This window comes from Pseudomonas lurida (genome assembly GCF_013522705.1).
In the GTDB taxonomy this organism is placed as follows: Bacteria; Pseudomonadota; Gammaproteobacteria; order Pseudomonadales; family Pseudomonadaceae; genus Aquipseudomonas; species Aquipseudomonas quebecensis.
The window spans coordinates 283,221-339,170 of the sequence record NZ_JAAMRE010000002.1 but is presented as its reverse complement, the minus strand read 5'-3'; the positions used below and the strand labels follow the sequence as shown (position 1 = coordinate 339,170).

Sequence of the window (55,950 nt, the reverse complement as noted above, 5' to 3'; positions counted from 1 at the left end):
GATCTAGGCGTTTTGTGCGCCTAAACAGGTTTCTCGGACTTGCACGTCCGTGTCACCGTTTTTTTCGATGACGGGACGAAGACTAGGCGCGCTGATTGCACGCGACAAGTTCATGCACGGCCCAAAATCTTGCAGGAAAAATCCGAAGGCTGGTCTCACCTCGCAAGCGCAAAGCGCTTTCTATGACGAGCGGGCTTGCCACACAGAATATTCCGACAAGGATTTCAGGTTGTTGCTCGGGACTCGCCTCTCTAGCCTTTTTCGTCCAAATCCCACCAAGGGCAAACATGATGAGTCCGAACACTAAGCCCCATATAGCCATGCACAACCCACCTCACCCAGGCGAAATTCTGCTTGAGGATGTAGTCCCGGCCCTCGGTATTACCATCACCGAATTGCCAGACGCCATGGCTTCGCCCGCGAGACTTTTTCAAGGATCTTGCATGGCCACGCCCCCGTCAGCCCAGACCTTGCCGTCAGGTTGGAGCGAGCCGGCGTGAGTACTGCGCAGTTATGGTTGTCGATGCAAAGTGCCCACGACTTGTGGCAGGCCGAGCATCGGGAGCAGCCGATGATTGAGCGGTTTGCGCGGATTGACTAAGGAAAAAGCCAACCGGACGCTCAACGCGCCATGACGTTAACCACTACATGCAAAATGAACGCAGGCCCGTAACAGGGTTTCCCCTGCTCATCCTCGATTCTCCAGACTGAAGCCACCGTGCAGGTCTCTTTGGGTGCTGCAAACTCCACACTGATATGCACCGGCTGGCCCGGCAGCGTATCGGCAATAGGGAGCTCGCTGTGCAGGCTACGCAAATGAATATCCATCACAACCTCCAACTGGCCTTGTGGATCTGCGCGGCGGGCAATCACATATTCCCTATCAACACGCACCAGTCGTCGCCCTCGCCAAGGTCGTGTGCCCAGGTTCTGAATCTCCCAGGTTTTCTGAAAAACTTCCCCCGGCAACACGACGGCTTGATCAGGCGTCGTGACATCGGCATTGAACACCGCAACGTCCTCCGGATCATCAATACCTGCAGCCCGATTGGTGGTAGCCATTGAGCACGCATTAGCGGGCGCGCCTGTCAGGTCAGCGAAGTAGCGAAACAACAGCAAGGGAGAAACCTGCAATGCCTTCGCCAGCTTGATCAGCGTGCGTACCGATGGGTCCCTGGACGCTCCAGCCGCTAGACCGTACAGGTAAGTCCTGGAAATTCCTGCTTCCTTGGCCAGCGCAGTCAGCGGCTTGCCCAATTCGCGGCTGCGCCGTGCAACCAATGACCTGAGGGTATCTCGCGTTCTTATATTCATACGAAGTGTACGGTTCCCGTTTTTAGGTGAACGTCATTTCTTTGTCCGCCAAAAAAGACAACCTGTCCGCCGCCCCGTGTCTTGAACCATGCACACTCGCCACCTGCTGGCGATGTTGTGAAGGACATGGATGGCACCCTTTTAGCCGGTCATATCCAGTGTCGTAGTTTCTCGCATGCTTGCGAACCTAGTGTTTGTTGCATTCCTTTACATCTACCTTTGGATATAGCCATGAACCACATTAAAAGCGTGCTGTGAATCCATTGCTCAAACAGGCTTCGGCACCCTGCAAATAATCAGAAGCGATGCACGCCATACCCGCTTCGGTAATCACCCCCCTTCAATTGATCTGATACCCAGGCGGCTGAGCGCTTCATGACTCCAGACTTCAACGCTTTTTATCTCGAAGGCCTGTTACTGGGCATCGGACTGTTCGCCGCTCCTGGACCGAAGGACACCCTGGTTATTCGCCAGGGTGTCAGTCGCAGCCCTGTCTGGGGGGTGGTGGCGGTATGCGTGTTCGCCGACATCATCCTCATCGCTCTTGGGGTCATGGGCTTGGGCTCGTTACTTGGCACAAAGCCAGGTTTAGTGGCGTTTCTGCTGCTGTCGGGAGCGGCCTACCTATTGTGGTTCGGCTGGCAGCGGTTATTGGCTTGTCTGCGTAACCAGTCGATGCCGGACACTCGAAGCAACCTCACCTCACAACGGGGATTGCTGCGCACAGCGGTGATACTTGGATTTGCCAATCCGTATGCTTGGCTGGATACCGTGGTGCTAATTGGCTCTATTGGCGCGGTAAAGCCCGTCAGCCAACAAGCGTTCTTTGCCGTCGGAGCAATGACTGCGTCGCTGGTGTGGTTTGTGGTTTTGGCGTTGGGATGCCAGAGGTTGACGGGGCTATTCCGTTCGGCAAAAGTCTGGCGTTTATTGGACGCGGGCGTGGTGATTTTGATGGTGTATCTGGCGGGTATGCTGATTGCTGATTTTCATCGGCTGCAGCGTCCCTGAACCGGAAAAGGCCCCTCATCATAGGACGCCTTTCATTTCTCAGAAAATGCGCAGCTCAGGCCAGGCCTGACTCGACCAGCAAGGCTTCCAGCCCCATCAAATCCGGCACCTTCGCCACATGCTCGCCCACCTGCACCGCTGCCAGCTCCAGCGGGCTGAGCGGCACGTCCACATAGCTCAGCTCGCTGTCGAGCTTGTACGACCGCGGAATCCCCTGGATCACCAGTGCGACGAACTTCAAGGTCGGCCGCCCACCCAGTGCGTTCAGCACCACGATGCGCGAGCGTTCGCCGACGACAATAGCTTCGCCGCAGGCGGCTTCAAAGCTGATCAGAGGGATTTGCCGGTCACGCCAGGTGACTTGCCGCAAATACCACGGCGGCGCATCACTGGCCGGTTCGCCGCGCTGAAAATCGATCAGTTCGGCCACGGCCACGTTGGGCAGTATCAGGTGCCGGTCAGCCAGGGGCAGAAGCAGGCCGGTGACCTGGCTGGCGCGATGGTCAAGCATGGGACTTGCTCCAGTAAGCGATGCTTTCGAGCAGCACCGACTCCTGGTACGGCTTGCCCAGGTAGTCGTTGACGCCGATGGCCATAGCGCGGTCGCGGTGTTTCTGGCCAGTGCGCGAGGTGATCATGATGATCGGCAGGCGCATCAACCGCGGGTCGTTACGCACCTGAATCGCCACTTCAAAGCCGTCCATGCGCGGCATTTCTATGTCCAGCAACATCAGGTCCGGGGTGTGTTCCTCAAGCACGGCCAGGGCGTCAATGCCGTCCTTGGCGGTGAGTACGTTCATGCCGTTGCGCTCCAGCAGGCGGCTGGTGACTTTGCGCACCGTCACCGAGTCGTCGACCACCAACACCAGCAGCGGGCGCTTTTTCAGGGGATCGTTGAGGATCAGCGGCGCGTGGCTCGCCTGGGCCGGCAATGCCGCTGGCCGGGCGCGGATATGGGCCAGCAGGTCGATGATCAGCACCACGCGACCGTCTCCGAGAATGGTCGCCCCCGAGACGCCTTTTACCCCGGCAAATTGCGGGCCCAAGCCCTTGACCACAATCTCACGCGTGCCGGCCATGGCGTCCACATGCACCGCCACATGCCGCTCATTGCACTGTACCAGCAGCACCGGCACGGGCTGGTACTGGCCCAGCAGTTTCGGGCGCGCGACGGTGTGCAGCAGGTCGCCCAAGTAGAACAGCTCATAGCGCTGGCCAGCATACTCGTAGCACGGCGGGTCCTGCTGATAGTGGCCCGCCAGTTCATGGGGCAGCACACGCACCAGGCCCTCAATGGTGTTGAGCGGGATCGCGTACTGCTCGTCCGCGCACTGCACCATCAACGCACGATTGACCGACACGGTGAAAGGCAGGCGGATGCGGAAATGCACGCCCTGCCCCGGCGTCGAGTCGATCACCATCGAACCGCCGAGCTGGCGCACTTCTTCATGCACCACGTCCATGCCCACGCCGCGCCCGGAAATCTGGGTGATTTTTTCCGCAGTGGAGAAGCCCGGTTGCAGGATGAACTGCAGCACGTCACGGTCGCTGATCTCTTGCTGAGGACTGAGCAGGCCGCGCTTGATCGCCTTGCGCCGCACCGCGTCCAGCGGCACGCCGGCACCGTCGTCGCGCATGTCGAAGACGATATCGCCGCCTTCATGAGTCAGGTCGAGGGTGATGCGGCCCTTTTCCGGCTTGCCGGCGGCCAGGCGCACCTCCCGGGACTCCAGGCCGTGGTCGACGGCGTTGCGCAACATATGCTCCAACGGCGCTACCATGCGCTCCAGCACGTTGCGGTCCATTTCGCCCTCGGCATTGCCGACGATGAACTCGACATCCTTGCCCAACTCACTCGCCACCTGCCGCACGATACGTTTGAGCCGTGGCAGCATGCGTTCGAACGGCACCATGCGGGTACGCATCAGGCCTTCCTGCAACTCGGTGTTGATGCGCGCCTGCTGCTGCAACAGGTTGTGCGCGTCCTGGTTCCGCCGTTCCAGGGTTTCCTTGAGGTCCAGCAGGTCCGAGGCCGACTCAAACAGCGCGCGAGACAATTGCTGCAGTTGCGAATGACGGTCCATTTCCAGCGGGTCGAATTCTTCGTAGCCCAGGCGCTCGGCCTCGACTTGCTGGCGACTGAGAATGCGGCCCTGGGTTTCGGTGTCCAGGCGGCGCAACTGATCGCGCATGCGCTCAATGGTGGTTTCCACCTCGTTGAGGGCGACGCTGGCATCGTTGACCTGCTGCTCGATCCGCCCTCGGAAGATCGAGGTTTCGCCGGCCAGATTGACCAGGTCATCAAGCAGATCCGCCGAGATTTTTACCGTATCGGCGGCCGGGTCCACCGCCGCCTCGGCCTTGCCCGTCGGCAACGCCACCGGCACCAGCGGCTCGTCGCTGGGGTGCACCAGGCTCTTGATGCGCTCGATCAGTTTGTCCACCGAGCCCACCGGCAAGCCGTCGGCCACCGCGTCGATCATCTGTGCCAGGCGATCGTGACAACCTTGCAGCAGCGCGAACAGCTCCGGGCTTGCAACCAGTTGGCCGGCGGACAGCCCTTCGTAGAGAAACTCCAGTTCATGGGCCAGGTCGCCAATCGGACCGATCTCGACCATGCGCGCGCCGCCCTTGAGGGTGTGCAGGTCGCGCAGCAGGGTTTCGACCTCCTGGCGATTGCTCGGCTCGGCCTGCCAGCGCAGCAGCGCGGCGCCGGAGCTGTCGAGGATGTCGGCGGCTTCTTCGAGAAAGATCTCCAGCAACTCAGGGTCGGCACTCGACGCGTCGCTCGCCGGCGTGGCGGCTGCCGGGGCGCCGTTGTGGCGCAGCGCCCGGATTTTGGCCACCAGCGCCGTGCTGTCGCTCAGGGCCTGATGCTGGTGCAGCTCTTCCAGCTGCAGCGCCAGCTGTTCATGGCTGGCCATCAACACCTGGGACAGTTCGTTGGAGTAGTTGTAGCGACGGTCGACCAGGCCTTCGTAAAGGCCTTCCAGTTCATGGGCCAGGTCGGCTACCGGCGCGATCTCGGCCATGCGCGCGCCGCCCTTGAGGGTGTGCAGGTCGCGCTGCAACGACGACAACGGCGCCATGCTCTCGGGCTCCAGCAACCAGCGCTTGAGGGATTGCCCGGCGCTGTCGAGGATATCGACCGCTTCTTCCAGGAAAATCTCGACGATCTCATCGTCCACGGTGGTGGCGTGATCCAACTGTCGCGTCGCCGCGCCCAGTTCGGCAATGTTCGGCGCGCGGTCGCCCTGGCGTGTGATCAGGCCGGTGGCCGTGGGGTCGAGGGCTTCATCCAACAGCTCGCGCAAGGCCTGTACACGAGCCGGCGCGGGGCTGATCTCCTGGCCGGCGGCGAGTTGGTCGAGCATGTTGATCAGCGCTTCATGGGCCTGTTCGGCCTCCTGAAAAAACCGCTCGCTGACCGCCAGGCTGCTTTCTTCCACGGCGCCGTACAGGTCGAGCAAGGCTTCGCAAAGCTCGTCGATGGCATGCAGGTCGGCGTGATGCGCGCCTTCGCCGAGGGTGGTCAGCTCATCCAGCAGCGCGGTGAGTTCCTGGCGCTCGCCGGGGTGTTGCTGCCAGCGGCGCAGCAGGCTTTCGGCATCGAGCAGGATGTCCATGCCCTGGGCCAGGAAGTCGGCGATCAGGTGCGGGTTGCGCTTCATGCGCAGGCCACTGCTGGGCGCGTCGAGCAACGCCTGGAGCTGGCGCTCGAGCAGCTGTTGGGTACGTGCAATCAGGTCCGCCGCGCCCGAGATCGGTGCAAGGGGGTCGCTGTCCAACTGACGCAACCCTCGCTGGAACAGGCCTTCGGCTTCCAGCAGCAGCTCCACTTCATCCAGGTCCAGCGGCAGGCGGTGAGCCTTGTACTCGCGAGTCAGGTGATCCAGCGGCCGCGCCAGTTCGGCGATGGGCGATACGCCGGCCATGTAGGCGCTGCCCTTGAGGGTGTGCAGAGCCCGTTGCAGTTCATCGCTGACTTGCAGCGGCACATGCTCGGCGGCCTGTTCCAGGAAGCGGTTGAGGCTGTCGAGGTGGCTCAGGGCTTCGTTGCGAAAGATCTCCAGCAGCAGCGGGTCATGGGGCTCGGCGGCCGTCACGGCGACACCACTGGCCAACCCATGGGCACGGGCGGCCAGGGCGTCGACTTCATCGCGCTGGCGCTGGGCGCCCTGGGCAAAATCGGCGATCAATTCCGGCAACAGTGCCACGGCTTCATCCAGCACCTGTTGCACCTGCGGGCCCAGGGTCACGCTGCGTTCGAGCACGCGGTTCAGCAGGTTCTCCACGGCCCAGGCCAGTTCCGCCAGCACCAGGGCGCGCACCATGCGGCCGCTGCCTTTGAGGGTGTGAAACGCGCGGCGCATCTCGCCTTGGGCGTTTTTGTCCGCGCTGTTGGGCAGATAGCGGTGCAGCACCTCGAGGACTTCGTCGGTCTCTTCGAGAAACACCTCGCGCAACTCATCGTCGACCGGCGCTTCATCGGCCGGCGGCGGCAACAGGCTGCCGGGGCGCTGCAAGGCCGGCGGGTTGAGGCGCGACGTGGGGCTGGCCAATGCGTCGAATTGGGATTGGCTGGGCGCAGCCTCGGTAGAGAGTGCACCGTCCGGCGCGGCCAGGGCTTGGCGCCAGGGTTTTTCCGCCGGCAGGTAGCCGAGCGCGGCCAGCCCCTGGGTGGCCAATTCCAGCACCCGTTCGCCGGCGGCATCCGGGTCCTGGAGCATGCGTTCGAGGTAATACTCCAGGCTGCTGATTACGTCGGCGAAGTGGGCCAATTGCGTCTCGCTCGGCGGTTGTTCGTCGACCATCAACTGCGCATCGACGTAATCGGTGCAACCGCGCATCAGGCTGGCCGCCCGGGGCAGAGGGATCATGGCCAGCGCGCCGCGCACCTGGCTCAGCAGTTCCGGCAGGGATTCCAGGCGTTGGCGGTCCCAGTCGGCCTCGATGCAGTCGATCACCAATTCTCTGGCCTGGCTCAGGCACTGGCAGGATTCGCGCAGCACCAATTGGTGAATCTGGGTCAGGTCGGTGGTGGGCAGGCGGCTTTCTTCGCGGCTCTCCGGCTCGACGGTGCCGGTCATGCCTGCCAGCGTGGCTTCGACGTAAAGGAGCGCGCCGGCCACATCCATCAGCACCGCATCGTCCGGTTCGCGATGGCCCTGGGCCAGGCTCAGCACCACGGCGAGCTGGTCGATGATCACTTTGCGCGGCTGGCCGAAGCCGAGCACCGCCAGCGTATCGGCGATCTGTCGCAACGGTGCCAGCAGCGCGTCAAGGTCGCTGGCGTGCTGGCGGTCGCTGCGCACGAACAGGTCCAGGCGCTCCTTGACCCGCACCAGCTCCTCGCACAACGCACCGAGTACCGAGCCCATCGCATTGCGATCCGGCCCGGCCATGTGCGCGCGCTCGGCATCCACCACGGCGCTGTCGGGCAAGGCATCGTCCAGGCCGTAGCGTTCTTTCAAGCTTTGCATGCGGGGCGTCGGGCGGGTGACTTTGGCGACATAGAACAGCAGGCTCTTGAGCAGGTCATCCGGCGCCGACTGGTTGATGCCCTCGATGCCCTGGGCCAGCAGGCGCTTGAGCTGCCTGTCGCTGGCCTTGAGCAGGCTGCGCAGCGCCGGGCTGTTGGCGATCACGCCCGTGAGCATGCCCTCGACCAGCGCCGAGGCCACTTGCCACAATGGCAACAGAGGTGCGCCCTGGCACAGCGCTTCCAGACGCGCGAACACCCGCGCCATGTCTTCCAGGTTGCTCGGGCCGTGATCTTCGCGCAGCAGCCCGGCCAGCGCCTGTTGCAGCAGTTGGTGCCATTGGCGCAGGTGTTCGTGAAGGTCCGGCCCTGCGCGCCGGGCCAGGGCCTCGTCGGGCAACGGCGCAATCGACAGCAGTTGCGGGCTGAACAGGCTGGTTTCCGACAGCAGGCTTTCACCGCGGGCGCTGCGCAGGTCGTTGAGCAGCGGCAGGACGACCAGCGGCAAGTCACGGCGAGCGCTGTGCACGCGGTCGAGGTACAGCGGCAACTGGCCAAAGGCCTGTTGCAGCAGGCGGATGCCCTCATCGCGCTGGCCGACCTGCCCGTCGCGCAGGGCCATCGCCAATGCCTCGATCTCCTCGGCCAGCAGCGCCGCGCCGTAGAACTCGACCATCTGCAGCGCGCCGTGCACCTGGTGGATGCCGGCCAGGCATTCGTCGATCACATCGCCGTCGGCGGTTTCGACGTAAGCGTCCAGCGCCGAACGGGCGTGTTGCAGGGTCTCGGCAATGTCGTCCTTGACCCATTCGAGGGCCACGTAGTCGTGCCGATCAACCATAACTGCTCCGCTTTGAATTCATGGATTGCTGGTGTTCTTGAAACCTGTACCTGTCAACTGTCGACCTGTTTGGGCGGCGGCAGGGTGAAACCCGACACCGACCGGCGCAACTGGCTCGCCATCTTCGCCAGGTTGCCGATGCTTTCGGCGGTAGCGGTGGAACCCGACGAGGTCTGCGTGGTGATCTGCTGGATCACGTTCATGGTCAGGGAGATCTGCCCCGCCGACGAGGTCTGCTGCTGCGCCGCGTTGGAGATGCTCTGGATCAACGCCGCCAGGGTTTTCGACACGCCCTCGATCTCTTCCAGCGCCACCCCGGCGTCCTGCGCCAACCGCGCGCCGCGCACCACTTCGGTGGTGGTCTGCTCCATGGAGATCACCGCTTCGTTGGTATCGGCCTGGATCGCCCGCACCAGGGTTTCAATCTGCCGGGTTGCCGCCGATGAACGCTCGGCCAGGCGTTGCACTTCATCGGCCACCACGGCGAACCCGCGCCCGGCGTCGCCGGCCATGCTGGCCTGGATCGCCGCATTGAGGGCGAGGATGTTGGTCTGATCGGCAATGTCGTCGATCAGGCTGACGATATCGCCGATCTCCTGTGAGGACTCACCCAGGCGTTTGATGCGCTTGGCGGTGTCCTGGATCTGCTCGCGAATGTTGTCCATGCCATGGATGGTGTTATGCACCACCTCGTTGCCCTTGTTGGCGATTTCCACCGAGCGCTCGGCCACCGCGGAGGATTCGGCGGCGTTGGCCGACACCTGGTCGATGGACTGGGCCATCTGGTTGATCGCGGTGGACGCTTCGGCGATCTGCTGGGCCTGGTGCTCGGACGCCTGTGCCAGGTGCATGGCGGTGGCCTGGGTTTCCTGCACTGCACCGGCCACTTGCCCGGCGGTGAGGTTGATGGTGGCCACCAGATCGCGCAGTTGGTCCACCGAATAGTTGATGGAGTCGGCGATGGTGCCGGTGAAATCCTCTGTGACCGAGGCGGTCACGGTGAGATCGCCGTCGGCGAGGTCTTCGATTTCGTCGAGCAGGCGCATGATCGCGTTCTGATTGCGCTCGTTTTTCTCGGCGGTTTCGTGCAACTGGCGGTTGGTCTCACGCACCATCACCAAGCCGATCAGGATAATCGAGGTCAACGCCAGCAGGCCCAGTACGTAGCCGCCGATGGTGTCGAAACTGCGCCCGCCGGCCAGATTTTCAAAGCCGCTGGCAAGGCGCGAGGCTTCATCGAGCAGGGTCTGGGAGAGGTTGAAAATATTGCTCGCCGAGGCGCGCACCTGAAACAACTGGGGCGAGGTTTCCAGGATTTCATCCACCGAGCCGGAAACGAATTCGAACAGCTCGGCGATTTCCGCCAGCCGTGCGCGGGCATCGCGGTCTTCGACCTGAGTGATGCGCAGCCCCGGGTTGCCGTTGAGCATGCCATTGAGCACCTGGCCGAAGCGGTTGGCATCGCGACCGAAGGCATCGGCAGCCTGTACGGCGGTTTCGTCGCCGGCAAGCACGGTATTGACCGCGCCCAGGATGCGCTCGGCGAGCAACGATTGGCGCTGGGCCAAGGCTACCTGGCTGGCCGGCGCGCCGCGCTGAAGCAGGATATCGACGACTTTTTCCGATTCCATCTGCAATTGCGGCACGGTTTCGGCGAGGGTCGCCGCCACTTGGTGCAGGGACAGCACCGTTTGTTCGCTGGCCAGGATCGCGTCGGTGTTTTTCAGCAAGGCTTCCCAGTCGGTCTGCACCGCGCGCATTTCGCCGCGCACGGCGCTGGGGGCGGCGGGCAGGCCGGTTTGCGGGTCGCCTTTTTTCAGGTAGCCCCAGCGCTGGGCAAAGTCGTTGCGCGCTTCGCCCAGCAGCTTGAACGCGGCGGCCTTGCCGGCGGCGGCTTCGGTGGCGTTCTTGGCGATACGTTGGGACAGCACGCGCAATTCACCGGCGTGGCCGATGTACTGCTTGTCGTAAGTGGATTGGGTATTGAGGTAGGCGAAGTTGGCGAACAACAACATGATGAACACGATCAGCGCGATAAACAGCACGATGATCTGCGAGCGGCTGCGCGAGCCGGCCTGGGGTTTGGGCGGGGTCACGGTGGTCATGCGGCGACATCCATGAAGCCCGGCGCCTGGGCCAGGGCGAAGGGGCTGAAGACCTGCCAGAGCGGCTCGCCGTCAAATCGGCCCTGGATAAACGGCGCGCCTGGCTGGGCGCTGGCCAATAAAGCGTCTTGCGCGAAATGCTGCATGCCCACCACCTCGTCCACCAGCAACCCGACAAACAGGTCATTGAATTCCACCACCAGCACCCGCCGTTGCTTGCGCGCCTTGGACAGCGCCTCGCCGAGGAACCCGCCGAGGTCCATCACCGGCAACAACCGCCCACGCAGATTCGCCACGCCTCGCACCCAGGTCTTGACTCCGGGCATTAACGTGCAGCGCGGCTCATGCAGGACTTCGGCGACTTCCCCCATCGGCGCCACAAACCAGTGCGCGCCCACCCGAAAGCCAATCCCGCTCCAGCGCTGCAAGCCGGCATCCTGGGACGGCAGGTCGGCGGCCAACAGGCGACAGCGGCGGTCGATGTCCAGCAACAGCTCGAAGGCGGTCTGCGACTCGGTCATGATGGCGTGCCGTCAGCCGGCCAGCACCTTGTTCAGGGTGGCGATCAGGGTTTCTTCGTCCACCGGCTTGGTCAGGTAATCCTTGGCACCCTGGCGCGCGCCCCAGATCTTGTCGGTGTCCTGGTCCTTGGTGGTGATGATGATGATCGGGATACCGTTGGTTTCCGGCTCCTTGGACAGCTGGCGGGTGGCCTGGAAGCCATTGAGGCCCGGCATTACGATGTCCATCAGCACGGCGTCGGGTTTTTCCTGACGGGCCAGGGCCACGCCGTCCGCGCCGTTTTCGGCTTTGAGCACTTCGTGCCCGTGCTTTTCCAGCATGCCGGTGAGTTTGTACATTTCGGTCGGCGAATCGTCGACGATCAGAACACGTGCCATGGTTTTCCCCACTACATTGGTCGGCGCCGGCGTTGTGAAGCGGCGTCAGTGTGCTTGTTCCACTGCGGCGAACCCCGGCACGTAGGCCTTGATCGCACCCAGCAGTTCTTCCTTGCTGAAAGGCTTGGTCAAAAACTGGTCGACCCCCACGATGCGCCCCTTGGCTTTATCGAACAGGCCGTCCTTGGATGACAGCATGATCACCGGGATCGCCTTGAACGCCGGGTTGTTCTTCACCAGGGCGCAGGTCTGATAGCCATCCAGGCGCGGCATCATGATGTCGACAAAGATAATGTGCGGGTGATGATCCACAATCCGCGCCAGGGCATCGAAACCGTCGATGGCCGTGATGACGTCGCACCCCGCGTTTTTCAACAGCGTCTCGGCGGTGCGGCGGATCGTCTTCGAATCGTCGATCACCATCACCCTCAAGGCGTTGGAATGCTGTTCCATATCTGCTCTACCATCGCCACAGCGAATCGGTTTTCGGTGTGTACTGCCTGATGTTGCACAGGATGAGCGCCGCGGGCCTTGGAATTCACGGCCTGCTGCGTCGTGGCAGCCTTTTTAGCACAGTCTCGGGGAGCAATCTATCGAGGCACCCGCCAGGTGGTTTTTCCTTGACCCACAACAGCGTCAGCGCCACTCTGACGCCACTTTTATGCGCCCAATTTGTCAGAGGAAATCTCCCATGAGCGTTCGCGTCGGCATTGTCATGGATCCTATCGCCAGCATTTCCTATAAAAAGGACAGCTCGCTGGCCATGCTCCTGGCCGCCCAGGCCCGTGGCTGGACCCTGTTCTATATGGAGCAGCGCGACCTGTACCAGGGCGAGGGCCAGGCCCGTGCGCGCATGCGCCCGCTGCAAGTGTTCGCCAACCCCGAAAAATGGTTTGAACTGCAGGATGAAATCGACAGCCCCCTGAGCGATCTGGACGTGATCCTGATGCGCAAGGACCCGCCGTTCGACATGGAGTTCGTCTACTCCACGTACCTGCTGGAGCAGGCTGAGCGCGACGGCGTATTGATCGTCAACAAGCCGCAGAGCCTGCGCGACTGCAATGAAAAGCTGTTCGCCACCCTCTTCCCGCAATGCACCCCGCCCACCGTGGTCAGCCGCCGCGCCGATGTGCTGCGTGAATTCGCCGCCAAACACGGTGACGTGATCCTTAAACCGTTGGACGGCATGGGCGGCACCTCGATTTTCCGCCACCGCGCCGGCGACCCCAACCTGTCGGTGATCCTGGAAACCCTGACCGTGCTGGGCAGCCAGCAAATCATGGGCCAGGCCTATCTGCCGGCAATCAAGGACGGCGACAAGCGCATCCTGATGATCGACGGCGAACCGGTGGATTATTGCCTGGCGCGCATCCCGGCCGCCGGTGAGACCCGAGGCAATCTGGCCGCCGGCGGGCGCGGTGAGGCACGCCCGCTGTCGGACAAAGACCGCTGGATCGCCGCGCAGGTCGGCCCGACGCTGCGGGAAAAAGGCCTGCTGTTTGTCGGTCTGGACGTGATCGGCGAGCATCTCACTGAAATCAACGTGACCAGCCCGACATGCATCCGCGAGATCGATAACGCATTTGGCACGAACATCGGCGAAATGTTGATGGCCGCGATAGACGCGAAGCTGCAGGTGACAAGCTCCAAGCGGCAAGTTTAAGGCTGACCGCGCCAAAGCTTGCAGCTTGTAACTTGTCGCATGAAGCTAAAAACCAACATTGCGTTATCATGCCGAACCTCGAAATACGCGATGTTGGTTTTTATGTCCCTCCCGTCCGAGCTGCCCCCCGAACTCTCCCACAGCGGCGTGCGCCCGGCTGATCGGCTCGGTTTTACCCTGTTCCTGGCAGCGTTGATTCACCTGGCCGTCATCCTCGGCGTGGGCTTTACCATGGTCGAGCCCAAGCAGATCACCAAGACCCTGGAAATCACCCTCGCCACCTTCAAAAGCGAAAAGAAGCCTGAAAAGGCCGACTTTCTCGCGCAGGATAATCAGCAAGGCAGCGGCACGCTGGACAAGAAAGCGGTCCCCAAGACCACTGAAGTGGCGCCCTTCCAGGACAACAAGGTCAATAAAGTCACGCCGCCGCCGGCGCCCAAGCCGGAGGTCAAGCAGGCCGCGCCAAAAGCCGCTGTGACCACTGTGGCGCCCAAGCCGCAGAAAGCCCCGACCCAGCGCGAGAAGACCAAGACCGAGCCGCAGCCCGAGCCGGTAAAACCGGCGCCGACGTTCGACAGCTCGCAGCTGTCCGACGAGATCTCCAGCCTGGAAGCCGAACTGGCCAACGAACAACAGCTGTATGCCAAGCGCCCGCGCATCTACCGCCTGAACGCGGCCTCGACCATGCGTGATAAAGGCGCCTGGTATAAGGACGAATGGCGCAAGAAAGTCGAGCGCATCGGCAATCTGAACTATCCCGAAGAAGCTCGCCGCCAGCAGATCTACGGCAATCTGCGCCTATTGGTGTCGATCAACCGCGACGGCACGCTGTATGAAGTGCAGGTGCTGGAATCTTCCGGGCAGCCGCTGCTGGACCAGGCCGCCCAGCGCATCGTGCGCCTGGCGGCGCCGTTTGCACCGTTCACCGGGGACTTGAATGATGTGGACCGCCTGGAAATCATCCGCACCTGGAAATTCGCCAAGGGCGATCGACTCTCCAGCAACTGATCGGCGCTCACACCTGGCTTGTCAGTTCGCCCCCGCGCCGCCACACTAGCGGGCATGAAAAATGTCAGCCCGACCTACCTCAAGCACCAATTCCTGATCGCCATGCCCCACATGGCCGACCCGAACTTTGCGCACACCTTGACCTACATCGTCGAGCACACGGCCAATGGTGCCATGGGGTTGATCGTGAACCGCCCGCAGGAGCTGAACCTGGCCGATATCCTCGAGCAACTGCGCCCCGAAGTTGACCCGCCGGCACGTTGCCAGGGCGTGCCGATCTACATTGGCGGCCCGGTACAGACCGATCGCGGCTTCGTATTGCACCCTACCGGGCCGACGTTCCAGGCCACGGTGGACCTGGACGGTGTGTCGCTGTCCACTTCCCAGGACGTGTTGTTCGCCATCGCCGACGGCGTGGGCCCCGAGCAAAGCGTCATCACCCTGGGTTATGCCGGCTGGGAAGCCGGACAACTGGAAGCCGAGCTGGCCGGCAATGCCTGGCTGACCTGCCCGTTTGACCCCGACATTCTGTTCAGCACCGCCAGCGAACTGCGCCTGGACGCGGCGGCGGCAAAGCTTGGGGTCAACCTCAGCCTGCTGACCAGTCAGGCGGGGCACGCCTGATGGCTTTGCGCTTGATCCTCGGTTTTGACTACGGCACCAAGCAGATCGGCGTGGCGGTCGGCCAGGTTATCACCGGCCAGGCCCGCGAGCTGTGCACCCTCAAGGCCCAGAACGGCATCCCGGACTGGAATCAGGTCGAAGCCCTGATCAAGGAATGGAAACCCGACGCGGTCGTCGTCGGCCTGCCCCTGAATATGGACGGCACGCCCAGCGACATGTGCCTGCGCGCCGAGAAGTTCGCGCGCCGCCTCAATGGCCGCTACAACATCCCCTTCTATACCCATGACGAGCGCCTGACCACCTTCGAAGCCAAGGGTGAACGCCGTGACCGTGGCGGGCAGAAGGGCAGCTACCGCGACAACCCCGTGGATGCCATCGCCGCCGCCCTGCTGTTGCAGGGTTGGCTGGATGAAAACACGGCTTTATTTGAATCCTGACTGACGCGGCTTGCCGCGTCTTTTTACGTTTGAGCCCGACCCCTGCCGCCACCTCGAGGCGCAAGGCCAAGAAGGAGCCACCATGAGCCTGCCCAATCCCGCCGAACTGATCAGCCAGATGGCAATACGCCTCAAGGCGCACCTGGAACACCGCGGCATCAACGAACCGCGCTTTATCGGCATCCGCACCGGTGGCGTATGGGTCGCCCAGGCGTTGCTCGAAGCACTGGGCAGCGAGTCGCCGCTCGGCACGCTGGATGTGTCCTTCTACCGCGACGACTTCAGCCAGAACGGCCTGCACCCGCAAGTCCGCCCATCCGCCCTGCCCTTTGAAATCGAAGGCCAGCACCTGGTGCTGATCGACGACGTACTGATGAGCGGGCGCACCATTCGCGCGGCCATGAATGAACTGTTCGACTACGGCCGCCCGGCCAGCGTGACCCTGGTGTGCCTGCTGGACCTGGACGCCGGCGAATTACCGATCAGCCCCGATGTGGTCGGCGCCACCCTGTCGCTGCAAGCCCATCAGCGGGTAAAATTGTCCGGTCCCACGCCGCTCGAACTCGAACTGCAAGACCTCGCCCCTTAAACCGCCTTGTAAAGAGTCCCCGCGATGACGCCTCTAGATGCCAAGCGCCCGCTGCAGCTCAATGCTCAGGGTCAGTTGCAACACTTCTTGTCCCTCGACGGTTTGCCCCGCGAACTGCTCACCGAAATCCTCGACACCGCTGACTCGTTCCTCGAAGTCGGCGGCCGGGCAGTGAAGAAAGTCCCGCTGCTGCGCGGCAAAACCATCTGCAACGTGTTCTTCGAGAACTCCACGCGCACCCGCACCACCTTTGAACTGGCGGCCCAGCGGCTGTCGGCCGACGTGATTACGCTGAACGTATCCACCTCGTCGGCGAGCAAGGGCGAAACCCTGCTCGACACCCTGCGCAACCTGGAAGCCATGGCCGCCGACATGTTCGTGGTGCGCCACGGCGACTCCGGCGCCGCGCATTTCATCGCCGAGCACGTGTGCCCGCAGGTGGCGATCATCAACGGCGGCGACGGCCGCCACGCCCACCCGACCCAGGGCATGCTCGACATGCTCACCATTCGTCGGCACAAGGGCAGCTTTGAAAACCTCTCGGTGGCCATCGTCGGCGACATCCTGCACTCGCGGGTGGCGCGCTCGAACATGCTGGCCCTGAAGACCCTGGGCTGCCCGGATATTCGCGTGATCGCACCGAAAACCCTGCTGCCCATCGGTATCGAGCAGTACGGCGTGAAGGTCTACACCGATATGACCGAAGGCCTCAAGGATGTGGACGTGGTGATCATGCTGCGCCTGCAGCGCGAGCGCATGGCCGGTGGCCTGCTGCCGAGCGAAGGCGAGTTCTACCGCCTGTTCGGCCTGACCACCACACGCCTGGCCGGCGCCAAGCCGGATGCCATCGTGATGCACCCGGGGCCGATCAACCGTGGGGTGGAAATTGAATCGGCGGTGGCCGACGGCAACCAGTCTGTAATTCTCAACCAGGTGACCTACGGCATCGCCGTGCGCATGGCGGTCTTGTCCATGGCCATGAGCGGGCAAACCGCGCAACGTCAATTCGAGCAGGAGAACGCCCAGTGAAGCTCAGCATTCTCGGCGCCCGAGTCATCGATCCGGCCAGCGGCCTGGATCAAATCACCGATCTTCATGTGGAAGCCGGCAAGATCATCGCCATCGGCGCCGCGCCTGCCGGTTTCAGCGCCAGCGAACACATCGACGCCAAGGGCCTGGTAGCCGCGCCAGGTCTGGTGGACCTGAGCGTCGCCCTGCGCGAGCCGGGTTACAGCCGCAAAGGCAGCATCGCCAGCGAAACACGCGCCGCCGCCGCCGGAGGCGTGACCAGCCTGTGCTGTCCGCCGCATACCAAGCCGATCCTCGATACCTCGGCGGTGACCGAACTGATCCTCGACCGCGCCCGCGAAGCCGGCAATTGCAAAGTGTTCCCCATCGGCGCCCTGAGCAAAGGTCTGGACGGCGAGCAACTGGCGGAGCTGATCGCCCTGCGCGATGCCGGTTGCGTGGCGTTCGGCAACGGCCTGGAAAGTTTCCGCAGCACCCGCACGCTGTGCCGCGCACTGGAGTACGCGGCCACTTTCGACCTGACGGTGATCTTCCACTCCCAGGACCGCGACCTGGCCGAAGGCGGCCTGGCCCATGAAGGCGCCGTGGCCAGTTTCCTCGGGCTGCCGGGCATCCCGGAAACCGCCGAAACCGTGGCCCTGGCCCGCGACCTGTTGCTGGTGGAACAAAGCGGCGTGCGCGCGCACTTCAGCCAGCTGACCAGCGCCCGGGGCGTGGCCCTGATCGCTCAGGCCCAGGCCCGCGGCCTGCCGGTCACGGCGGATGTGGCGCTGTATCAGTTGATCCTGACGGACGAGGCGCTGATCGACTTCTCCAGCCTGTACCACGTACAGCCGCCCCTGCGCACTTTGGCCGACCGGGAGGGTTTGCGCGCGGCGGTGAAATCGGGCGTGGTTTCGGCGATTTCCAGCCATCACCAACCCCACGAGCGCGATGCCAAGCTCGCGCCCTTCGGTGCGACCGAGCCTGGCATCAGCAGCGTCGAGCTGTTATTGCCACTGGCAATGACATTGGTGGAAGAAGGCTTGCTGGACCTGCCGACGCTGCTGGCGCGCTTGAGCAGCGGCCCTGCCGAGGCGTTGCGTCTGCCGGCTGGCAAGTTGGCGGTGGGGGCGGCGGCGGATCTGGTGCTGTTTGATCCGGCCAGCTCTACCCTCGCCGGGGAACACTGGCTGTCCAAGGGCGAAAACTGCCCGTTCATCGGCCATAGCCTGCCGGCGAGCGTGCGCTACACCTTGGTGGATGGGCGCATCAGCTACCAGGCCTAAACGGTCGCGGGGAAAAGGTGTGGGGAGGGAACTTACCCCTCCCACACTCAGCTTTCTATTCAGCCAGAGATATCAACGCCCGTTATTGCGCTCGGCATTGCGGATGGAAATCTGAGTGTTCAACGTCAGAAAGTCATACAGCACTCCCACCAGAAACAAGCCGCCGGTCAGCAGGTAAATCAGCCCGGTGATCCATTTGCCCTGATACATGCGGTGCACGCCGAACACCCCTAGGAACGTCAACAGAATCCATGCCAGGTTGTATTCGATGGGCCCGGCGGTAAAGCGCAGGTCTGCCTGGCGGTCCATGGCCGGGATCAGGAACAGGTCGATCAGCCAACCGATACCCAGCAAGCCGAAGGTAAAAAACCAGATCGTGCCGGTGACCGGTTTACCGTAATAAAAGCGATGCGCGCCGGTAAAACCGAAAATCCACAGCAGGTAACCGATCACCTTGCTGTGGGTGTCTTGCTGCGGGCCAATCTGTTGATAGGTGTTCATCGCGTACCTCTTTTGCCTCGATAGATAAATTTTTTCACTTTCTTTGTGACTTTTTTACAGGCGCCCGACGTACGGCGAGTGGTATCTTCCCTGCCCTGAAAGCCTTATGCCACCTGCCTTGTGTAGGACAATTGCGGCGATTTGTCGCGTTTTCCTGAATTTGACCCCAAGGTTCAGTCGACAAACGGCCTGAGAACGACATCAAAAGCTGTTATAAAGTTGCGCGCAAACCCACAAGAGCCACGCCTAATGCGACCATTTTTCAAGACATGGCTAACCATTTGCCTATTAATGCCACTGGCCGCCCACGCCACCAATCGTGAGCAACGACTTCCAAACGTCAACGGTTTCACCCCTAAAGTCCACAGCACGCCGAGCACCGCCAAAGCCTCCAAGCCGACCGTCAACCGTCCGACTCAACTGAGCAAGGCCCACGGTAAAGCGACCCCGGGCCTGATGGCCGTTAACACCAAGCAGAGCAGCAACGTGCTCAGCCGCGCGGTGAATGTGCTCGGTACGCCTTATCGTTGGGGCGGCAGCAGCCCAAGTAAAGGGTTCGACTGCAGTGGCTTGGTGAAATATGCCTTTAACGATGTAAAAGCGGTGGATTTGCCACGCACCTCCAACGCCATGGCTGCCGGTCACGGTTTGAAGGTTGACCGCAAAGACCTGAAACCGGGCGACCTGCTGTTCTTCAAGTTGAAGAGCCGCCAGGTCAACCATGTTGCCATCTACCTGGGCAACGACCGTTTTATCCACGCACCACGACGTGGCAAGTCGGTGAGCATCGACACGCTGAAAAAGCCGTTCTGGGACAAGAACTACGTAATTGCCAAGCGGGTTCTGCCGAAAGAGCAGAACACTATGCGGGTAGTACAACGCTGATCCGAAGCTCGAATGCGGTCGAGTGTGGGAGGGGGCAACCTCCTCCCACATTTAGACCTGCTTATATATCCCCAGGCACCCTCGCCTTTTCCCGCGCCTCTTCCCGGCTGATCACGCCCTGCGCGACCAGCGCCTTCAAACTCATATCCAGTGTCTTCATCCCCAGCGCGCCCCCCGTCTGCATCGCCGAGACCATCTGAGCCACTTTGTCTTCACGGATCAGATTACGAATTGCCGGTGTGCCCAGCATGATTTCATGGGCCGCCGCACGCCCGACGCCGAGCTTCTTCACCAGCACCTGGGACACCACGGCTTGCAGCGACTCCGACAGCATCGAACGCACCATGGCCTTTTCGCCTGCGGGGAACACATCGACCAGGCGATCTATGGTTTTCGCCGCCGAGGTGGTGTGCAAGGTGCCGAACACCAGGTGCCCGGTCTCCGCTGCGGTCAATGCCAGGCGGATGGTTTCCAGGTCGCGCAGCTCGCCGACCAGGATTACATCGGGGTCTTCGCGCAATGCCGAGCGCAGCGCTACCGAAAAACTGTGCGTATCACGGTGCACCTGGCGTTGATTGATCAGGGCGACTTTCGGCGTGTGGATAAATTCGATGGGGTCTTCCAACGTGAGGATGTGCTGGCGCCGGTGCTGGTTGAGGTAGTCGATCATCGCCGCCAGGGTGGTGGACTTGCCTGAACCGGTAGGCCCGGTCACCAGCACCAGGCCGCGCGGTAACCGGGCGATACGTTGGAATACATCGCCCAGGCCCAGCCTCTCCAAACTCAGGACCTCCGTCGGGATGGTGCGAAACACTGCGCCCATGCCGCGATCCTGCTGGAACACGTTAGCCCGGAACCGTGCCACATCGGGCAGCTCGAAGGAAAAATCAGTTTCAAGAGACGTTTCGAAATCCTTTTGTTGGTGCTCGTTAAGCAACGGGCTCAGCAAATCTGCAACTTGCCGGGCTGAAAGTACGGGCCAATCCAGGGGCCAAACCTCGCCATCGATCCTTAACATTGGCACCAGGCCTGCCGAGAGATGCAGGTCGGAGGCGCCTCGGCGCACGCTGACCGTCAGCAATTGAGCGATATCCATAGGGCTTTCCATTTCCAGTAGAATGCCGCGGACTCCATATCCACGGGCGCAACTTGAATGTCGACGATAGCAGACAACCTCGGCCTGGTTAGCCAGCGCATCCGCGCCGCGGCCGCCGCCGCGCAACGTGACCCCGACAGCGTCCACCTGCTGGCCGTGAGCAAGACCAAACCCGCGCAAGCCGTGCGCGAAGCTTATGCCGCCGGCCTGCGTGACGTTGGCGAAAACTATCTGCAGGAAGCCTTGAGCAAACAGGCCGAATTGACCGACCTGCCCTTGAGTTGGCACTTCATCGGCCCCATTCAATCGAACAAGACTCGTGCGATCGCCGAGCACTTCGCCTGGGTGCATTCCGTGGACCGCTTGAAAATTGCACAACGCCTGTCCGAGCAACGCCCGGCCGAGCTGCCGCCGTTGAATATTTGCATTCAGGTCAACGTCAGCGGCGAAGCCAGCAAGTCCGGCTGTACGCCCGCCGACCTGCCGGCCCTGGCCAACGCCATCATTGCCCTGCCGCGCCTGTCGCTGCGCGGCTTAATGGCGATCCCGGAGCCGACCGACGATCGTGCCGCGCAAGACGCCGCGTTTGCCACGGTACGCGACCTGCAGGCCAGCCTGAACCTGGCGCTCGACACACTTTCCATGGGCATGAGCCACGACCTTGAATCGGCCATCGCCCAAGGCGCTACCTGGGTGCGGATCGGTACCGCTCTGTTTGGCGCCCGCGACTACGGCCAGCCTTGAAATGGCTGACTTCTCTCTGAGTAAGGACCTGTCATGAGTAACACGCGTATTGCCTTTATCGGCGCCGGTAACATGGCGGCCAGCCTGATCGGCGGCCTGCGGGCCAAGGGCCTGGAGCCGGCCCTGATCCGAGCCAGCGACCCGGGCGCCGACACCCGAGCCCGCATCAGTGCCGAACACGGCATCGAGACCTTCGCCGACAACGCCGAGGCCATCCAGGGCGTCGATGTGGTCGTACTGGCGGTCAAGCCACAGGCCATGAAAGCGGTGTGCGAAAGCCTGCGCGCCCATCTGCAGCCGCATCAACTGGTGGTATCCATCGCCGCCGGCATCACCTGCGCCAGCATGCACAACTGGCTGGGCGCGCAGCCGATCGTGCGCTGCATGCCCAACACCCCGGCGTTGGTGCGCCAGGGCGTGAGCGGTTTGTACGCCACCGCCCAGGTGAGCGCCGAACAACGCGACCAGGCGCAGGAGCTGCTGTCCGCCGTGGGTATCGCCCTGTGGCTGGAACAGGAGCAGCAACTGGATGCGGTGACCGCCGTGTCCGGCAGCGGCCCGGCGTACTTCTTCCTGCTGATCGAAGCCATGACCGCCGCCGGTGTGAAACTGGGCCTGCCCAAGGACGTTGCCGAACAACTGGCCGAGCAGACCGCACTGGGCGCCGCGCATATGGCGGTGTCCAGCGATGCAGACGCCGCAGAGCTGCGCCGCCGCGTGACCTCGCCGGGTGGCACCACCCAGGCCGCCATCGAATCGTTCCAGGCCGGAGGCTTCGAAGCCCTGGTGGAAACAGCGCTGGGTGCTGCGGCACACCGTTCGGCCGAGCTGGCCGAGCAACTGGGCAAATAATCGTCTCCTACGAAGGAATACATGATGCTTGGACTCAATGACGCCCTGATCTTCATCATCCAGACCCTCGGCAGCCTGTATCTGCTGATCGTGCTGATGCGTTTTATCCTGCAACTGGTGCGGGCGAACTTCTACAACCCGCTGTGCCAGTTCGTGGTCAAGGCCACCCAGCCGTTGCTCAAGCCACTGCGCCGAGTGATCCCGAGCCTGTTCGGGCTGGACATGTCGTCGCTGGTACTGGCCCTGCTGCTGCAGATCCTGCTGTTTGTGGTCGTGCTGTCGCTCAACGGCTACCAGGCCTTCACCGTGCTGCTGTTGCCTTGGGCGCTGATCGGCATCTTTTCGCTGTTCCTGAAGATTATCTTCTGGTCGATGATCATCAGCGTGATCCTGTCGTGGGTCGCCCCCGGCAGCCGCAGCCCGGGCGCCGAGCTGGTCTACCAGATCACCGAACCGGTGCTGGCGCCGTTCCGTCGCCTGATTCCCAACCTGGGCGGCCTGGATATTTCGCCGATCTTCGCGTTTATCGCCATCCAGCTGCTGCAGAGCTGGGTGATTCCGCGCCTGGCGTTCTACGCGTTCATGCCTAAAGAGCTGTTTGGCCTGATCTGACCCGGATCAAAGGTGGGAGGGAGCTTGCTCCCTCCCACTTTTTGTATCTGCACCGTTGAATTGCATCCGTGCAGGCCTTTGCTTGCCGCTGGGGTCCCCGCTCTTTAGACTTACGCCTCATTTAGACGAGAGCAGGGTCGATGCCAACTGCCTTCCCCCCCGATTCTGTTGGACTGGTCGTACCCCAAGTGGCGCACTTCAGCGAACCGCTGGCCCTGGCCTGTGGTCGGTCGCTGCCAGCCTACGACCTGATCTACGAAACCTATGGCCAATTGAATGCCACGGCGAGCAACGCCGTGCTGATCTGTCATGCCCTGTCCGGCCATCATCATGCCGCAGGTTTCCACAGCGTCGATGAGCGCAAGCCCGGCTGGTGGGACAGCTGCATCGGCCCCGGTAAGCCCATCGACACGCGAAAGTTCTTTGTGGTCAGCCTCAACAACCTCGGGGGCTGCAACGGGTCCACCGGCCCCAGCAGCCTCAACCCGGAAACCGGCAAGCCGTTCGGCGCCGATTTCCCGGTGCTCACCGTGGAAGACTGGGTGCACAGCCAGGCCCGCCTGGCCGATCGGCTGGGTATCAACCAGTGGGCGGCGGTGATCGGCGGCAGCCTGGGCGGCATGCAGGCGCTGCAATGGACCATCACCTACCCGGACCGGGTGCGCCATTGTCTGGCTATCGCTTCGGCGCCTAAATTATCGGCGCAGAACATCGCCTTCAACGAAGTGGCGCGCCAGGCCATCCTCACCGACCCCGAGTTCCACGGCGGCTCGTTTCAGGAAGCCGGCGTGATTCCCAAGCGCGGCCTGATGCTGGCGCGCATGGTCGGCCACATCACTTACCTGTCCGATGATTCCATGGGCGAGAAATTCGGCCGCGGTCTCAAGAGCGAGAAGCTCAACTACGATTTCCACAGCGTCGAGTTCCAGGTGGAAAGCTACCTGCGCTATCAGGGCGAGGAGTTTTCCGGGCGTTTTGACGCCAACACCTACCTGCTCATGACCAAGGCCCTGGACTACTTCGACCCGGCGGCCAACCACGACGATGACCTGGCGAAAACCTTTGAGATCGCCAAGGCCAAGTTCTGTGTGATGTCATTTACCACCGACTGGCGCTTCTCGCCGGCCCGCTCCCGTGAGCTGGTGGATGCCCTGATGGCCGCGCGCAAGGACGTCTGCTACCTGGAGATCGATGCTCCGCAAGGCCACGATGCCTTCCTGATTCCGATCCCGCGCTACCTGCAGGCCTTCGGCAACTATATGAACCGCATAACTGTGTGAGAACGCCATGAGAGCCGACCTGGAAATTATCCAAGACTGGATCCCCGCCGGCAGCCGCGTGCTCGACCTGGGCTGCGGCGATGGCGAACTGCTGAGCTGGCTGCGGGACAACAAGCAAGTCACCGGCTACGGCCTGGAAAACGACGCGGACAACATCGCCCAGTGCGTGGCCAAGGGCATCAACGTGATCGAGCAGGACCTGGACAAGGGCCTCGGCAACTTTGCCAGCAACAGCTTCGACATCGTGGTGATGACCCAGGCCCTGCAGGCGGTGCACTATCCGGACCGCATCCTCGACGAAATGCTGCGCGTAGGCCGCCAGTGCATCATCACCTTCCCCAATTTCGGGCACTGGCGCTGCCGCTGGTACCTGGCCACCAAGGGCCGTATGCCAGTATCGGATTTCCTGCCCTATACCTGGTACAACACGCCGAACATCCACTTTTGCACCTTCGAAGACTTCGAAGCCCTGTGTGGTGAGCGTGAAGCCAAGGTGATCAACCGCCTCGCCGTCGACCAACAGCACCGTCACGGCTGGGCGAGTAAACTATGGCCCAACCTGTTGGGCGAAATTGGTATCTACCGGGTCAGCAGCCCCGGTCTGGCCGACCACAAGATTGCCGTCTAATCATTTTCAAGAGGGACGCTCATGAGCCGCCTGGCTGTATTTCTATTGACCGCCTGCCTGGGCGCCAGCGCCATGGCCGCGGACGCTATCGACGCAAATCGCAAGAAGGACTTCGGCGATATCACCGTTCACTACAACACATTCACGTCCAGCTTCCTGCCCCCGGAGACCGCGCAGAAAATCGGCGTGGTGCGCAGCAAGGAAAAAGGGCTGATCAATGTGACCGTGATCAAGGGAGTGACGCCGGGCGCGGCTCAGGTGACCGGTACCATCAAGGACCTGGGTGGCAAAAGCGAGATCCTGACGTTCAAGCAAATCGATGAGAAAAACGGGATCAGCTACCTCGCGCCGTACTCCGTGACCCAGCGCGAATACAAGACCTTTACCATCAATGTTGAAACCGGCGGCAAAGCGCATAGCTTCCAATTCAACCAAGAACTGTTTCCGGCCGAATGATGAACCTGACTCAACTGGTACTGGCCAGCCATAACGCCGGCAAACTCAAAGAACTGCAGGCCATGCTCGGTGACTCCGTGCAACTGCGCTCCATCGGCGAGTTCAGCCAGGTGGAGCCGGAAGAGACCGGCCTGTCGTTCGTCGAAAACGCCATCCTCAAGGCGCGCAATGCCGCGCGTATTTCCGGTCTGCCGGCACTGGCGGACGACTCGGGCCTGGCGGTGGACTTCCTTGGCGGTGCGCCGGGGATCTACTCGGCACGCTATGCCGATGGCAAGGGCGACGCGGCCAACAACGCCAAGCTGCTCGAAGCCCTCAAGGACGTACCGGATGCCGAGCGCGGCGCGCAGTTCGTCTGCGTACTGGCGCTGGTGCGACACGCCGACGACCCGCTGCCGATCCTCTGTGAAGGCCTGTGGCACGGGCGCATCCTGCATGCGGCCAGCGGCGAGCATGGGTTTGGCTATGACCCGCTGTTCTGGGTGCCGGAGCGTAATGTGTCCAGTGCCGAGCTGAGCCCGGCCGACAAGAACCAGATCAGCCACCGTGCTCGCGCAATGGATTTGCTGCGCCAACGCCTGAGCCTGAAATGACCCAGAACACCTCTGCGCAGCCGCTGATTCACGGCGGCGTGCAAACACCTCGGGCGGCCATGCCTGTGCTGCCGCCCCTGGCGCTGTATATCCATATTCCGTGGTGCGTGCGCAAATGCCCGTACTGCGACTTCAACTCCCACACCGCCAGCAAGGTGCTGCCGGAAGAAGAATACGTCGACGCCTTGCTGGCTGACCTCGATCAAGATCTGCACGCGGTATATGGGCGTGAACTGAGTTCGATCTTCTTCGGCGGCGGCACGCCCAGCCTGTTCAGCGCTGCGGCGTTGGGGCGACTGCTCAAAGGCGTGGAAGCACGCATCCCGTTTGCCGGCGACATCGAAATTACCCTGGAAGCCAACCCCGGCACTTTCGAGCAAGAGAAGTTCGTCGCTTACCGTAAGCTGGGAATCAACCGGCTGTCCATCGGCATCCAGAGCTTCCAGCAAGCAAAACTCGAAGCCCTGGGCCGCATTCACAACGGCGACGAGGCCGTACGCGCCGCCGGGATGGCGCGCCAGGCCGGGTTCGATAACTTCAACCTCGACCTTATGCACGGCTTGCCCGATCAGTCCCTGGACGACGCGTTGAGCGATCTGCGCCAGGCCATCGCGCTCAAGCCCACGCATTTGTCCTGGTACCAGTTGACCCTGGAACCCAACACCGTGTTCTGGAACCAGCCGCCGGCGCTGCCGGAAGACGACACGCTGTGGGATATCCAGGAAGCGGGCCAGGCGCTGCTGGCCGAGCACGGTTACGCACAATATGAAGTCTCGGCCTATGCGCAGCCGGGCCGACCGGCACGGCATAACCTGAACTACTGGAGCTTCGGCGACTTTATCGGTATCGGCGCCGGTGCCCACGGCAAACTCAGTCATCCGGACGGGCGTATTGTGCGCACGTGGAAAACCCGCGCGCCCAAGGACTATCTGAACCCGGCCAAAAGCTTCCAGGCCGGCGCGAAGGAACTGACCAACGAAGAACTGCCATTCGAGTTTCTGATGAATGCCCTGCGGCTTACCGACGGCGTTGATGCCAGGCTCTACGCCGAGCGCACCGGTCTGGCCCTGGCAAGCCTCGACGAAGCGCGCAGGGAGGCAGAACAAAGCGGCTTAATGCAGGTCGAACCGTCACGCCTGGCGGCCACCGACCGCGGGCAACTCTTTCTCAATGACCTGTTGCAGAAGTTTTTGAGCTGACGCTCTAAGGAATTCGAATGGATTTGGTACTCGACCTGCTCGCCACCGTATCCCGCTGGAGCCGCAGCAACCTGTCGGAAATCTCCCTGGCCCTCGTCGGCTGCTTGCTGGTGCTGTTCGGTGCCGACATCAAGGGCTGGATCGAAGCCCGCCTGGGCAGCATCGCCGGCGCCTTGCGCGTGCCTTTGATGGCCCTGGTCTGCATGATCGGCAGCGGCGCCGCCTTGATCTACGCCACACCGTGGATCGTGCGCGGGTTGAGCCAGTTCAACAACTACAGCCTGGCACCGGTGCTGGTGGTGGTGCTGGTGTTGATTGGGGTCGTCGCCGACCGCCGCTGATCTTAAATCCAACACAAAACAACTGTGGGAGGGGGCAAGCCCCCTCCCACATTGGATTGCATTTCAAGCCAGTGGCGAGTTATGCCAGCTTCTCGAACTTCAAATCCCACACCCCATGCCCCAGCCGCTCACCACGGCGTTCAAACTTGGTGATTGGACGCTCCGCCGGGCGCGGTACGCATTTGCCGTCTTCGGCCAGGTTGCGGTAGCCGGGGGCGACGTTCATCACTTCCAGCATGTATTCGGCATAGGGTTCCCAGTCGGTGGCCATGTGCAGGATGCCGCCCACCTTAAGCTTGCTGCGCACCAGTTCGGCAAAGGACGCCTGGACGATGCGGCGCTTATGGTGGCGGGCTTTGTGCCAAGGGTCGGGGAAGAACAGCATCAAGCGGTCCAGACTGTTGTCGGCGATGCAGCGGTTAAGTACTTCGATCGCGTCGCAGTCGTACACCCGCAGGTTGGTCAGGCCCTGGGTCAGCACGCCGTTGAGCAGCGCGCCGACACCTGGACGATGCACTTCCACACCGATGAAATCCTGTTCCGGCGCAGCCGCTGCCATTTCCAGCAGGGAGTGGCCCATACCGAAGCCGATCTCCAGGGAGCGCGGGGCCGAACGGCCGAACACCTGGTCGTAGTCCACCGGCGCGTCGGCCAGGGGCAGCACGAACAACGGCGTACCTTGTTCCAGGCCCTTTTGCTGGCCTTCGGTCATGCGGCCGGCGCGCATCACAAAACTTTTGATGCGGCGGTGCTTGGACTCGTCGCCTGCTTCCTGGGTGTTCGGCGTTTCGTTTGATTCAGTCATCAATGGCTCTTACTTGATCAGACCATCCAGCGGCGAAGAGGCGCTGGCGTAGAGTTTTTTCGGCATGCGCCCGGCGAGGTAGGCCAGGCGGCCCGCGACGATGGCGTGGTTCATGGCTTCGGCCATCATGATCGGTTGCTGGGCATGGGCGATGGCCGAGTTCATCAGCACCGCGTCGCAGCCCAGTTCCATGGCAATGGTCGCGTCGGAGGCGGTGCCCACGCCCGCGTCCACCAATACCGGGATCGTGGCTTCTTCGAGGATGATCTGCAGGTTGTAGGGATTGCAGATCCCCAGGCCTGAACCGATCAGGCCGGCCAGCGGCATCACCGCGATGCAGCCGATTTCGGCCAATTGGCGCGCGATGATCGGGTCATCGCTGGTGTAGACCATCACGTCGAAGCCTTCCTTGACCAGGGTTTCGGCGGCCTTGAGGGTTTCGATCACGTTGGGGAACAGGGTTTTCTGGTCGGCCAGCACTTCCAGCTTGACCAGGTTATGACCGTCGAGCAGCTCACGGGCCAGGCGACAGGTGCGCACGGCTTCGACGGCGTCGTAGCAACCGGCGGTGTTCGGCAAAAAGGTGTAGCGGTCCGGCGACAGCACTTCGAGCAGGTTCGGCTCGCCCTCGATCTGGCCGAGGTTGGTGCGACGTACGGCGAAGGTCACGATTTCGGCACCCGAGGCTTCGATGGCCAGGCGTGTTTCTTCCATGTCGCGGTACTTGCCGGTGCCGACCAGCAGACGGGACTGGTAGGTACGGCCGGCCAGGACGAAGGGCTTGTCGTTACGAACGATGCTCATGGGAAATCCTCGTAATGGGGTGAGGTTCTGCAGAATTCAGAAAGCTACGCGACTAGCCGCCGCCGATGGCGTGGACCACTTCGACCTGGTCACCGTCGCTCAACGCGGTACCTTCATGCTGGCTTCGCGGAACGATGTCCTGGTTGAGTTCCACCGCGACGCGACGCCCGGTCAGGTCCAGACGGGTCAGCAGGGCCGCAACGGTTTCACCGTCGGGCAGTTCAAAGGGTTCGCCGTTCAACTGAATGCGCATGCCACGGGCCGCCATCGTTTTTAGGGGCCCGCATTCTAGCTCGATTGGGACCTGAAGGTCAGCTCCAAGCGTCAAGCGGTCAGCTGCATGCGCCAGGCAGCAAGGCCCAGGAAGAACCAGCCGAGCAGGAAGGCCAGGCCGCCGAAGGGTGTGATGATGCCCAGCTTGCTGACACCGGTCAGGGTCAGCGCATACAGGCTGCCGGAGAACAGCACGATCCCGACCACAAACGACACGCCGGCCCAGGTCACCAGCCGGCCGGGGATGTGGGCGGCCAGCAGCGCGACGCCCAACAGCGCCAGGGTGTGCACCAATTGGTAGGTCACGCCGGTGTGAAAGATCGCCAGGTAGTCGGCGCTCAGGCGGTTTTTCAGGCCATGGGCGGCGAAGGCGCCAAGGGCAACGCCCGTAAAGCCAAAAAAGGCGGCCAGCATCAGAAAGCTACGCAGCATGGGAACTCCAGTCAGACTCATCGGGCAGGGTCTGTATAATGGCCCGCTCAACGGGTTCGGCCAAGCCATCTCTATGCTGCGTGTCCTCTTCAGTCGTTTACTCAAAGTCGTGAAATGGTTCGCCATCGGCAGTGTGTTGCTGGTGCTGCTGTTTCGTGTCGTCCCGCCGCCGTTCACCGCGCTGATGGTGGAGCGCAAGGTCGAGTCATGGTTCGACGGCGAACCCATCGACCTGCAGCGCACCTGGGTGCCCTGGGACGAGATTTCCGATGACCTCAAAGTCGCGGTGATGGCCGGTGAAGATCAACGCTTCCCGCAGCATTGGGGTTTCGATTTCGGTGCGATCCAGGCGGCATTGGCGCATAACGAGCGCGGCGGTTCGATACGCGGCGCCAGTACGTTGAGCCAGCAGGTGTCCAAGAACCTGTTCCTGTGGGCCGGCCGCAGTTATTTGCGCAAAGGCCTGGAGGCTTGGTTCACCGCGTTGATCGAGGTGTTGTGGCCCAAGCAGCGCATTCTTGAGGTTTACCTCAACAGCGTGGAATGGGATGAGGGCGTGTTTGGCGCAGAAGCGGCGGCGCGACATCACTTTGGGGTGAGCGCCAAGGGCTTATCACGGCAGCAGGCCAGCTATCTGGCGGCAGTGTTGCCCAACCCTCGCGTGTGGAGTGCCAGTCACCCAACAGCGTACGTGGCGCGGCGGGCGGCGTGGATTCGACAACAGATGAGCCAGCTGGGCGGTGATGGTTACCTGATGGAGCTGAACAACGCCCGCAAAGCCCCCTGGTCCGACTGACACAACACAGAAACAAATATGGGAGGGGGCTTGCCCCCTCCCACATTGTTAAGCGGCGATGGACAGCTTCAGCTTGTTCATCGCGCTCTTTTCAAGCTGACGAATCCGCTCGGCCGACACGTTGTACTTCTGTGCCAGGTCGTGCAACGTGGCTTTTTCTTCCGCCAGCCAACGCTGGTAGAGGATGTCGCGGCTGCGTTCGTCCAGCACTTCCAGCGCTTCGTGCAGGTTGTGATTGGAGTTATCGCTCCAGTCCGCGTCTTCCAGTTGACGCGCCGGGTCGTACCGGTGGTCTTCCAGGTAGTTGGCGGGCGATTGGAAAGCGCTGTCGTCGTCCGCTTCAGCGGCCGGGTCGAACGCCATGTCATGACCGGTCAGACGGCTTTCCATTTCGCGCACTTCGCGCGGCTCCACACCGAGGCTTTCGGCCACGCGGTGGACTTCTTCGTTGTTCAGCCACGCCAGGCGCTTTTTCTGGCTGCGCAGGTTGAAGAACAACTTGCGCTGGGCCTTGGTGGTCGCGACTTTCACGATGCGCCAGTTGCGCAGGATGAACTCGTGAATTTCCGCCTTGATCCAGTGCACGGCAAACGACACCAGGCGCACGCCCATTTCAGGGTTGAAGCGCTTGACCGCCTTCATCAGGCCCACGTTGCCTTCCTGAATCAGGTCAGCCTGGGCCAGGCCGTAGCCGCTATAGCTACGGGCGATATGTACGACAAAACGCAGGTGGGCGAGCACCATCTGCCGAGCCGCCCCCAAATCCTGCTCATAGTAGAGACTCTCGGCCAGTTCACGCTCCTGCTCGGGCGTCAGCAATGGAATGCTGTTGACCGTGTGCACATAGGCTTCCAGGTTCGCACCCGGCACCAAGGCATAAGCAGGTTGCAAAGAAGTGGTCATACGAAAAAACCTCCGACTCACATAACTCGTGCAGTTCAGCACTGCGAAAATTGACCGGGAACCGTAGGACAAGTTCCCTAAACCACTGATACGGTCAATACAAACGAAACCACATTAATCTGACATTAACTACTTCGGTGCCAGCTCACGTAAATGCCGTGCGACCGCAATCCAGGCACCGATATACCCCAACAATACCGCGCCGAGCAAGAGTGACAGGCCATCGGCAACCGGCACGCCCGCCAGGGCGAAATCGCTGCCGTAGAGCCCGGCCAGCCCGACCACCGCGTCGTTCAGCCAATTCAGGCCAAACGCCAGGACACCCCAGGACAAAATCCCCGCACCGAAGCCATAAAGCGCACCCATGTACAGAAACGGCCGACGCACATAGCTGTCCGTGCCGCCGACCAGTTTAATCACTTCTATCTCGGTGCGACGGTTTTCAATATGAAGACGAATGGTATTACCTATCACCAAAAGTAATGCAGACACCAGCAACACCGTCAAACCGAACACAAACCGGTCACCCAGTTTGAGGATCGCCGCCAGGCGCTCTACCCAGACTAGATCAAGTTGCGCTTGTTGCACCTTCGGCAGCTCTGCGAGTTTTTGTCGCAGGGCTTCGAGGGCGGCCTTGTCCACTTCGTTCGGCGTTACCAGCACCACGCCGGGCAATGGGTTCTGCGGCAGCTCCTTGAGCGCCTCGCCCAGGCCGGATTGTTGCTGGAACTCCTCAAGGGCCTGGTCACGGCTGACGTACTCGGCATCCGCCACGCCCGGCATGTTCTTGATGTCGTCGCGCAACGCTTCGCCCTGCTGTGGGCTGGCATCCAGGTTCAGGTACAGCGAAATCTGCGCCGCACGTTGCCAGGAGCCGCCCAGGCGCTCCACATTATTGAGCAACAGCGACAAGCCCATCGGCAGGCTCAAGGCCACGGCCATTACCAGGCAGGTAAAAAAGCTACCGATCGGCTGCTTGCCCAGGCGGCGCAGGCTGTCGACCAGGCTGGCGCGATGACTTTCGATCCAGGCGCGCAGCAGGGTGCTGAAGTCCGGGCCGTCGTCATCGTTGTGTTTTTTCTTTTTCGGTTGCGGGTCGGCCGGTTTTGGCGCCACGCGCTCGGAAACCTTGGGGCTGCGTGTGGCACTCATACGCCCGCCTCCCCGTCGCCGATCAGGCGGCCGCGTTGCAAAGTAAGCATGCGATGGCGCATGCGTGCGATCAGCGCCAGGTCGTGACTGGCGATCAGCACACTGGTGCCCAGGCGGTTGATGTCTTCGAACACGCCCATGATCTCCGCCGCCAGACGCGGGTCGAGGTTGCCGGTGGGTTCGTCCGCCAGCAGCAGGGCCGGGCGGTGGACGATAGCGCGGGCGATACCGACGCGCTGCTGCTGGCCGGTGGACAGGTCGCCGGGGTAGAGGTCGGTCTTGTCCGACAGCGCTACACGCTCCAGGGCCGAATCCACGCGCTTGATGATCTCAGCCTTGGACAACCCGAGAATCTGCAGCGGCAGCGCGACGTTATTGAACACCGTGCGATCGAACAGCAACTGGTGGTTCTGGAACACCACGCCGATCTGGCGGCGCAGAAACGGAATCTGCGCATTGCTGATGGTGGCCAGGTCCTGGCCGGCCAGCAGCAGTTTGCCGGTGGTCGGGCGCTCCATGGCCAGCAGCAGGCGCAGCAAGGTACTTTTGCCCGCGCCCGAATGGCCGGTGACAAACAGGAACTCGCCGCGACGCACTCGAAAGCTCAGCTCATGCAAGCCGACATGCCCGTTGGCATAGCGTTTACCGACCTGTTCGAATCGAATCATGAACGCTCCCGCTCGGCAAACAGTGCCTGGACAAAGGGTTCGGCTTCAAAGGTGCGCAAGTCGTCGATACCCTCACCGACACCGATATAGCGAATCGGCAACCCAAACTGTTTAGCCAGGGCGAAGATCACACCGCCCTTTGCCGTGCCGTCGAGTTTGGTCAAGGCCAGGCCGGTCAACTGCACTGTCTGGTTGAACTGCTTGGCCTGGCTGATAGCGTTCTGGCCCGTACCGGCGTCCAGCACCAACAGCACCTCGTGGGGCGCGTCGGCGTCGAGCTTGCCGATCACACGGCGCACTTTTTTCAGCTCTTCCATCAAATTGTCTTTGGTGTGCAGGCGACCGGCGGTATCGGCGATCAGCACATCGATGTTACGGGCCTTGGCCGCCTGCACGGCGTCGAAAATCACCGAGGCGGAATCGGCGCCGGTGTGCTGGGCGATGACCGGGATCTTGTTGCGCTCACCCCAGACCTGCAACTGCTCCACGGCAGCGGCACGGAAGGTATCGCCGGCGGCGAGCATGACTTTCTTACCCTCAAGCTGCAGCTTTTTGGCCAGTTTGCCAATGGTGGTGGTCTTGCCGGCGCCGTTGACGCCCACCACCAGAATCACAAATGGCTTGTTCGGGGTGATCACCAGCGGCGCTTCGACCGGCTTGAGCATCGCGGCCAGCTCGGCCTGCAGCGATTTGTAGAGGGCATCGGCGTCGGTCAGTTGCTTGCGGGCGACCTTCTGGGTAAGGCTCTGGATGATTACCGCGGTGGCTTCGACGCCGACGTCGGCGGTCAGCAGACGGGTTTCGATGTCTTCGAGCAGTTCGTCATCGATGGTCTTGCGGCCCAGGAACAGGCTGGCCATGCCTTCGCCGATACTGGCGCTGGTCTTGCTCAGGCCTTGCTTGAGGCGGGCGAAGAAGCCGGTCTTGCTGATTTCGGCCGGTTGCGCAGCGATGACCGCAGGCGCGGCCTCCAGCACCGGCGCAGGCTCGGCCGGCGCAGGCACAACTACCGGAGCAGGCGTCGGCTCGACTGCCGCCGGCTGCGGCTCAGGTTCGACAACCGGCGGAATCGGCGGCACGAGGTGCTCAGCCTGCACATCATCGACCAGCGCCACCGGTTCCTCGGCCACCGGCAACGGCGGCCATGGCTTGTGCTCCGGCTCAGGCTCAGGCGGCGCTTCGACGACCGGCTGCAATACGGGTTCCACCAGGGGCAATACCACCGGTGCCGGCGCTTCGGCCGCCGGTTCGGCTTCTATAACGGGTTCGGGGATCGGCTCAGGTTGAACCTGCGGCTGTTCGACGACGGTTTCCTGCGGCTTTTTGCGCAGCCATCCGAACAGGCCTTTTTTCTCGCCAGCCGCGGCTGGGGTCTTCTTGTCGTCGTTGGAACCAAACATGGAGACGGCTATCTCAAGGTAGCGACGCGCCTAGGGGCGTGCCGGTAAATAAAATTCGATGCGTAACAGACTGTTTTTTAGCCAGCTCGTTCATGCGCAACATTTTGTAAGGCCTAAATAGGGCCTCAACAAGACAGCCGCTGTGGCCGTCCCTGAATCGGATCAGTATCCTAGCACCTCCTCGCCCGCCGACGCTAAGACCAAGCGGGCAGCCCAACAGGTTAAAAAACGAATGAATGCTCTCGCCCGCCGCGCCGCAGGCCTGCTGTTCAGCACAGTTTGTCTGCCTCTTTCAGCTTTGGCTGCCGATCCACAACCCACCCATGAATTCACCCTCGACAACGGCCTCAAGGTGGTCGTGCGCGAAGACCATCGCGCGCCGGTAGTGGTTTCCCAGGTCTGGTACAAGGTCGGCTCAAGCTATGAAACCCCGGGCCAGACCGGTTTATCCCATGCCCTGGAACACATGATGTTCAAGGGCAGCGCCAAGGTCGGGCCAGGCGAAGCCTCGCTGATCCTGCGCGACCTGGGCGCCGAAGAAAATGCGTTCACCAGCGACGACTACACCGCCTACTACCAAGTACTGGCCCGCGACCGCCTGGGTGTGGCCTTCGAGCTGGAAGCCGACCGCATGGCCAGCCTGCGCCTGCCGGCCGACGAGTTCAGCCGCGAGATCGAGGTGATCAAGGAAGAGCGCCGCCTGCGCACCGATGACAACCCGATGTCCAAGGCCTTCGAACGCTTCAAGGCCATGGCTTTCCCGGCCAGCGGCTATCACACGCCGACCATCGGCTGGATGGCGGACCTGGAACGCATGAAGGTCGAGGAGCTGCGCCACTGGTACCAGTCCTGGTACGTGCCCAACAACGCCACGTTGGTGGTGGTCGGCGACGTGACCCCGGACGAGGTCAAGAACCTGGCCCAGCGCTACTTCGGCCCGATCCCCAAGCGTGACGTGCCACCGGCCAAGATCCCGATGGAACTGGCCGAACCGGGCGAGCGCCTGCTGACAATGCGCGTGCAGACTCAATTGCCCAGCGTGATCCTGGGCTTCAACGTCCCGGGCCTCGCCACTGCCGAGGACAAGCGTTCGGTGCAGGCCCTGCGCCTGATCTCGGCCCTGCTGGATGGCGGCTATAGCGCGCGTATTTCCGAACAATTGGAGCGCGGCGAAGAGCTGGTATCCGCCGCCTCCACCAACTACGACGCCTATACCCGTGGCGACACCCTGTTCACCCTCTCGGCCACGCCGAACCAGCAGAAGAAAAAGACCATCGCCCAAGCCGAAGCCGGCCTGTGGCGCCTTCTGGACGAGTTGAAAGCCAAGCCGCCGACCGCTGAAGAACTGGAGCGCATCCGTGCCCAGGTCATCGCCGGCCTGGTCTATCAGCGGGACTCCATCACCAGCCAGGCCACCGCCATCGGCTCCCTGGAGACCGTGGGGCTGTCGTGGAAACTCATGGACAGCGAACTCGCCGACCTGCAAAGCGTGACCCCGGATGATATCCAGAAGGCCGCCCGCACTTACTTCACCCGCGAACGTTTGAGCGTCGCCCATGTTCTGCCCGAGGAGACCGCTCATGAGTGATCGCAAAAACAGCCGCCTGATCCTGCCTGGCCTGATCGCCGTCACCTTGATCGCCGCAAGCGCCGTGTACTTCCTGCGCCCCGGCGAGTCCGTGGCCAGCCAGGCGCTGGATCAGGCTCAATCGGCCAACACGCTGCAGTCCCTGGCGGAACTGGACGGCAAGGCGCCGACCAATCGCAAGCTGGATGTGCAGACCTGGACCACCGCGGAAGGCGCCAAGGTGCTGTTCGTCGAAGCCCACGAACTGCCCATGTTCGACATGCGCATCCTGTTCGCCGCCGGCAGCAGCCAGGACGGCGATGTACCCGGTCTGGCGTTGATGACCAACGCCATGCTCAACGAAGGCGTGCCGGGCAAGGACGTCAGCCAGATCGCCAGCGGCTTTGAAGGCCTGGGCGCCGACTTCGGCAACGGTGCCTACCGCGACATGGCATTGGTGTCCCTGCGCAGCCTCAGCGACAGCGCCAAGCGCGACGCCGCCCTGGCGCTGTTCGACCAGGTGATCGGCCAACCGACCTTCCCGGCCGATTCCCTGGCGCGCATCAAGAACCAGATCCTGGCCGGCTTCGAATACCAGAAGCAGAACCCCGCCAAACTGGCGAGCCTTGAGTTGTTCAAGCGCCTGTATGGCGATCACCCTTATGCGCATTCCAGCGAAGGCACGCCTGAAAGCGTGCCGAAGATTACCCTCGCACAATTGCAGGCCTTCCATGCCAAGGCTTATGCCGCAGGTAACGCAGTGATTGCGGTGGTGGGTGACTTGAGCCGCGCCGAAGCCGAGGCCATGACCGCCAAGGTGTCCGCCTCGCTGCCCAAGGGCCCTGCCCTGCCGAAAATCGCCCAGCCCACCGAGCCCAAGGCCGGTCTGAGTCATATCGAGTTCCCTTCCAAGCAGACTCACCTGCTGTTCGCCCAACTGGGCATCGACCGCGCCGACCCGGACTACGCAGCCTTGTCCCTGGGCAACCAGATCCTCGGCGGCGGTGGGTTCGGCACGCGCTTGATGAGCGAAGTGCGCGAGAAACGCGGCCTGACCTATGGTGTGTACTCCGGTTTCTCGCCCATGCAGGTGCGCGGCCCGTTCATGATCAACTTACAAACCCGCGCCGAAATGAGCGGCGGCACCCTGCGACTGGTGGAGCAAGTGCTGGCCGATTACCTCAAGACCGGCCCGACCCAGAAGGAATTGGATGACGCCAAGCGTGAGCTGGCCGGCAGCTTCCCGCTGTCGACGGCGAGCAACGCCGATATCGTCGGCCAGCTGGGCGCCATGGGTTTCTACAACCTGCCGCTGAGCTATCTCGAAGATTTCATGAAACAATCCCAGGCCCTGACCGTAGAGCAGGTCAAGGCTGCGTTGAACAAACACTTGAGCGCCGACAAGATGGTCATCGTGACCGCCGGCCCAACGATTGCGCAGAAGCCACTACCGCCCCCTACTGATAAACCCGCCGAGCAGCCGCTCGGCGTCCCGGAGCATTAATGGCCAGTTCATCTCGCCCGAAAAAACCTGTCCACAACGTGCATAACGGTGTGGGCCAACTGCGCATCATTGGCGGTGAATGGGGCAGCCGCAAGCTGAGCTTCCCCGACGTGGTAGGCCTGCGCCCCACGCCGGATCGTGTGCGCGAAACCCTGTTCAACTGGCTCGCGCCCTACATCGGCGGGGCCAGGGTGCTGGACCCGTTCGCCGGCAGTGGCGCGCTGTTCCTGGAGGCGCTGTCCCGTGGCGCTGCCCAGGCCCAGGCGCTGGATGCCAGCAACGTCGCGGTGTCCAGCCTCAAGGAACATCTGGGCACCCTGCGTTGCACCAACGGCCAGGTGCAGACCGCCGACGCCCTGCGCTACCTGGAAACCCAGCCTGCCAGCGAGTACGACGTGGTGTTCCTCGACCCGCCGTTCAACCAGAACCTGTTGCCCACCGTGTGTGCGCTGCTGGAAGAACGCCAATGGCTGGCTGCCGATGCGTGGATCTACACCGAAAGCGAAACCGCACCTTCTACCCTGGGCCTGCCGGGCGCGTGGCGCCTGCACCGGGAGCAAAAATCCGGGCGGGTGTATTACGCGTTGTGGCACCGGTTGGTCGAAAGCGGCGCTTAATGCTTTTCAGCACGCGTATTCTTGTGGCGGGCAGGCTCGCCACAGACTGAGAGTTTCATGACACCGTCCTCCGACCTGTTTACCCCCGCCTTCGGCCTCGGCAACCCTCACCTGCAAACCCTGTGGGGGCCGCTGTTGCGCCCCACAACCCACATTGAGCGCCAACGCGAGCGCTTGTGGCTGGACGACGGCGACTTTCTCGACCTCGACTGGCATGGCCCCCACGACGCACACGTGCCGCTGGTGCTGGTGCTGCATGGGCTGACCGGCTCGTCCAATTCTCCCTATGTCGCAGGCTTGCAGAAAGTCCTCGCCGGCCAGGGCTGGGCCAGCGTCGCGCTGAACTGGCGGGGCTGTTCCGGCGAGCCGAACCTGTTGGCGCGCAGCTATCACTCCGGCGCCAGCGAAGACCTCGCAGCGACCATTGCGCACCTGCGCGCCAAGCGACCGTTGGCGCCCTTGTACGCGGTGGGTTACTCGCTGGGCGGCAATGTGCTGCTCAAGCACTTGGGGGAAACGGGGGAAATGTCCGGGTTGCAAGGCGCAGCGGCAGTGTCGGTACCCTTTCGCCTGGATCAGTGCGCCGATCGCATCGGGTTGGGGTTTTCGCAGGTGTATCAAAAGCACTTCATGCGCGAGATGCTGGCGTATATCCGCGTCAAGCAACGCCGCTTCCTACAGGACGGCCAGGTGGAGGCACTGAAAACCCTGGAGGCCCTCGGCTCGCTGGAGAAGATGCGCACGTTCTGGGACTTCGACGGCCGGGTCACCGCGCCGCTACACGGTTTTCTGAGTGCCGAGGATTATTACCGCCGCGCGTCGAGTCGTTACTATCTGGGCGGCATCCGCACCCCCACCCTGATTATCCAGGCCGCCGACGACCCGTTCGTGTTTGCCCATAGCCTGCCGCAGGCCAGCGAGCTGTCGGATTGCACCGAGTTTGAGCTCACGACCAAGGGTGGCCATGTGGGCTTTGTCGATGGCTCACTGAAACGGCCCGGCTACTACCTGGAACGTCGCATCCCCCAATGGTTATTGGCACAACACGGCTAAAACGGGTGGAAGGTCAGTCGCCCGTAGCAATCGCCCGCTTCGAATCGGTGATCCACTCGCTCCACGACCCCGCATACAACTTACCCAGGGGATAACCCGCCAGGCTCAGGGCGAACAGGTTGTGGCACGCCGTCACCCCCGAACCGCAATAGGCCACCAGTTCTTCCGGCGAACGCCCCTGCAACTGTGCGGCGAAGCGTTGCTTGAGTTGTTCAGCCGGCAAAAAGCGCCCGTCGCTGCCGAGGTTTTCATTGAATGCCGCGCACTGCGCGCCGGGAATATGCCCGGCAATCGGGTCGATGGGCTCAACGTCGCCGCGAAAACGCGCGCGTGCGCGAGCATCGATCAAGGTCATTCCCGGCTGACCCAAGCGTTTTTGCAGGTGTTCGGCGTCCAGCAGCAGATGATTGTCCGGCTGGCCGACAAAGCTCCCCGCTTCGTTTACCGGAACATCCAGGCTCAATGGGAAACCGGCGCTGTGCCAAGCCTTGAGGCCGCCATCCAGAATGAACACGCCGTCGCGCTTGCCCAGCCAGGCGAGCAGCCACCATGCCCGCGCAGCATAGGCGCCCGGGCCGTCGTCATATAGCACGACATCGGTATCCGCACTGATGCCCCAGGCCCGCAGTTGCTTGGCGAAGGTGTCCGCCGCCGGTAAAGGGTGGCGGCCGGTCACGCCTTTTACCACCGGACCACTGAGGTGACGATCCAGATCGGCATATTGCGCCCCCTCAATGTGACCTTCTTCATAACTGGAGCACCCGTAGTCCGGGTCTTCCAGGGCAAAGCGGCAATCGAGGATCACTAGACCTTCGGCCTTGCGGCGCTCGGCCAATTGCTGGGGACTGATCAGTTGGGCAAGCGGCATGGCGGACTCCTGTAGCATTAGAGAAAGGGCCTACTTCACGTCTTCCAGTGCCTGATTCAACGGCACGTAAAACTCCTTGAACAGCGCGTCTACCGCCTCTTTCGCCTGGGGCGTGACAAAACCCGCCTCCAGCACCAGCACCTGATACACCCCGCGTTTGATCGCTTCGGCGCTCAGGTGGGCAGAGTTTTCATTGGTAGTGCACAAAAACCGCACCCAGGAGGTGAGGATGATCCAGGCATTGAGGGTCAGGGCTTCGGTTTGCACCGGGTCCATGTTGAGGATGCCGGCATCGACAAAGCCCTGATAGATAGCACCGCCCTGGATCAGGCAGCGCTGGGAAAAACGCCGATAGCCAGTAGCCAGCTCCGGGTCGCTTTCCAGCAGGTGTTCCAGGTCCCGGTGCAGGAAACGATAGCGCCACATGCCGGCCAGCACGGCCTGCAGGTAGAAGCGCTTGTCCTCCACCTGCATGGCGCGCCCTTGGGGCGGACGCAGGAAGCTGTCCACCAGCGCTTCGTATTCGCGAAACAGCACGGCGATGATCGCCTGCTTGTTGGGGAAGTGGTAGTACAGGTTGCCCGGCGAAATTTCCATATGGGCGGCGATATGGTTGGTGCTGACACTGCGTTCGCCCTGCTGGTTAAAAAGCTCCAGGCTGGTTTGCACAATGCGCTCGCTGGTCTTTACTCGTGGTGCCATAGGGGATCAGCTTCTGTACACGGGATGGGGCATCTTACGGGCTATCTCGGCCTGGATAAATCCATCATGTTGCTGCAATGTTATTTGACAATTTAGAGTAATGACTCTAAAAATCCACGCAGACCAATAACAATCGGTACTGCGCCATGTCCGCCAACGTTGCTTACCTGCAGGATACCCAGGCGCTGGATCAACTCCAGGCGCTGTTTGACGCCCAACGGCATGCCTACGCCGCAAACCCGATGCCGCCGGCCGCGCAACGCCAGCAATGGCTCAAGGCCCTGCGGAATGTGCTCAGCAACGAACGCCAGGCCCTGATCGACGCCATCAGCCAGGACTTCAGCCACCGCAGCGCCGACGAAACCCTCTTCGCTGAATTGATGCCCAGCCTGCATGGCATTCACTACGCCAGCAGACACCTCAAGCGCTGGATGAAACCATCCCGACGCACCGTAGGCATTGCCTTCCAACCGGCCTCAGCCAGCGTTATTTACCAGCCACTGGGGGTCGTCGGTGTGATCGTGCCGTGGAACTACCCGCTGTACCTGGCCATCGGCCCGCTGGTCGGAGCGTTGGCGGCGGGTAACCGGGTGATGCTCAAACTCAGTGAGTCCACTCCCGCTACCGGGCAATTGCTCAAGACGCTGCTGGCGAAAATCTTCCCTGAAGACCTGGTGTGCGTGGTGCTCGGCGAGGCCGATATGGGCATCGCGTTCTCCCGGCTGCGCTTCGATCACTTGCTGTTCACCGGCGCCACCAGTATCGGCAAGCATGTGATGCGCGCGGCGGCGGAACACCTCACCCCGGTAACCCTGGAACTGGGCGGCAAGTCGCCGGCCATCGTTTCCGCAGATGTACCGCTCAAGGACGCCGCCGAGCGCATCGCCTTCGGCAAAGCCTTGAACGCCGGGCAGACCTGCGTCGCGCCGGACTACGTGCTGGTACCAGAAGACCGCATCGAGGGGTTTGTCGAGGCTTACAGCAACGCCATTCGCGGGTTTTATCCCACGCTGACCGACAACCTGGACTACACAGCCATCATTAATGAGCGACAGTTGGCCAGGCTCAACGCCTACGTCAAAGACGCCATCGACAAGGGCGCCACCCTGATTCCGCTGTACGACCAGGGCCAGGCGCGGCGCATGCCTCACAGTCTGCTGCTCAACGTCAGCGACGACATGACTGTGATGCAGGACGAAATCTTCGGCCCGGTGCTGCCGATCATCCCGTATCGCGGCCTCGAACAGGCCTTTGCCTACATCAACCAGCGCCCTCGCCCCCTGGCGCTGTACTACTTCGGCTACAACAAAGGCGACCAGCAGCGCGTGCTGCACGAAACCCATTCCGGTGGCGTATGCCTGAACGACACCCTGCTGCACGTGGCCCAGGACGATATGCCCTTCGGCGGCATCGGCCCCTCGGGCATGGGCCATTACCACGGTCATGAGGGTTTCCTGACGTTCAGCAAGGCCAAGGGGGTGCTGGTCAAACAGCGCCTGAACGCCACGAAGCTGATCTACCCGCCCTACGGCAAAGCCATTCAGAAGTTGATCCAGAAACTGTTCGTCCGCTGATTCCGCCACCTACGGGATAACAATAACAATGAACCCCAGCCTCACCGATTCACCCGCGCTGTCACGACGCGGCGTCTTGAAGATCGGCCTGTGTGCCAGCGCGTTCCTGGCTACCGCAGGGCTGGGCGCCAGCCTCAGCGGCTGCTCCAGCAGCACCCCGGCCAGCGGCTTTGCCATGCTGCGCAGCAGCGACTTGCCGTTTTTGCGCGCGGTAATCCCTGTGGTGCTGGAAGGCGTGGCCAGCGCCCAGGAGGTGGCCAGCGGCATCGACGGCACCCTGAAAAAACTCGATTTCAGCCTGCAGCACCTGTCCCCGGAGATGTTCAAGCTCACCCAGCAATTGTTCGACGTACTCGGCATGGGCCTCACCCGTGGACCGCTCACCGGTGTCTGGGGCAGTTGGGAGAACGCCAGTGCCGAGCAGATCCGCAATTTCCTGCATCGCTGGGAAAACAGTTACCTGAACCTGCTGCGCATGGGCCAGGGCTCGCTGCTCAAGCTGGTGATCATGGCCTGGTACTTCCAGCCGGCGTCCTGGGCCCATTGCGGCTACCCCGGGCCGCCGAAGATCTGAACCGCATCCCCCACAATAAAAACAAGAGACGACCCTGATGCCTGTACCCGATCTGTTCCGCGAAGGCCTGGCCCGTGGCTGGAAAACCCATAATGGCGCCGCCCTCGATCAAGACCTGACCCTGGAAACCGATGTCGCGATCATCGGCAGCGGCGCCGGCGGTGGCACCACCGCGGAAATCCTCAGCGCGGCCGGTTACAAGGTGCTGCTGATCGAGGAAGGCCCGCTCAAGACCAGCAGCGATTTCACGTTACTTGAGGACGAGGCCTACACCAGCCTGTACCAGGAAGGCATCGGCCGCATGAGCAAGGACGGCGCAATCACCATCCTGCAGGGCCGCGCGGTGGGCGGTACCACGCTGATCAACTGGACATCGAGTTTTCGCACACCGGACGCAACCCTTTCTCACTGGGCCAGCGAATATACGGTGAAGGGCCACAGCAGCGCCGAGATGGCGCCGTGGTTCGAAAAAATGGAGCAACGCCTGGGCATCGCCCCCTGGGCCATCCCGCCTAACGCCAACAACGATGTCATTCGCAAGGGCTGCGAAAAACTTGGCTACAGCTGGCACGTGATCCCACGCAACGTGCGCGGCTGTTTCAACCTGGGGTATTGCGGCATGGGCTGCCCGGTCAACGCCAAGCAATCGATGCTGGTGACCACCATCCCGTCGACCCTGGAACAAGGCGGCGAGCTGCTCTATCTGGCGCGCGCCGAGCGTTTCAAATATAACGGCGACACCGTCAGCAGCCTGGAGTGCGTGGCGATGGACGCCCGCTGTGTAGCGCCCACCGGGCGCAAGATCACGGTCAAGGCCAAGCATTATGTATTGGCCGGTGGCGGCATCAACAGCCCGGCGCTGCTGATGCGGTCGGACGCGCCCGACCCGCATTCGCGACTGGGCAAGCGTACCTTCCTGCACCTGGTGAATTTCTCTGCGGCACTGTTCGACGAGGTGATCAACCCGTTTTACGGCGCGCCGCAGTCGATCTATTCCGACCATTTCCAATGGCAGGACGGCACCACCGGCAAAATGTCCTACAAGCTCGAAGCGCCACCGTTGCACCCGGCGCTGGCCAGTACGCTGCTGGGCGGCTACGGCGCCCAGAATGCACTGGACATGAGCCAGCTACCCAATACCCACGCCATGCTGGCGTTGCTGCGCGACGGCTTTCATCCCGACAGCCCGGGCGGCAATGTGGAGCTGCGCGGCGACGGCACGCCGGTGCTCGACTACCAAGTGTCGGACTATGCCTGGGACGGCCTGCGGCGCGCCTTTCATAGCATGGCCGAGATTCAGTTTGCGGCGGGCGCCACGTCGGTCAAACCGCTGCACCATGATGCGCGCTATGTAAAGACCCTGGCCGAGGCCCGCACGCTGATCGAGGGCCTCAACCTGGAACTGCACCGCACCTGCCTGGGCAGCGCCCACGTGATGGGCGGTTGCGCCATGGGCGAAGACCCGAAAATGGCCGTGGCCGACAGCCTTGGCCGGCACCACCAATTGCGCAATCTGTCGATCCACGACGGTTCGTTGTTCCCCACCAGCATTGGCGCCAACCCGCAATTGTCGGTGTATGGACTGACCGCGCAATTGGCAACGGCATTGGCCGAACGTCTGAAAACAGCGTGAATAAACGTGGGATTCACGGCATCTATCTACATAAGTCGACTTGGCCGACCGAGATGGCTGCGATACCATCCGGTTCCCCAACGGACTCCGCCAGGACGACGCGATGAACCGAGTGTTGTACCCAGGTACCTTCGACCCGATTACCAAAGGCCACGGAGATCTGGTCGAACGCGCCTCTCGCCTGTTTGACCATGTGATCATCGCGGTCGCTGCCAGCCCCAAGAAAAACCCGCTGTTTCCCCTGGAACAGCGCGTGGAGCTGGCGCGAGAGGTCACCAAGCACCTGCCCAACGTGGAAGTGGTGGGCTTTTCCACGTTGCTCGCGCATTTCGCCAAGGAGCAGAACGCCAATGTATTCCTGCGCGGCCTGCGCGCGGTGTCGGACTTCGAATACGAGTTCCAACTGGCCAACATGAACCGCCAACTGGCGCCGGACGTTGAGAGCCTGTTCCTGACGCCGTCGGAGCGTTACTCGTTCATTTCCTCGACGTTGGTCCGGGAAATCGCGGCGTTGGGCGGAGATATCACCAAGTTTGTGCATCCGGCCGTGGCCGATGCACTGACGCTGCGCTTCAAGAAGTAAGACCGCTCAATCGGCGCCTGCTCGCACTGCGGGCGCCAATGCGGCACAATTGCGCGCATTAGTTTTCAGATGCCTTGGCTGACGGCCCTGGCAGGAGTTTCCATGTCCCTGATCATCACCGACGATTGCATCAATTGCGACGTCTGCGAACCCGAGTGCCCGAACGCGGCGATTTCCCAAGGTGAGGAGATCTATGTGATCGACCCCAACCTGTGCACCCAGTGCGTCGGCCACTATGACGAACCTCAGTGCCAGCAGGTGTGCCCGGTGGATTGCATTCCGCTGGATGAAGCCCATCCGGAGACGCAAGAGCAGTTGATGGAGAAGTACCGGCAGATTACCGGTAAGCATTGAGCTTATTCAGCGCCTGTCAGGGCCTTATCCGGGGCAAGCCCCCTTCCACACTTGGAATGTATGCCCAAACTGTGGGAGAGGGCTTGCCCCCGATAGCGATATCAGCCATCACCCGCAATCAGCTCTGGCACCTTGGGCAAAACACACTCGCCCGCTGCCCCAGCACCACATTGCGCAGCTCAGTCCCGCACACCTTGCACGCCTCGCCGCCCCGGCCGTAGACGAACAGTTCCTGCTGGAAATAACCCGGCTGCCCATCGCCGCCGATAAAGTCCCGCAATGTAGTGCCGCCGCGCTCGATGGCCGCCGCCAGCACCCGCTTGATCTCGATCGCTAGCTTCAAATAACGCCCGCGTGAAATGCCGCCGGCCGCTCGACGCGGATCGATCCCCGCCGCGAATAACGCTTCCGTCGCATAGATGTTGCCCACACCGACCACCACCGCGTTGTCCATGATGAACGGTTTGACCGCCATGGACTTGCCGCGGGACTGTTGAAACAGGCGCTCGCCGTCGAACAGGTCGGTCAACGGTTCCGGCCCCAGGCGCAGCAGCAGTTCGTGGTTGTGCGGGTCCTGGCTCCAGAGCATCGCGCCGAAACGCCGGGGGTCGGTGTAGCGCAGGGCCAGGCCGGATTCGAGTTCGATATCCACATGCTCATGCTTGGCCGCCGGCATGCCGGTTTCCACCAGGCGCAGGTTACCGGACATGCCCAGGTGGCTGATCAGAGTGCCCACTTCGGCATTGATCAACAGGTACTTGGCGCGCCGTTCCACCAGCACGATGCGCTGCCCGGAGAGACGCACATCCAGGTCTTCCGGGATCGGCCAGCGCAGGCGCCGTTCGCGCACCACCACACGGCTGACGCGCTGGCCTTCCAGGTGCGGGGCAATCCCGCGACGGGTGGTTTCGACTTCAGGTAACTCGGGCATGTACGCCTCTTGGGTAAAAAATCAGTTCGCGCCCAATTCGCGGATCGACAACTTCATGCTCTCGAAGTCGTAGTCCGACAGCCCCACATAATCGAGCACCAGAGGGCCAACGGCATTCCACTCATGGTCCACCGACTGGTTCCCCAGCACCCGGTAAGACTCGCAGATGTGCTCGGCCATCTTCAGGATCGCCAGCAGGTTCTTCAGCGGTGCATTGCGTGACGACTCGTCGCTGAAAATCGCCAGGGCGTTGTGGTGGTTGGCGATCGCGTCGGTCACATGTTCCGGCAAGCGCCAGGACTTGGCGGTGTAGTAGCCCACCACCGCGTGGTTGGTATTGAACGCGTTGTTCTCGGTATCGACCACGCGGCAGTCCGGCCCGGCATTGGCGTAGGCCTCTTCGAGCACGCTCATGTAGTTGGGAAAGCGCTTGAGCATCAGCGGTACGCCACAATCGTGGAACAGCCCAAGGGCATAGGCCTCGTCCACGGCCTGGGAGCCGGTGCGCTTGGCCACGGTCAGGCTGGTCATGGCCACGTCCTGAGCGGTGTCCCAAAAGCGGTTGAGGGTGACGATGGTTTCATCGCTCATTTCACCCCGGATCGACAAGGCATTGATCAGGTTGATCACCGAACGGCTGCCCAGCAGGTTCACCGCGCGCTGGATCGACGCGATCTTGTTGCTCAGGCCGTAATGCGCCGAGTTGACGATTTTAAGCAGCGCGCCGGACAGGCCCGGGTCCTGGGAGATCAACCGCGCGATCACCTCCAGGTCCGGGTCGGGCATGTACTGCTCCATCTGCAGATCCACCATGATCTGCGGTTGCGGCGGTACGCTGATGCCTTGCAGGGCCTGTTGAATCTGTTCGGCGGTAAGCTCTTGGGACATAAGTACACACTCCGGGCTAGGTGGGGATTCTAACCTTGAAGCAAAGCTGACTGACACCTCAAAAAACCTGAATTGAAACCCGATCAAATGTGGGAGCTGACTTGCCTGCGACAGCATCGCCGCCGTACGTCAGATACAGCGCGCCGTCCGCATCGCAGGCAAGCCAGCGCCCACATAAACCGGTGCGCAAAGGGTATACTCCCGCTCTTTTTTCCGGAGCGACGTCATGTCCCTGCCAAGCCTGCGTCTCAAAGCCAACGCCGATCGTCGTTTGCGCAACGGCCACCTGTGGGTCTACAGCAACGAAATCGATGTGGCCGCCACCCCACTCCACGGGTTCCAGGCAGGCGACCAGGCCATCCTGGAAGCGGCCGGCGGCAAGACCCTCGGCATTGTGGCCATGAGCCCGAACAACCTGATCTGCGCCCGTCTGCTGTCGCGCGACATCAAGTTGCCGCTGGACAAGTCGCTGCTGGTGCATCGCCTGAACGTCGCCCTGTCCCTGCGTGATCGCCTGTTCGACAAACCGTTCTACCGCCTGGTCTACGGCGATTCCGACCTGCTGCCGGGCCTGGTGGTCGACCGTTTCGGCGACATCCTGGTGGTACAGATCGCCTCGGCGACCATGGAAGCCCATAAGGACGACGTGATCGCAGCGCTGACTCAAGTGCTCAAGCCCAGCGGCATCCTGTTCAAGAACGATTCCGCCGCACGCGACGCCGAAGGCCTCAACCGCTATGTCGAAACCGTGTTCGGCCTGGTGCCGGAGTGGGTGGCGCTGGAAGAAAACGGGGTGAAATTCGAAGCCCCGGTGATCCAGGGCCAGAAAACCGGCTGGTTCTACGACCACCGCATGAACCGCGCCCGCCTGGCCCCGTATGCCAAAGGCAAACGCGTACTTGACCTGTACAGCTACATCGGCGGCTGGGGCGTGCAAGCCGCGGCGTTCGGCGCCAATGAAGTGTTCTGCGTCGACGCCTCCGCCTTCGCCCTCGACGGTGTGGAGCGCAACGCGGCGCTCAACGGCGTCGCCGAGAAAATGACCTGCATCGAAGGCGACGTCTTTGAAGCGCTCAAGGAGCTGAAAGCCAGCGAAGAGCGCTTCGACGTGATCGTCGCCGACCCACCGGCCTTCATCAAACGCAAGAAAGACATGAAGAACGGCGAAGGCGCCTACCGCCGCCTGAACGAGCAAGCCATGCGCCTGCTCAGCAAGGACGGCATCCTGGTCAGTGCGTCGTGCTCCATGCACTTGCCAGAGGACGACCTGCAAAACATCCTGCTGACCAGCGCGCGCCATCTGGACCGCAATATCCAGATGCTGGAACGCGGCGGCCAGGGTCCGGATCATCCGGTGCATCCGGCGATCGTGGAGACGCGGTATATCAAGAGCATTACGTGCCGGTTGTTGCCCAATAGCTGAAACGGTGGGAGGGGCCAGCCCCCTCCCACCTTTAGTTTGGGCGGTGCAATGAAGATTTTTCCTACCGCAGCAAGCTACGTTAATTCAGGAAATTTCTTCCAACACTTTGGATTGCATTGCATTTTTCGCAGACTAGTATCGGTTTCTGGTTTTACGCCGGAAAACACTAACAATGTCTGGGCCCATCCTCTCCCGCTTCATCCTCATCACCAGCATTTCCCTGATCAGCTTCTTCCCGATCAATATCCTGCTGCCCTCCTTCCCCGCGCTGGCAACCCGGTTCGACACCCCCAGTGCAGACATCGCGCTGTCGATCAGTCTGTTTACGCTGGTGTTTTCGATCTCGCAGATGGTCGCCGGGCCGCTCTCGGATAAATGGGGACGCAAGGAAGTCCTGCTCGGCTGTATCGTGCTGTCGATCCTGGGAGCGATGGGCTGCGCACTGGCGAACGACTATCCGACCTTCCTGCTGTTTCGAAGCGTACAGGCTGTGGGCTGCGGTTTCTTCGTACTGGGCCACGCGCTGGTGGAGGACCTGTTCGAAGAACAGCACCGTGCCAGAGTGCGCCTCTATTACATGACCCTGAGCGGCTCGTTTGTCGCACTGTCGCCGCTGATCGGCTCCTGGCTGCAAACCACCTTCGACTGGCAAGGCAGTTTCTACGGCTTTGCACTGATGGCATTGGGCATGTTGATCCATGCGTTCTGCATCCTGCCCTCCAAGTCCACCGGCCCGCATCGCGCGCCGGTGCCCATCCTCGGCACACTCAAAGCTGTTGCGCGCAATCGTGACTTCCTGCGCTACTGGTGGATCGCCGCCCTGGTGTTTGCCTGTTATTTCGCCTTGATCAGCGTGACGCCGATGATTTTCATGGATGCACTGAAGTTGTCCGAATACCAATATGCGCTGGTGCTGATGGTGTACGGCTTGGCCTATCTGCTCGGCGGCGTGGCGGCTTCGTACCTGCAAAAGCGCATTTCGCTGTCGCGACAAATCAACATCGGCCTAGGGCTACTGCTTGTTGCTGGCGCGCTGTTAACGCTGATCATCAGCCTGAAAGCCATCACCACCGTGACCTTGCTGATTCCAATGCTGATCAGCGCCCTCGCCGTCACCCTGGTTCGACCCGCCGCCATTTCTGCAGCGATGCTGTTATTTTCCAGCCGCGCGGGCACGGCGGCCTCGGCAGGAAACAGCATCATGTTCCTCACCGCCGCCGTCAGCAGCGCGGCACTGGCCCAGGCGGGCGGTCATCTGCTGCTGACCATCGCCCTCAGTTTTATCGGCTTGAGCCTGTGGGGACTGGTGACCAATCACCGAACAGGCCGCGACTAACGCTCCCGAATCACCGGGGTGAGCAACATGTCACTGGACTCCAATTGCAGGTAACGCGGCTTGGCCAACGATACCTTGCCTGCGCGGATGTCACGGATCAGCGCTTCAGTGTCGACGGCTCCGTCCGGCAGTTGCGTCCACAGCAGCGGGCCGCGATCTCCCCATTGGCCCTTCCGGTCCTGCACAAAAATGCGCGGGAGCATGAAGTCGTGGCTGTAGCCGGTGTGTGGGATGGCCAGCACTTCGGGCCGGCCATCCTCGTCAAGGTCGACCGCCCACAGCACGCAGCCGGGTTCGCAAGGCGAGTCCGCATCCAGGCTGAGGTTCGCGAACTGTTCGCTGCCTTTGGGCTGCGGGCCGATCCATTCCAACTCGGGCTTGGGCCGCTGGGCGCGTTCCTTTTCGTACTGTTCGCTGAAACTCAGCGACGTGTCCTCCATGCGCTCGCGCAGGGCGCGGCGTGTTTGCGGGTCAAGAATGCGCTCCTGATCCAGGTCGGCCTGCAATTTCGCATACGCCTCCTGGCCGGCCTTTTCCAGGCCGAAGCGCAGGTTGTTCGCATCGAACGCTTCTGCCTTGATACGCCCGTCGAGCAGACGCCGGACCTGATCGTCGACGCTCAAGCGCACCGGGTCCAGGAGCGGCGTATTGATCAACACCACCAGCCCACAAAACAGCAACGCCAGGGCCGGGTTGGTCACCCGCAAGTTGCCCAGCCAGACCGGCGAGCGCAAGGCCACCGCCCACACCGCCGCCAGGCCGTACAGGCTGCACAATACGGCCAGTGCCAGTGCGATGAAACGCAGGGGCGACAAGGCATATTGCTCGACCCGCAGCCAGCTTGAATAAAACGCCAGCGCGGCAAGAATCGGCAGGCACAGCAGGCTCAACTCGATAAAATGCGTCAACCATTTGGGATACGGTCGAGGCTGGACGCCATCCTGGAACACGCCGTTGAGCAGGAACAACTGCGCCCCGGCCAACACCAGCAGAATCGGGGTGGAATAACCCGTGGCCCAAATCCGCGCCAGCCCGGTGAACGGCAAGGTCAGGGTAAACAACACGCTGATCAGCGCAATCAATGGCAGCAACAGACCGCAGGCGCTCAACAGCATGCTGCGCATCTGGCCGATGACCTTCTCGCTACGCGCCGCCAGATACATCCCCAGCGCAAACACCAGCGGCAGGCTGAAGCACAGGAACAGCTTGCTCCAGAAGTGACGCTCAAAAAACTCGATGCCCAGCATCAGGAACAGTTGGCCCCAGAGTTTGAGCAACAGCATGATCACCGCCACCAGGATCAACGCGTACAGCACGATAAACACGCTGCTCCAGGCTTGCAGGAACAGGTCCTCATAGCGCCAGCGCTGCCCTTTGGTGACGGGCCAGGCGAACAGGAAGGTGGCACAGACATAACACAGCACCAGCAAGCTGATGATCCAGGTATTGATCGCCCAGCGGTGATTGTCATCCGGGTCAAGGCCCTGGCAGACCCAAAATGTCATGCCGCCCATCAGCAGGGTGAACGCCAGGGTAGGCAGCAATGAGCGCCAATGTCGGGCTTTTTCGCCCAGCAGCTGCAACGTAGTGCCGCCGACCAACACCACGGTGCCGGTGACGAAGAACAGCGTCTCGCTCAAGCGATGCAACTGGCCGGCGTAATAGCAGACGATGCCCTGGATCAGGCCGATCAGCAGGTAGAAGCCTAGAAGACGATGAATAACGGGCATTCCAATTCCTTTGGAGCGAGGTAAGAGCAAAGGGCCGCCAGTCTAAACAAAGCCGGTGGCGCTGAGTATTGCCCCATTCCCTCCAGCCGCCAGCGGTGTAGAATCGGCCCTATTCATCGCCAGTCATCCCCCGGCGGGTTTATGAGCTCAAGGCCACGGCGCGCGGCGATCCCGCAGCGTTTGAGGCAACCTCCGGACACACGGCTATTTCTGAGTGTTCCAGACGTCCATAGAAGCTCACTCCCCTTTAGTACCTGATTAGCCGCCCGGAGTGCTCCATGCCAGATTACCGCTCGAAAACATCCACCCACGGCCGCAACATGGCCGGCGCCCGCGCACTGTGGCGCGCCACGGGGATGAAAGATGACGACTTCAAGAAGCCGATCATCGCGATTGCCAACTCCTTTACTCAGTTCGTACCCGGCCACGTCCACCTCAAGGACCTGGGCCAGCTGGTCGCCCGCGAAATCGAACGCGCCGGCGGCGTGGCAAAAGAATTCAACACCATTGCCGTGGACGACGGCATAGCCATGGGCCATGACGGCATGCTGTACTCGCTGCCGAGCCGCGAGATCATCGCCGACTCCGTGGAGTACATGGTCAACGCCCACTGCGCCGACGCCATCGTGTGCATCTCCAACTGCGACAAGATCACCCCCGGCATGTTGATGGCCGCGCTGCGCCTGAACATCCCGGTGATCTTCGTCTCCGGCGGTCCGATGGAAGCCGGCAAGACCAAACTCGCCTCCCATGGCCTGGACCTGGTCGACGCCATGGTCATCGCCGCCGATTCCAGCGCTTCTGACGAGAAGGTGGCGGAATACGAGCGCAGCGCCTGCCCGACCTGCGGTTCGTGCTCCGGCATGTTCACCGCCAACTCGATGAACTGCCTCACCGAGGCCCTCGGCCTGGCACTGCCGGGCAACGGTTCCACCCTGGCCACTCACAGCGACCGCGAGCAGCTGTTCCTGCAGGCCGGCCGCACCATCGTCGAGCTGTGCAAGCGCTACTACGGCGACAACGATGAGTCGGTGTTGCCGCGCAACATCGCCAACTTCAAGGCGTTCGAAAACGCCATGACCCTGGACATCGCCATGGGCGGTTCCACCAATACCATCCTGCACTTGCTGGCCGCGGCCCAGGAAGCCGAGATCGACTTCGACCTGCGCGACATCGACCGCCTGTCCCGCCATGTGCCGCAACTGTGCAAGGTCGCGCCGAACATCCAGAAGTACCACATGGAAGACGTGCACCGCGCCGGCGGGATCTTCTCCATCCTCGGCTCCCTGGCCCGTGGCGGCCTGCTGCACACCGACCTGCCGACCGTGCACAGCAAGACCATGGCCGACGGCATCGCCAAATGGGACATCACCCAGACCGACGACGAAGCCGTGCACACCTTCTTCAAGGCCGGCCCGGCGGGCATCCCGACCCAGACCGCTTTCAGCCAGTCGACCCGTTGGGACACCCTCGACGACGACCGTGAAAACGGCTGTATCCGCAGTGTCGAGCACGCCTACTCCAAAGAAGGCGGCCTGGCCGTGCTGTACGGCAACATCGCCCTCGACGGCTGCGTGGTCAAAACCGCCGGCGTGGATGAGTCCATCCATGTGTTCGAAGGCAACGCGAAAATCTTCGAAAGCCAGGACAGCGCCGTACGCGGCATCCTCGCCGACGAAGTGAAGGCCGGCGACATCGTGATCATCCGCTACGAAGGCCCCAAAGGCGGCCCGGGCATGCAGGAAATGCTCTACCCGACGTCGTACCTGAAATCCAAAGGCCTGGGCAAAGCCTGCGCCCTGCTGACCGATGGCCGCTTCTCCGGCGGCACCTCGGGCCTGTCCATCGGCCACGCTTCGCCGGAAGCCGCAGCCGGCGGTGCGATTGGCCTGGTGCAGGATGGCGACAAAGTGCTGATCGACATTCCGAACCGCTCGATCAACCTGTTGATCAGCGACGAAGAACTGGCGGCACGCCGGGTAGAGCAGGATAAAAAAGGCTGGAAGCCGGTGGAGAAGCGTCCGCGCAAGGTCACTACCGCGCTGAAGGCTTACGCCCTGCTCGCTACCAGTGCCGACAAAGGCGCTGTGCGTAACAAGGCGATGCTCGACGGTCTGTAAGACCTGCGCCCATAAAAATGCCCCGCCAAGCGCGGGGCATTTTTATGCCTGGCCAAATCTCAAAGCCAGCGTGCCAGTTAGCACATTTGCAACTGAACTATTGCAATCGGGGGCAAGCCCCTCCCCCATTTTTGATCAGTTACTGGATTTCATCCGGCTTGACGATCACCCAGTTCTTGTCCGCCGTCACCGGCAGCCCTTCCTTGGCCTGCGCCGCTGCATGCTTGGCCATCATGCCGTTGAGTTGGGCCATGTACTTGTCTTTGCGGTTGACCCACAAGTGAATGCCGCCCTTGGCCACGTCCACATCGTGAAACAGCATGTAGCCATCGCTTGTCGGCGTGTCGCCGCCGACGATCAGCGGTTTTTTCCATTCGTCGATGTAGGTGAGGATCGCTGCGTGCTTGCCGGCCATCCAGGTCGCCGGGGTCCACAGGTACGGGGTGAGTTCCAGGCCGAGGTTGGCCTTCTCGTCGTATTTGCCGGCGGCGATCTGTTTACGTGCGGTGGTCAGTTCGCCGGTCTTGCGGTCCTTGAGCAGGGTGGTCACGCCGATCACGTTCTCGGGTTTGACGTTGTAGCCGTACTTCGGGTCGGCGGCGACCATGCGCACCAGTTCTTCCGAGGCGGCGGTCATCACATACACCTCGATGCCGTTTTCCATCAGCTTGTTGTACAGCTCGGCCTGGCCGGTGAAGACTTTCGGCGGCTGCACCTCGGACGTCTTCACCACATCGCCTTCGTAATAACTGACCGGCACGGGCTTGCCGGAGGCCATCAGCTCGTCGACCTGGACTTTGAGTTCCTTGAGGGTGAAGCCGGAAAACACTTGGGCGACCCACGGGTAACAGACCATGTCGTCCACTTCGCACAGGCGATAGTAGTAACTGAACAGACTTTCCTTGTGGTCGGCAGTGTCCTTGAACGGCATTAGCTTGAGCGATGGATCAAGGCTTTCGCGGGTGATGAGCCCCTTGTTTTCCATGTAGGGCAACAGCGACTCTTCGAGGTCGTAGCGGTAGCTGGTGTTGTCCATGTCGAACACCGCGAAGTTGCCCTTGTTGGCGTTGGCGGCGATCATCTCGTTCAACTGCTTGGCGGCGGGTGCCGGCCAGTGTTTCAACTCGGTGTCGGCGAACGCCTGGCCGGCGAGCCCCAGGCAAAGTACGGCGGATACCAGTAGTGTCGGCGCGAGCTTCATAGGCGTTGTCTCCCTGAGTGAAAGACATCGACGCTAACAAATCCCTATGACAGTTCCCACTTCACCCGCGACCGTGCGCGTCCCGTTACCGCCAACGCCATACGCCTTTGCGTCAAACGCTTATTCCAAAAACGACAGTTACCATTCCATATTGGTATTAAATCATTATATTTCAAGCTGTTAGGCTCCCCGGTTCGCAATCGCAGGCTCACGCGATTGGCGCCTTCTCAATGGAGCTCAAATGAATCTGCCGCTGATTCTCAACTTACTGGTGTTCGTGGCCCTGCTGCTGGGCCTGGCACAAACCCGTCGTACCCAATGGAGCCTGGCCAAAAAGGTTCTGTTCGCGCTGGTGCTGGGCGTGGTGTTTGGCGTGGTATTGCATGCCATCTACGGCGCCGGCAACCCGGTGCTCAAGGCCTCCATCGGCTGGTTCGACCTGGTCGGCAACGGCTATGTGCAGTTGTTGCAAATGATCGTGATCCCGCTGGTATTCGCCTCGATCCTCAGTGCCGTGGCGCGCCTGCATAACGCGGCGTCCCTGGGCAAGATCAGCTTCCTGACCATCGGCACGCTGCTGTTCACCACCGCGATTGCGGCGT

55 protein-coding genes and 1 pseudogene (1 of these 56 cut by a window edge) are annotated in these 55,950 nt (G+C 61.9%); 33 read left to right on the top strand and 23 right to left on the bottom strand.

Annotation, left to right across the window (positions count from 1 at the left end):
• The first annotated feature begins 314 nt into the window (after positions 1-314).
• Positions 315-601: pseudogene (locus G7025_RS03250) on the top strand (HigA family addiction module antitoxin).
• Between the two features lie 20 nt (positions 602-621).
• On the opposite strand, the gene G7025_RS03245 reads toward G7025_RS03250, so the two are convergent.
• The gene (locus tag G7025_RS03245) at positions 622-1,257 is read right to left on the bottom strand and encodes an NBR1-Ig-like domain-containing protein (protein WP_253509699.1); all 636 of its coding nucleotides are present in this window, start codon (positions 1,255-1,257) and stop codon (positions 622-624) included.
• A gap of 432 nt (positions 1,258-1,689) precedes the next feature.
• Here G7025_RS03245 and G7025_RS03240 point away from each other — a divergent pair, with 432 nt between their 5' ends.
• Positions 1,690-2,325, top strand: a complete 636-nt coding sequence (locus G7025_RS03240; RefSeq protein WP_181076553.1) for a LysE/ArgO family amino acid transporter — start codon at positions 1,690-1,692, stop codon at positions 2,323-2,325.
• A gap of 55 nt (positions 2,326-2,380) precedes the next feature.
• On the opposite strand, the gene G7025_RS03235 is transcribed toward G7025_RS03240, so the two are convergent.
• Genes G7025_RS03235 through pilG form a run of 6 tightly spaced genes read right to left on the bottom strand, consistent with a single transcriptional unit; the run spans position 2,381 to position 12,105 of the window.
• Complete coding sequence (locus G7025_RS03235) at positions 2,381-2,836, bottom strand: chemotaxis protein CheW (RefSeq protein ID WP_181076551.1); 456 nt, start codon at positions 2,834-2,836, stop codon at positions 2,381-2,383.
• Positions 2,829-8,648, bottom strand: coding sequence for an Hpt domain-containing protein (locus G7025_RS03230; protein ID WP_181076550.1), 5,820 nt, complete (start codon positions 8,646-8,648; stop codon positions 2,829-2,831). Before G7025_RS03230 ends, G7025_RS03235 begins: the two co-directional genes overlap by 8 nt.
• Positions 8,649-8,701: 53 nt before the next feature.
• On the bottom strand, positions 8,702-10,753 hold the full coding sequence (locus tag G7025_RS03225; protein ID WP_181076548.1) for a methyl-accepting chemotaxis protein: 2,052 nt from the start codon (positions 10,751-10,753) through the stop codon (positions 8,702-8,704).
• Positions 10,750-11,274: a chemotaxis protein CheW gene (locus G7025_RS03220; protein WP_181076547.1), complete on the bottom strand. Its 525-nt coding sequence runs from the start codon at positions 11,272-11,274 to the stop codon at positions 10,750-10,752. Before G7025_RS03220 ends, G7025_RS03225 begins: the two co-directional genes overlap by 4 nt.
• Positions 11,275-11,286: 12 nt before the next feature.
• Positions 11,287-11,652: a twitching motility response regulator PilH gene (gene pilH, locus G7025_RS03215; RefSeq protein ID WP_181076545.1), complete on the bottom strand. Its 366-nt coding sequence runs from the start codon at positions 11,650-11,652 to the stop codon at positions 11,287-11,289.
• Positions 11,653-11,697: 45 nt separating this feature from the next.
• On the bottom strand, positions 11,698-12,105 hold the full coding sequence (pilG, locus tag G7025_RS03210; RefSeq protein ID WP_181076543.1) for a twitching motility response regulator PilG: 408 nt from the start codon (positions 12,103-12,105) through the stop codon (positions 11,698-11,700).
• 238 nt (positions 12,106-12,343) lie between these two features.
• Here pilG and gshB point away from each other — a divergent pair, with 238 nt between their 5' ends.
• The 7 genes from gshB (at position 12,344) to G7025_RS03175 (ending at position 18,270) form a co-directional block, all read left to right on the top strand.
• Positions 12,344-13,315 carry a glutathione synthase gene (gene gshB, locus G7025_RS03205; RefSeq protein ID WP_181076542.1) on the top strand — a complete coding sequence of 324 codons (972 nt, stop codon included), beginning with the start codon at positions 12,344-12,346 and terminating at the stop codon, positions 13,313-13,315.
• A gap of 102 nt (positions 13,316-13,417) precedes the next feature.
• Positions 13,418-14,323: an energy transducer TonB gene (locus G7025_RS03200; RefSeq protein ID WP_181076540.1), complete on the top strand. Its 906-nt coding sequence runs from the start codon at positions 13,418-13,420 to the stop codon at positions 14,321-14,323.
• Between the two features lie 54 nt (positions 14,324-14,377).
• The gene (locus G7025_RS03195) at positions 14,378-14,947 is read left to right on the top strand and encodes a YqgE/AlgH family protein (RefSeq protein ID WP_181076539.1); all 570 of its coding nucleotides are present in this window, start codon (positions 14,378-14,380) and stop codon (positions 14,945-14,947) included.
• Positions 14,947-15,384 (top strand): Holliday junction resolvase RuvX, encoded by a 438-nt coding sequence (ruvX, locus tag G7025_RS03190; RefSeq protein ID WP_003176676.1) that lies wholly within the window; start codon positions 14,947-14,949, stop codon positions 15,382-15,384. The genes G7025_RS03195 and ruvX overlap by 1 nt, the downstream gene beginning before the upstream one ends.
• A gap of 82 nt (positions 15,385-15,466) precedes the next feature.
• Complete coding sequence (gene pyrR / locus G7025_RS03185; RefSeq protein ID WP_181076537.1) at positions 15,467-15,973, top strand: bifunctional pyr operon transcriptional regulator/uracil phosphoribosyltransferase PyrR; 507 nt, start codon at positions 15,467-15,469, stop codon at positions 15,971-15,973.
• Positions 15,974-15,997: 24 nt separating this feature from the next.
• Entirely contained in the window at positions 15,998-17,002 is a 1,005-nt protein-coding gene (locus tag G7025_RS03180; RefSeq protein WP_181076535.1) for an aspartate carbamoyltransferase catalytic subunit, read from the top strand.
• Positions 16,999-18,270 (top strand): dihydroorotase, encoded by a 1,272-nt coding sequence (locus tag G7025_RS03175; protein WP_181076534.1) that lies wholly within the window; start codon positions 16,999-17,001, stop codon positions 18,268-18,270. The genes G7025_RS03180 and G7025_RS03175 overlap by 4 nt, the downstream gene beginning before the upstream one ends.
• A gap of 72 nt (positions 18,271-18,342) precedes the next feature.
• Here G7025_RS03175 and G7025_RS03170 read toward each other — a convergent pair whose 3' ends face one another.
• Positions 18,343-18,771, bottom strand: a complete 429-nt coding sequence (locus G7025_RS03170; RefSeq protein WP_219855145.1) for an NINE protein — start codon at positions 18,769-18,771, stop codon at positions 18,343-18,345.
• 249 nt (positions 18,772-19,020) lie between these two features.
• On the opposite strand from G7025_RS03170, the gene G7025_RS03165 reads away from it, so the two are divergent.
• Entirely contained in the window at positions 19,021-19,656 is a 636-nt protein-coding gene (locus G7025_RS03165) for a C40 family peptidase (RefSeq protein WP_181076532.1), read from the top strand.
• A 61-nt stretch (positions 19,657-19,717) separates the two neighbouring features.
• On the opposite strand, the gene G7025_RS03160 is transcribed toward G7025_RS03165, so the two are convergent.
• A complete protein-coding gene (locus tag G7025_RS03160; RefSeq protein WP_181076531.1) occupies positions 19,718-20,752 on the bottom strand; it encodes a type IV pilus twitching motility protein PilT in 1,035 nt (344 codons plus the stop codon).
• Between the two features lie 57 nt (positions 20,753-20,809).
• Here G7025_RS03160 and G7025_RS03155 point away from each other — a divergent pair, with 57 nt between their 5' ends.
• The 9 genes from G7025_RS03155 to G7025_RS03115 all read left to right on the top strand — a co-directional run bounded on the left by G7025_RS03155 (position 20,810) and on the right by G7025_RS03115 (position 27,457).
• Positions 20,810-21,496, top strand: coding sequence for a YggS family pyridoxal phosphate-dependent enzyme (locus tag G7025_RS03155; RefSeq protein WP_181076529.1), 687 nt, complete (start codon positions 20,810-20,812; stop codon positions 21,494-21,496).
• A 33-nt stretch (positions 21,497-21,529) separates the two neighbouring features.
• Complete coding sequence (gene proC, locus G7025_RS03150; RefSeq protein WP_181076527.1) at positions 21,530-22,348, top strand: pyrroline-5-carboxylate reductase; 819 nt, start codon at positions 21,530-21,532, stop codon at positions 22,346-22,348.
• A gap of 24 nt (positions 22,349-22,372) precedes the next feature.
• Entirely contained in the window at positions 22,373-22,960 is a 588-nt protein-coding gene (locus G7025_RS03145; RefSeq protein WP_181076526.1) for a YggT family protein, read from the top strand.
• Between the two features lie 140 nt (positions 22,961-23,100).
• Positions 23,101-24,240 (top strand): homoserine O-succinyltransferase MetX, encoded by a 1,140-nt coding sequence (gene metX / locus G7025_RS03140; protein ID WP_181076524.1) that lies wholly within the window; start codon positions 23,101-23,103, stop codon positions 24,238-24,240.
• Between the two features lie 7 nt (positions 24,241-24,247).
• Complete coding sequence (metW, locus tag G7025_RS03135; RefSeq protein ID WP_181076522.1) at positions 24,248-24,868, top strand: methionine biosynthesis protein MetW; 621 nt, start codon at positions 24,248-24,250, stop codon at positions 24,866-24,868.
• 21 nt (positions 24,869-24,889) lie between these two features.
• On the top strand, positions 24,890-25,324 hold the full coding sequence (locus G7025_RS03130; RefSeq protein ID WP_181076521.1) for a DUF4426 domain-containing protein: 435 nt from the start codon (positions 24,890-24,892) through the stop codon (positions 25,322-25,324).
• On the top strand, positions 25,321-25,917 hold the full coding sequence (gene rdgB / locus G7025_RS03125) for an RdgB/HAM1 family non-canonical purine NTP pyrophosphatase (RefSeq protein WP_105521096.1): 597 nt from the start codon (positions 25,321-25,323) through the stop codon (positions 25,915-25,917). Before G7025_RS03130 ends, rdgB begins: the two co-directional genes overlap by 4 nt.
• 59 nt (positions 25,918-25,976) lie before the next feature.
• Positions 25,977-27,116, top strand: coding sequence for a radical SAM family heme chaperone HemW (hemW, locus tag G7025_RS03120; protein WP_219855162.1), 1,140 nt, complete (start codon positions 25,977-25,979; stop codon positions 27,114-27,116).
• A gap of 17 nt (positions 27,117-27,133) precedes the next feature.
• Positions 27,134-27,457: a DUF3392 domain-containing protein gene (locus tag G7025_RS03115; RefSeq protein ID WP_122716594.1), complete on the top strand. Its 324-nt coding sequence runs from the start codon at positions 27,134-27,136 to the stop codon at positions 27,455-27,457.
• Between the two features lie 79 nt (positions 27,458-27,536).
• On the opposite strand, the gene trmB is transcribed toward G7025_RS03115, so the two are convergent.
• The 4 genes from trmB to G7025_RS03095 form a co-directional block, all read right to left on the bottom strand.
• Entirely contained in the window at positions 27,537-28,262 is a 726-nt protein-coding gene (gene trmB, locus G7025_RS03110) for a tRNA (guanosine(46)-N7)-methyltransferase TrmB (protein WP_181076518.1), read from the bottom strand.
• Between the two features lie 9 nt (positions 28,263-28,271).
• A complete protein-coding gene (locus G7025_RS03105; RefSeq protein WP_034101284.1) occupies positions 28,272-29,066 on the bottom strand; it encodes a thiazole synthase in 795 nt (264 codons plus the stop codon).
• A gap of 52 nt (positions 29,067-29,118) precedes the next feature.
• Positions 29,119-29,319, bottom strand: coding sequence for a sulfur carrier protein ThiS (thiS, locus tag G7025_RS03100; protein WP_181076516.1), 201 nt, complete (start codon positions 29,317-29,319; stop codon positions 29,119-29,121).
• A 71-nt stretch (positions 29,320-29,390) separates the two neighbouring features.
• Positions 29,391-29,771 carry a DUF423 domain-containing protein gene (locus G7025_RS03095; protein WP_181076515.1) on the bottom strand — a complete coding sequence of 127 codons (381 nt, stop codon included), beginning with the start codon at positions 29,769-29,771 and terminating at the stop codon, positions 29,391-29,393.
• A 73-nt stretch (positions 29,772-29,844) separates the two neighbouring features.
• Here G7025_RS03095 and mtgA point away from each other — a divergent pair, with 73 nt between their 5' ends.
• Entirely contained in the window at positions 29,845-30,567 is a 723-nt protein-coding gene (mtgA, locus tag G7025_RS03090; RefSeq protein WP_181076513.1) for a monofunctional biosynthetic peptidoglycan transglycosylase, read from the top strand.
• Positions 30,568-30,615: 48 nt separating this feature from the next.
• On the opposite strand, the gene rpoH is transcribed toward mtgA, so the two are convergent.
• From rpoH to ftsY, 4 genes are all read right to left on the bottom strand, one after another.
• The gene (rpoH, locus tag G7025_RS03085; RefSeq protein ID WP_005792286.1) at positions 30,616-31,470 is read right to left on the bottom strand and encodes an RNA polymerase sigma factor RpoH; all 855 of its coding nucleotides are present in this window, start codon (positions 31,468-31,470) and stop codon (positions 30,616-30,618) included.
• A gap of 129 nt (positions 31,471-31,599) precedes the next feature.
• Complete coding sequence (ftsX, locus tag G7025_RS03080) at positions 31,600-32,622, bottom strand: permease-like cell division protein FtsX (RefSeq protein ID WP_181076511.1); 1,023 nt, start codon at positions 32,620-32,622, stop codon at positions 31,600-31,602.
• Positions 32,619-33,290 (bottom strand): cell division ATP-binding protein FtsE, encoded by a 672-nt coding sequence (gene ftsE / locus G7025_RS03075; RefSeq protein ID WP_003176700.1) that lies wholly within the window; start codon positions 33,288-33,290, stop codon positions 32,619-32,621. Before ftsE ends, ftsX begins: the two co-directional genes overlap by 4 nt.
• Positions 33,287-34,690, bottom strand: coding sequence for a signal recognition particle-docking protein FtsY (gene ftsY / locus G7025_RS03070; RefSeq protein ID WP_181076509.1), 1,404 nt, complete (start codon positions 34,688-34,690; stop codon positions 33,287-33,289). The genes ftsE and ftsY overlap by 4 nt, the downstream gene beginning before the upstream one ends.
• Before the next feature lie 232 nt (positions 34,691-34,922).
• On the opposite strand from ftsY, the gene G7025_RS03065 reads away from it, so the two are divergent.
• Genes G7025_RS03065 through G7025_RS03050 form a run of 4 tightly spaced genes read left to right on the top strand, consistent with a single transcriptional unit; the run spans position 34,923 to position 39,431 of the window.
• A complete protein-coding gene (locus tag G7025_RS03065) occupies positions 34,923-36,278 on the top strand; it encodes a M16 family metallopeptidase (RefSeq protein ID WP_181076508.1) in 1,356 nt (451 codons plus the stop codon).
• Positions 36,271-37,761 (top strand): M16 family metallopeptidase, encoded by a 1,491-nt coding sequence (locus tag G7025_RS03060; protein WP_181076506.1) that lies wholly within the window; start codon positions 36,271-36,273, stop codon positions 37,759-37,761. Before G7025_RS03065 ends, G7025_RS03060 begins: the two co-directional genes overlap by 8 nt.
• Positions 37,761-38,378 carry a 16S rRNA (guanine(966)-N(2))-methyltransferase RsmD gene (rsmD, locus tag G7025_RS03055; protein WP_181076505.1) on the top strand — a complete coding sequence of 206 codons (618 nt, stop codon included), beginning with the start codon at positions 37,761-37,763 and terminating at the stop codon, positions 38,376-38,378. The genes G7025_RS03060 and rsmD overlap by 1 nt, the downstream gene beginning before the upstream one ends.
• A 57-nt stretch (positions 38,379-38,435) precedes the next feature.
• The gene (locus G7025_RS03050; protein WP_181076504.1) at positions 38,436-39,431 is read left to right on the top strand and encodes a hydrolase; all 996 of its coding nucleotides are present in this window, start codon (positions 38,436-38,438) and stop codon (positions 39,429-39,431) included.
• Between the two features lie 13 nt (positions 39,432-39,444).
• On the opposite strand, the gene G7025_RS03045 is transcribed toward G7025_RS03050, so the two are convergent.
• The gene (locus G7025_RS03045) at positions 39,445-40,299 is read right to left on the bottom strand and encodes a sulfurtransferase (protein WP_181076503.1); all 855 of its coding nucleotides are present in this window, start codon (positions 40,297-40,299) and stop codon (positions 39,445-39,447) included.
• Between the two features lie 30 nt (positions 40,300-40,329).
• The gene (locus G7025_RS03040) at positions 40,330-41,001 is read right to left on the bottom strand and encodes a TetR/AcrR family transcriptional regulator (protein ID WP_181076502.1); all 672 of its coding nucleotides are present in this window, start codon (positions 40,999-41,001) and stop codon (positions 40,330-40,332) included.
• Positions 41,002-41,147: 146 nt separating this feature from the next.
• Between G7025_RS03040 and G7025_RS03035 the strand changes: the two genes are divergently transcribed.
• From G7025_RS03035 to G7025_RS03015, 5 genes are all read left to right on the top strand, one after another.
• Positions 41,148-42,575, top strand: a complete 1,428-nt coding sequence (locus G7025_RS03035) for a coniferyl aldehyde dehydrogenase (RefSeq protein ID WP_181076501.1) — start codon at positions 41,148-41,150, stop codon at positions 42,573-42,575.
• A gap of 28 nt (positions 42,576-42,603) precedes the next feature.
• A complete protein-coding gene (locus G7025_RS03030) occupies positions 42,604-43,149 on the top strand; it encodes a twin-arginine translocation pathway signal protein (RefSeq protein WP_181076500.1) in 546 nt (181 codons plus the stop codon).
• A 37-nt stretch (positions 43,150-43,186) separates the two neighbouring features.
• The gene (locus G7025_RS03025; protein WP_181076499.1) at positions 43,187-44,782 is read left to right on the top strand and encodes a GMC family oxidoreductase; all 1,596 of its coding nucleotides are present in this window, start codon (positions 43,187-43,189) and stop codon (positions 44,780-44,782) included.
• 103 nt (positions 44,783-44,885) lie between these two features.
• On the top strand, positions 44,886-45,365 hold the full coding sequence (coaD, locus tag G7025_RS03020) for a pantetheine-phosphate adenylyltransferase (RefSeq protein ID WP_003176711.1): 480 nt from the start codon (positions 44,886-44,888) through the stop codon (positions 45,363-45,365).
• 102 nt (positions 45,366-45,467) lie between these two features.
• On the top strand, positions 45,468-45,719 hold the full coding sequence (locus G7025_RS03015; RefSeq protein ID WP_181076498.1) for a YfhL family 4Fe-4S dicluster ferredoxin: 252 nt from the start codon (positions 45,468-45,470) through the stop codon (positions 45,717-45,719).
• Between the two features lie 118 nt (positions 45,720-45,837).
• On the opposite strand, the gene mutM is transcribed toward G7025_RS03015, so the two are convergent.
• Together mutM and G7025_RS03005 are read right to left on the bottom strand one after the other, a co-directional pair.
• Positions 45,838-46,650 carry a bifunctional DNA-formamidopyrimidine glycosylase/DNA-(apurinic or apyrimidinic site) lyase gene (gene mutM / locus G7025_RS03010; RefSeq protein WP_034101302.1) on the bottom strand — a complete coding sequence of 271 codons (813 nt, stop codon included), beginning with the start codon at positions 46,648-46,650 and terminating at the stop codon, positions 45,838-45,840.
• Positions 46,651-46,671: 21 nt separating this feature from the next.
• The gene (locus tag G7025_RS03005; RefSeq protein WP_181076497.1) at positions 46,672-47,538 is read right to left on the bottom strand and encodes an HDOD domain-containing protein; all 867 of its coding nucleotides are present in this window, start codon (positions 47,536-47,538) and stop codon (positions 46,672-46,674) included.
• A 226-nt stretch (positions 47,539-47,764) separates the two neighbouring features.
• On the opposite strand from G7025_RS03005, the gene G7025_RS03000 reads away from it, so the two are divergent.
• Together G7025_RS03000 and G7025_RS02995 are read left to right on the top strand one after the other, a co-directional pair.
• The gene (locus tag G7025_RS03000) at positions 47,765-48,961 is read left to right on the top strand and encodes a class I SAM-dependent rRNA methyltransferase (RefSeq protein WP_181076495.1); all 1,197 of its coding nucleotides are present in this window, start codon (positions 47,765-47,767) and stop codon (positions 48,959-48,961) included.
• Between the two features lie 172 nt (positions 48,962-49,133).
• Positions 49,134-50,297, top strand: coding sequence for an MFS transporter (locus G7025_RS02995; RefSeq protein WP_181076494.1), 1,164 nt, complete (start codon positions 49,134-49,136; stop codon positions 50,295-50,297).
• Here the strand turns inward: G7025_RS02995 and G7025_RS02990 are convergent.
• Positions 50,294-52,027: a DUF4153 domain-containing protein gene (locus G7025_RS02990; RefSeq protein ID WP_181076492.1), complete on the bottom strand. Its 1,734-nt coding sequence runs from the start codon at positions 52,025-52,027 to the stop codon at positions 50,294-50,296. The two genes, G7025_RS02995 and G7025_RS02990, sit on opposite strands and share 4 nt — an antisense overlap.
• A 278-nt stretch (positions 52,028-52,305) precedes the next feature.
• Between G7025_RS02990 and ilvD the strand changes: the two genes are divergently transcribed.
• On the top strand, positions 52,306-54,147 hold the full coding sequence (ilvD, locus tag G7025_RS02985) for a dihydroxy-acid dehydratase (protein ID WP_181076491.1): 1,842 nt from the start codon (positions 52,306-52,308) through the stop codon (positions 54,145-54,147).
• Between the two features lie 139 nt (positions 54,148-54,286).
• On the opposite strand, the gene G7025_RS02980 is transcribed toward ilvD, so the two are convergent.
• The gene (locus G7025_RS02980; protein ID WP_181076489.1) at positions 54,287-55,348 is read right to left on the bottom strand and encodes a haloacid dehalogenase-like hydrolase; all 1,062 of its coding nucleotides are present in this window, start codon (positions 55,346-55,348) and stop codon (positions 54,287-54,289) included.
• A 241-nt stretch (positions 55,349-55,589) separates the two neighbouring features.
• Here G7025_RS02980 and G7025_RS02975 point away from each other — a divergent pair, with 241 nt between their 5' ends.
• Positions 55,590-55,950 carry the 5' end (the start) of an L-cystine transporter gene (locus G7025_RS02975; protein WP_181076488.1) on the top strand. The gene runs 1,031 nt beyond the window's last position, so only the first 361 of its 1,392 coding nucleotides appear in the window; its start codon is at positions 55,590-55,592; the stop codon falls past the right edge of the window.

Coding starts and splice junctions, on each gene's coding strand:
- G7025_RS03240 (WP_181076553.1), top strand. CDS start 1,690: ATGACTCCAGACTTCAACGCTTTTTATCTCGAAGGCCTGTTACTGGGC.
- G7025_RS03235 (WP_181076551.1), bottom strand. CDS start 2,836: ATGCTTGACCATCGCGCCAGCCAGGTCACCGGCCTGCTTCTGCCCCTG.
- G7025_RS03230 (WP_181076550.1), bottom strand. CDS start 8,648: ATGGTTGATCGGCACGACTACGTGGCCCTCGAATGGGTCAAGGACGAC.
- G7025_RS03225 (WP_181076548.1), bottom strand. CDS start 10,753: ATGACCACCGTGACCCCGCCCAAACCCCAGGCCGGCTCGCGCAGCCGC.
- G7025_RS03220 (WP_181076547.1), bottom strand. CDS start 11,274: ATGACCGAGTCGCAGACCGCCTTCGAGCTGTTGCTGGACATCGACCGC.
- pilH (WP_181076545.1), bottom strand. CDS start 11,652: ATGGCACGTGTTCTGATCGTCGACGATTCGCCGACCGAAATGTACAAA.
- pilG (WP_181076543.1), bottom strand. CDS start 12,105: ATGGAACAGCATTCCAACGCCTTGAGGGTGATGGTGATCGACGATTCG.
- gshB (WP_181076542.1), top strand. CDS start 12,344: ATGAGCGTTCGCGTCGGCATTGTCATGGATCCTATCGCCAGCATTTCC.
- G7025_RS03200 (WP_181076540.1), top strand. CDS start 13,418: ATGTCCCTCCCGTCCGAGCTGCCCCCCGAACTCTCCCACAGCGGCGTG.
- G7025_RS03195 (WP_181076539.1), top strand. CDS start 14,378: ATGAAAAATGTCAGCCCGACCTACCTCAAGCACCAATTCCTGATCGCC.
- ruvX (WP_003176676.1), top strand. CDS start 14,947: ATGGCTTTGCGCTTGATCCTCGGTTTTGACTACGGCACCAAGCAGATC.
- pyrR (WP_181076537.1), top strand. CDS start 15,467: ATGAGCCTGCCCAATCCCGCCGAACTGATCAGCCAGATGGCAATACGC.
- G7025_RS03180 (WP_181076535.1), top strand. CDS start 15,998: ATGACGCCTCTAGATGCCAAGCGCCCGCTGCAGCTCAATGCTCAGGGT.
- G7025_RS03170 (WP_219855145.1), bottom strand. CDS start 18,771: ATGAACACCTATCAACAGATTGGCCCGCAGCAAGACACCCACAGCAAG.
- G7025_RS03165 (WP_181076532.1), top strand. CDS start 19,021: ATGCGACCATTTTTCAAGACATGGCTAACCATTTGCCTATTAATGCCA.
- G7025_RS03160 (WP_181076531.1), bottom strand. CDS start 20,752: ATGGATATCGCTCAATTGCTGACGGTCAGCGTGCGCCGAGGCGCCTCC.
- G7025_RS03155 (WP_181076529.1), top strand. CDS start 20,810: ATGTCGACGATAGCAGACAACCTCGGCCTGGTTAGCCAGCGCATCCGC.
- proC (WP_181076527.1), top strand. CDS start 21,530: ATGAGTAACACGCGTATTGCCTTTATCGGCGCCGGTAACATGGCGGCC.
- G7025_RS03145 (WP_181076526.1), top strand. CDS start 22,373: ATGCTTGGACTCAATGACGCCCTGATCTTCATCATCCAGACCCTCGGC.
- metX (WP_181076524.1), top strand. CDS start 23,101: ATGCCAACTGCCTTCCCCCCCGATTCTGTTGGACTGGTCGTACCCCAA.
- metW (WP_181076522.1), top strand. CDS start 24,248: ATGAGAGCCGACCTGGAAATTATCCAAGACTGGATCCCCGCCGGCAGC.
- G7025_RS03130 (WP_181076521.1), top strand. CDS start 24,890: ATGAGCCGCCTGGCTGTATTTCTATTGACCGCCTGCCTGGGCGCCAGC.
- rdgB (WP_105521096.1), top strand. CDS start 25,321: ATGATGAACCTGACTCAACTGGTACTGGCCAGCCATAACGCCGGCAAA.
- hemW (WP_219855162.1), top strand. CDS start 25,977: ATGCCTGTGCTGCCGCCCCTGGCGCTGTATATCCATATTCCGTGGTGC.
- G7025_RS03115 (WP_122716594.1), top strand. CDS start 27,134: ATGGATTTGGTACTCGACCTGCTCGCCACCGTATCCCGCTGGAGCCGC.
- trmB (WP_181076518.1), bottom strand. CDS start 28,262: ATGACTGAATCAAACGAAACGCCGAACACCCAGGAAGCAGGCGACGAG.
- G7025_RS03105 (WP_034101284.1), bottom strand. CDS start 29,066: ATGAGCATCGTTCGTAACGACAAGCCCTTCGTCCTGGCCGGCCGTACC.
- thiS (WP_181076516.1), bottom strand. CDS start 29,319: ATGCGCATTCAGTTGAACGGCGAACCCTTTGAACTGCCCGACGGTGAA.
- G7025_RS03095 (WP_181076515.1), bottom strand. CDS start 29,771: ATGCTGCGTAGCTTTCTGATGCTGGCCGCCTTTTTTGGCTTTACGGGC.
- mtgA (WP_181076513.1), top strand. CDS start 29,845: ATGCTGCGTGTCCTCTTCAGTCGTTTACTCAAAGTCGTGAAATGGTTC.
- rpoH (WP_005792286.1), bottom strand. CDS start 31,470: ATGACCACTTCTTTGCAACCTGCTTATGCCTTGGTGCCGGGTGCGAAC.
- ftsX (WP_181076511.1), bottom strand. CDS start 32,622: ATGAGTGCCACACGCAGCCCCAAGGTTTCCGAGCGCGTGGCGCCAAAA.
- ftsE (WP_003176700.1), bottom strand. CDS start 33,290: ATGATTCGATTCGAACAGGTCGGTAAACGCTATGCCAACGGGCATGTC.
- ftsY (WP_181076509.1), bottom strand. CDS start 34,690: ATGTTTGGTTCCAACGACGACAAGAAGACCCCAGCCGCGGCTGGCGAG.
- G7025_RS03065 (WP_181076508.1), top strand. CDS start 34,923: ATGAATGCTCTCGCCCGCCGCGCCGCAGGCCTGCTGTTCAGCACAGTT.
- G7025_RS03060 (WP_181076506.1), top strand. CDS start 36,271: ATGAGTGATCGCAAAAACAGCCGCCTGATCCTGCCTGGCCTGATCGCC.
- rsmD (WP_181076505.1), top strand. CDS start 37,761: ATGGCCAGTTCATCTCGCCCGAAAAAACCTGTCCACAACGTGCATAAC.
- G7025_RS03050 (WP_181076504.1), top strand. CDS start 38,436: ATGACACCGTCCTCCGACCTGTTTACCCCCGCCTTCGGCCTCGGCAAC.
- G7025_RS03045 (WP_181076503.1), bottom strand. CDS start 40,299: ATGCCGCTTGCCCAACTGATCAGTCCCCAGCAATTGGCCGAGCGCCGC.
- G7025_RS03040 (WP_181076502.1), bottom strand. CDS start 41,001: ATGGCACCACGAGTAAAGACCAGCGAGCGCATTGTGCAAACCAGCCTG.
- G7025_RS03035 (WP_181076501.1), top strand. CDS start 41,148: ATGTCCGCCAACGTTGCTTACCTGCAGGATACCCAGGCGCTGGATCAA.
- G7025_RS03030 (WP_181076500.1), top strand. CDS start 42,604: ATGAACCCCAGCCTCACCGATTCACCCGCGCTGTCACGACGCGGCGTC.
- G7025_RS03025 (WP_181076499.1), top strand. CDS start 43,187: ATGCCTGTACCCGATCTGTTCCGCGAAGGCCTGGCCCGTGGCTGGAAA.
- coaD (WP_003176711.1), top strand. CDS start 44,886: ATGAACCGAGTGTTGTACCCAGGTACCTTCGACCCGATTACCAAAGGC.
- G7025_RS03015 (WP_181076498.1), top strand. CDS start 45,468: ATGTCCCTGATCATCACCGACGATTGCATCAATTGCGACGTCTGCGAA.
- mutM (WP_034101302.1), bottom strand. CDS start 46,650: ATGCCCGAGTTACCTGAAGTCGAAACCACCCGTCGCGGGATTGCCCCG.
- G7025_RS03005 (WP_181076497.1), bottom strand. CDS start 47,538: ATGTCCCAAGAGCTTACCGCCGAACAGATTCAACAGGCCCTGCAAGGC.
- G7025_RS03000 (WP_181076495.1), top strand. CDS start 47,765: ATGTCCCTGCCAAGCCTGCGTCTCAAAGCCAACGCCGATCGTCGTTTG.
- G7025_RS02995 (WP_181076494.1), top strand. CDS start 49,134: ATGTCTGGGCCCATCCTCTCCCGCTTCATCCTCATCACCAGCATTTCC.
- G7025_RS02990 (WP_181076492.1), bottom strand. CDS start 52,027: ATGCCCGTTATTCATCGTCTTCTAGGCTTCTACCTGCTGATCGGCCTG.
- ilvD (WP_181076491.1), top strand. CDS start 52,306: ATGCCAGATTACCGCTCGAAAACATCCACCCACGGCCGCAACATGGCC.
- G7025_RS02980 (WP_181076489.1), bottom strand. CDS start 55,348: ATGAAGCTCGCGCCGACACTACTGGTATCCGCCGTACTTTGCCTGGGG.